The 57,671-nt window shown below is 55.2% G+C and carries 50 protein-coding genes and 3 pseudogenes (2 of these 53 cut by a window edge); 21 read left to right on the top strand and 32 right to left on the bottom strand.

Annotated features, from left to right (window positions below; translation table 11 throughout):
• Positions 1 to 846, top strand: the 3' end of a protein-coding gene (locus QEZ52_RS23085) for an FAD-binding and (Fe-S)-binding domain-containing protein (RefSeq protein ID WP_406651425.1). It extends 2,190 nt beyond the left edge of the window; 846 of the gene's 3,036 nt are visible here — the last part of the coding sequence; the start codon falls outside the window, past its left edge; its stop codon occupies positions 844 to 846.
• 54 nt (positions 847 to 900) lie between these two features.
• On the opposite strand, the gene QEZ52_RS23080 is transcribed toward QEZ52_RS23085, so the two are convergent.
• The 3 genes from QEZ52_RS23080 to QEZ52_RS23070 form a co-directional block, all read right to left on the bottom strand.
• Positions 901 to 1,614 carry a cytochrome b561 domain-containing protein gene (locus QEZ52_RS23080; protein ID WP_343211411.1) on the bottom strand — a complete coding sequence of 238 codons (714 nt, stop codon included), beginning with the start codon at positions 1,612 to 1,614 and terminating at the stop codon, positions 901 to 903.
• A gap of 21 nt (positions 1,615 to 1,635) precedes the next feature.
• Complete coding sequence (locus QEZ52_RS23075; protein WP_343211410.1) at positions 1,636 to 2,124, bottom strand: YbhB/YbcL family Raf kinase inhibitor-like protein; 489 nt, start codon at positions 2,122 to 2,124, stop codon at positions 1,636 to 1,638.
• Positions 2,125 to 2,373: 249 nt separating this feature from the next.
• Positions 2,374 to 3,183 carry a helix-turn-helix transcriptional regulator gene (locus QEZ52_RS23070; protein ID WP_343211409.1) on the bottom strand — a complete coding sequence of 270 codons (810 nt, stop codon included), beginning with the start codon at positions 3,181 to 3,183 and terminating at the stop codon, positions 2,374 to 2,376.
• Between the two features lie 172 nt (positions 3,184 to 3,355).
• Between QEZ52_RS23070 and QEZ52_RS23065 the strand changes: the two genes are divergently transcribed.
• The 5 genes from QEZ52_RS23065 (at position 3,356) to QEZ52_RS23045 (ending at position 8,159) form a co-directional block, all read left to right on the top strand.
• Positions 3,356 to 4,897, top strand: coding sequence for a sugar ABC transporter ATP-binding protein (locus tag QEZ52_RS23065; protein ID WP_343211408.1), 1,542 nt, complete (start codon positions 3,356 to 3,358; stop codon positions 4,895 to 4,897).
• A complete protein-coding gene (locus QEZ52_RS23060) occupies positions 4,884 to 5,957 on the top strand; it encodes an ABC transporter permease (RefSeq protein WP_343211407.1) in 1,074 nt (357 codons plus the stop codon). Before QEZ52_RS23065 ends, QEZ52_RS23060 begins: the two co-directional genes overlap by 14 nt.
• A gap of 29 nt (positions 5,958 to 5,986) precedes the next feature.
• Positions 5,987 to 7,096: a substrate-binding domain-containing protein gene (locus QEZ52_RS23055; RefSeq protein ID WP_343211406.1), complete on the top strand. Its 1,110-nt coding sequence runs from the start codon at positions 5,987 to 5,989 to the stop codon at positions 7,094 to 7,096.
• A gap of 176 nt (positions 7,097 to 7,272) precedes the next feature.
• Entirely contained in the window at positions 7,273 to 7,602 is a 330-nt protein-coding gene (locus QEZ52_RS23050) for an NIPSNAP family protein (RefSeq protein ID WP_343211405.1), read from the top strand.
• A complete protein-coding gene (locus QEZ52_RS23045; RefSeq protein WP_343211404.1) occupies positions 7,599 to 8,159 on the top strand; it encodes a thioredoxin domain-containing protein in 561 nt (186 codons plus the stop codon). The genes QEZ52_RS23050 and QEZ52_RS23045 overlap by 4 nt, the downstream gene beginning before the upstream one ends.
• Before the next feature lie 39 nt (positions 8,160 to 8,198).
• On the opposite strand, the gene QEZ52_RS23040 is transcribed toward QEZ52_RS23045, so the two are convergent.
• Positions 8,199 to 9,317, bottom strand: coding sequence for an alkene reductase (locus QEZ52_RS23040; protein WP_343211403.1), 1,119 nt, complete (start codon positions 9,315 to 9,317; stop codon positions 8,199 to 8,201).
• Between the two features lie 131 nt (positions 9,318 to 9,448).
• Between QEZ52_RS23040 and QEZ52_RS23035 the strand changes: the two genes are divergently transcribed.
• Positions 9,449 to 10,405, top strand: coding sequence for a LysR family transcriptional regulator (locus tag QEZ52_RS23035; RefSeq protein WP_343211402.1), 957 nt, complete (start codon positions 9,449 to 9,451; stop codon positions 10,403 to 10,405).
• A 136-nt stretch (positions 10,406 to 10,541) separates the two neighbouring features.
• Here QEZ52_RS23035 and QEZ52_RS23030 read toward each other — a convergent pair whose 3' ends face one another.
• From QEZ52_RS23030 to QEZ52_RS22955, 16 genes are all read right to left on the bottom strand, one after another.
• Complete coding sequence (locus QEZ52_RS23030; RefSeq protein ID WP_343211401.1) at positions 10,542 to 11,621, bottom strand: ABC transporter ATP-binding protein; 1,080 nt, start codon at positions 11,619 to 11,621, stop codon at positions 10,542 to 10,544.
• On the bottom strand, positions 11,618 to 12,730 hold the full coding sequence (locus tag QEZ52_RS23025; RefSeq protein WP_343211400.1) for an ABC transporter ATP-binding protein: 1,113 nt from the start codon (positions 12,728 to 12,730) through the stop codon (positions 11,618 to 11,620). The genes QEZ52_RS23030 and QEZ52_RS23025 overlap by 4 nt, the downstream gene beginning before the upstream one ends.
• Positions 12,731 to 12,734: 4 nt before the next feature.
• Positions 12,735 to 13,601 (bottom strand): carbohydrate ABC transporter permease, encoded by an 867-nt coding sequence (locus QEZ52_RS23020; protein WP_343211399.1) that lies wholly within the window; start codon positions 13,599 to 13,601, stop codon positions 12,735 to 12,737.
• Between the two features lie 2 nt (positions 13,602 to 13,603).
• Positions 13,604 to 14,566: a sugar ABC transporter permease gene (locus QEZ52_RS23015; RefSeq protein WP_343211398.1), complete on the bottom strand. Its 963-nt coding sequence runs from the start codon at positions 14,564 to 14,566 to the stop codon at positions 13,604 to 13,606.
• Positions 14,567 to 14,582: 16 nt separating this feature from the next.
• The gene (locus QEZ52_RS23010) at positions 14,583 to 16,118 is read right to left on the bottom strand and encodes a substrate-binding domain-containing protein (protein WP_343211397.1); all 1,536 of its coding nucleotides are present in this window, start codon (positions 16,116 to 16,118) and stop codon (positions 14,583 to 14,585) included.
• A gap of 105 nt (positions 16,119 to 16,223) precedes the next feature.
• The gene (locus tag QEZ52_RS23005; RefSeq protein WP_343211396.1) at positions 16,224 to 17,024 is read right to left on the bottom strand and encodes a glycine betaine ABC transporter substrate-binding protein; all 801 of its coding nucleotides are present in this window, start codon (positions 17,022 to 17,024) and stop codon (positions 16,224 to 16,226) included.
• A gap of 16 nt (positions 17,025 to 17,040) precedes the next feature.
• Entirely contained in the window at positions 17,041 to 17,538 is a 498-nt protein-coding gene (locus QEZ52_RS23000) for a RidA family protein (RefSeq protein WP_406651418.1), read from the bottom strand.
• Between the two features lie 128 nt (positions 17,539 to 17,666).
• Positions 17,667 to 18,674, bottom strand: a complete 1,008-nt coding sequence (locus tag QEZ52_RS22995; RefSeq protein WP_343211394.1) for a zinc-binding alcohol dehydrogenase family protein — start codon at positions 18,672 to 18,674, stop codon at positions 17,667 to 17,669.
• An 84-nt stretch (positions 18,675 to 18,758) separates the two neighbouring features.
• Positions 18,759 to 19,655 (bottom strand): LysR substrate-binding domain-containing protein, encoded by an 897-nt coding sequence (locus QEZ52_RS22990; RefSeq protein ID WP_406651416.1) that lies wholly within the window; start codon positions 19,653 to 19,655, stop codon positions 18,759 to 18,761.
• Positions 19,656 to 19,730: 75 nt separating this feature from the next.
• The gene (locus tag QEZ52_RS22985) at positions 19,731 to 20,726 is read right to left on the bottom strand and encodes an NADPH:quinone reductase (protein WP_343211392.1); all 996 of its coding nucleotides are present in this window, start codon (positions 20,724 to 20,726) and stop codon (positions 19,731 to 19,733) included.
• A gap of 66 nt (positions 20,727 to 20,792) precedes the next feature.
• Positions 20,793 to 21,911 carry an L-dopachrome tautomerase-related protein gene (locus QEZ52_RS22980; RefSeq protein ID WP_343211391.1) on the bottom strand — a complete coding sequence of 373 codons (1,119 nt, stop codon included), beginning with the start codon at positions 21,909 to 21,911 and terminating at the stop codon, positions 20,793 to 20,795.
• Between the two features lie 20 nt (positions 21,912 to 21,931).
• Positions 21,932 to 24,325, bottom strand: a complete 2,394-nt coding sequence (locus tag QEZ52_RS22975; protein WP_343211390.1) for a transketolase — start codon at positions 24,323 to 24,325, stop codon at positions 21,932 to 21,934.
• A gap of 142 nt (positions 24,326 to 24,467) precedes the next feature.
• The gene (locus tag QEZ52_RS22970) at positions 24,468 to 25,193 is read right to left on the bottom strand and encodes a YbhB/YbcL family Raf kinase inhibitor-like protein (RefSeq protein WP_343211389.1); all 726 of its coding nucleotides are present in this window, start codon (positions 25,191 to 25,193) and stop codon (positions 24,468 to 24,470) included.
• Positions 25,162 to 26,031 (bottom strand): polysaccharide deacetylase family protein, encoded by an 870-nt coding sequence (locus tag QEZ52_RS22965; RefSeq protein WP_343211388.1) that lies wholly within the window; start codon positions 26,029 to 26,031, stop codon positions 25,162 to 25,164. The genes QEZ52_RS22970 and QEZ52_RS22965 overlap by 32 nt, the downstream gene beginning before the upstream one ends.
• Positions 26,032 to 26,176: 145 nt before the next feature.
• Positions 26,177 to 26,503: an IS30 family transposase gene (locus QEZ52_RS22960; protein ID WP_343211475.1), complete on the bottom strand. Its 327-nt coding sequence runs from the start codon at positions 26,501 to 26,503 to the stop codon at positions 26,177 to 26,179.
• 166 nt (positions 26,504 to 26,669) lie between these two features.
• A protein-coding gene (locus QEZ52_RS22955) for an IS5 family transposase (protein ID WP_343211474.1) occupies positions 26,670 to 27,427 on the bottom strand; the annotation gives its coding sequence in 2 pieces (ribosomal slippage) (positions 26,670 to 27,106 and positions 27,106 to 27,427; 759 coding nt in all).
• 40 nt (positions 27,428 to 27,467) lie between these two features.
• Here QEZ52_RS22955 and QEZ52_RS22950 point away from each other — a divergent pair.
• The 3 genes and pseudogenes from QEZ52_RS22950 to QEZ52_RS22940 all read left to right on the top strand — a co-directional run.
• On the top strand, positions 27,468 to 27,887 hold the full coding sequence (locus QEZ52_RS22950; RefSeq protein WP_343211387.1) for a DUF2141 domain-containing protein: 420 nt from the start codon (positions 27,468 to 27,470) through the stop codon (positions 27,885 to 27,887).
• Entirely contained in the window at positions 27,884 to 29,398 is a 1,515-nt protein-coding gene (locus tag QEZ52_RS22945; RefSeq protein WP_343211386.1) for a carotenoid oxygenase family protein, read from the top strand. Before QEZ52_RS22950 ends, QEZ52_RS22945 begins: the two co-directional genes overlap by 4 nt.
• A gap of 405 nt (positions 29,399 to 29,803) precedes the next feature.
• Positions 29,804 to 30,020 (top strand): annotated as a pseudogene (locus QEZ52_RS22940) (IS481 family transposase); the annotation flags it as partial.
• Between the two features lie 9 nt (positions 30,021 to 30,029).
• Here QEZ52_RS22940 and QEZ52_RS22935 read toward each other — a convergent pair.
• Positions 30,030 to 30,788 (bottom strand): annotated as a pseudogene (locus tag QEZ52_RS22935) (IS5 family transposase).
• A gap of 246 nt (positions 30,789 to 31,034) precedes the next feature.
• On the opposite strand from QEZ52_RS22935, the gene QEZ52_RS22930 reads away from it, so the two are divergent.
• The 11 genes from QEZ52_RS22930 to QEZ52_RS22880 all read left to right on the top strand — a co-directional run bounded on the left by QEZ52_RS22930 (position 31,035) and on the right by QEZ52_RS22880 (position 44,577).
• Entirely contained in the window at positions 31,035 to 31,760 is a 726-nt protein-coding gene (locus QEZ52_RS22930) for a LytTR family DNA-binding domain-containing protein (protein WP_406651410.1), read from the top strand.
• Between the two features lie 320 nt (positions 31,761 to 32,080).
• Positions 32,081 to 32,809 carry a response regulator gene (locus tag QEZ52_RS22925; protein WP_343211384.1) on the top strand — a complete coding sequence of 243 codons (729 nt, stop codon included), beginning with the start codon at positions 32,081 to 32,083 and terminating at the stop codon, positions 32,807 to 32,809.
• Positions 32,810 to 32,919: 110 nt separating this feature from the next.
• Positions 32,920 to 34,185 (top strand): ATP-binding protein, encoded by a 1,266-nt coding sequence (locus QEZ52_RS22920; protein WP_406651408.1) that lies wholly within the window; start codon positions 32,920 to 32,922, stop codon positions 34,183 to 34,185.
• Positions 34,186 to 34,659: 474 nt separating this feature from the next.
• Positions 34,660 to 35,112 carry a cytochrome c gene (locus tag QEZ52_RS22915; protein ID WP_343211473.1) on the top strand — a complete coding sequence of 151 codons (453 nt, stop codon included), beginning with the start codon at positions 34,660 to 34,662 and terminating at the stop codon, positions 35,110 to 35,112.
• A gap of 46 nt (positions 35,113 to 35,158) precedes the next feature.
• Complete coding sequence (locus tag QEZ52_RS22910; RefSeq protein WP_406651406.1) at positions 35,159 to 36,553, top strand: multicopper oxidase family protein; 1,395 nt, start codon at positions 35,159 to 35,161, stop codon at positions 36,551 to 36,553.
• Positions 36,550 to 37,050, top strand: a complete 501-nt coding sequence (locus QEZ52_RS22905; protein WP_343211381.1) for a c-type cytochrome — start codon at positions 36,550 to 36,552, stop codon at positions 37,048 to 37,050. Before QEZ52_RS22910 ends, QEZ52_RS22905 begins: the two co-directional genes overlap by 4 nt.
• Positions 37,047 to 37,781: a DsbA family protein gene (locus QEZ52_RS22900; protein ID WP_343211380.1), complete on the top strand. Its 735-nt coding sequence runs from the start codon at positions 37,047 to 37,049 to the stop codon at positions 37,779 to 37,781. The genes QEZ52_RS22905 and QEZ52_RS22900 overlap by 4 nt, the downstream gene beginning before the upstream one ends.
• Before the next feature lie 287 nt (positions 37,782 to 38,068).
• Positions 38,069 to 38,752 (top strand): VTT domain-containing protein, encoded by a 684-nt coding sequence (locus QEZ52_RS22895; RefSeq protein WP_343211379.1) that lies wholly within the window; start codon positions 38,069 to 38,071, stop codon positions 38,750 to 38,752.
• Positions 38,753 to 38,866: 114 nt separating this feature from the next.
• A complete protein-coding gene (locus QEZ52_RS22890; RefSeq protein WP_343211378.1) occupies positions 38,867 to 39,928 on the top strand; it encodes a YncE family protein in 1,062 nt (353 codons plus the stop codon).
• Positions 39,929 to 40,036: 108 nt separating this feature from the next.
• Complete coding sequence (locus tag QEZ52_RS22885) at positions 40,037 to 42,322, top strand: copper-transporting P-type ATPase (RefSeq protein ID WP_406651461.1); 2,286 nt, start codon at positions 40,037 to 40,039, stop codon at positions 42,320 to 42,322.
• A 908-nt stretch (positions 42,323 to 43,230) separates the two neighbouring features.
• On the top strand, positions 43,231 to 44,577 hold the full coding sequence (locus QEZ52_RS22880) for an APC family permease (RefSeq protein WP_343211376.1): 1,347 nt from the start codon (positions 43,231 to 43,233) through the stop codon (positions 44,575 to 44,577).
• A gap of 11 nt (positions 44,578 to 44,588) precedes the next feature.
• Here the strand turns inward: QEZ52_RS22880 and QEZ52_RS22875 are convergent, their stop codons facing one another.
• The 11 genes and pseudogenes from QEZ52_RS22875 to QEZ52_RS22825 form a co-directional block, all read right to left on the bottom strand.
• A complete protein-coding gene (locus QEZ52_RS22875; protein WP_343211375.1) occupies positions 44,589 to 45,818 on the bottom strand; it encodes an ABC transporter transmembrane domain-containing protein in 1,230 nt (409 codons plus the stop codon).
• Between the two features lie 92 nt (positions 45,819 to 45,910).
• Positions 45,911 to 46,426: a cupredoxin family protein gene (locus QEZ52_RS22870; protein ID WP_343211374.1), complete on the bottom strand. Its 516-nt coding sequence runs from the start codon at positions 46,424 to 46,426 to the stop codon at positions 45,911 to 45,913.
• Positions 46,427 to 46,532: 106 nt separating this feature from the next.
• Positions 46,533 to 47,237 (bottom strand): copper resistance protein B, encoded by a 705-nt coding sequence (locus tag QEZ52_RS22865; protein ID WP_343211373.1) that lies wholly within the window; start codon positions 47,235 to 47,237, stop codon positions 46,533 to 46,535.
• 29 nt (positions 47,238 to 47,266) lie between these two features.
• On the bottom strand, positions 47,267 to 49,201 hold the full coding sequence (locus tag QEZ52_RS22860) for a copper resistance system multicopper oxidase (protein WP_343211372.1): 1,935 nt from the start codon (positions 49,199 to 49,201) through the stop codon (positions 47,267 to 47,269).
• Between the two features lie 171 nt (positions 49,202 to 49,372).
• A complete protein-coding gene (locus QEZ52_RS22855) occupies positions 49,373 to 49,696 on the bottom strand; it encodes a hypothetical protein (RefSeq protein ID WP_343211371.1) in 324 nt (107 codons plus the stop codon).
• 388 nt (positions 49,697 to 50,084) lie between these two features.
• Positions 50,085 to 51,094, bottom strand: a pseudogene (locus QEZ52_RS22850) (IS30 family transposase).
• A 218-nt stretch (positions 51,095 to 51,312) separates the two neighbouring features.
• Positions 51,313 to 54,171 carry an SUMF1/EgtB/PvdO family nonheme iron enzyme gene (locus tag QEZ52_RS22845; RefSeq protein WP_343211472.1) on the bottom strand — a complete coding sequence of 953 codons (2,859 nt, stop codon included), beginning with the start codon at positions 54,169 to 54,171 and terminating at the stop codon, positions 51,313 to 51,315.
• A complete protein-coding gene (locus QEZ52_RS22840; RefSeq protein WP_406651458.1) occupies positions 54,155 to 54,871 on the bottom strand; it encodes a hypothetical protein in 717 nt (238 codons plus the stop codon). Before QEZ52_RS22840 ends, QEZ52_RS22845 begins: the two co-directional genes overlap by 17 nt.
• Before the next feature lie 165 nt (positions 54,872 to 55,036).
• On the bottom strand, positions 55,037 to 55,489 hold the full coding sequence (locus QEZ52_RS22835; protein WP_343211470.1) for a RidA family protein: 453 nt from the start codon (positions 55,487 to 55,489) through the stop codon (positions 55,037 to 55,039).
• Positions 55,490 to 55,515: 26 nt separating this feature from the next.
• Positions 55,516 to 56,649 carry an FAD-dependent oxidoreductase gene (locus QEZ52_RS22830; RefSeq protein WP_343211469.1) on the bottom strand — a complete coding sequence of 378 codons (1,134 nt, stop codon included), beginning with the start codon at positions 56,647 to 56,649 and terminating at the stop codon, positions 55,516 to 55,518.
• Positions 56,650 to 56,655: 6 nt separating this feature from the next.
• Positions 56,656 to 57,671, bottom strand: partial view of an aminotransferase class I/II-fold pyridoxal phosphate-dependent enzyme gene (locus QEZ52_RS22825; protein ID WP_343211468.1) — the 3' portion only. Its footprint extends 163 nt past the window's final position; only the last 1,016 of its 1,179 coding nucleotides appear in the window; its start codon lies beyond the right edge, outside the window — the gene reads right to left on this strand; it ends in the stop codon at positions 56,656 to 56,658.

Below are 57,671 nucleotides of genomic sequence, written 5' to 3'. Positions count from 1 at the left end.
GCGCTTGTCAGGTGGAGCATGGTGCGTGGATTTGGGTTGGTCGACTTGCCAAAGCTTCGCCATCGCCGCAGTTTTCTTAATCAGTTGCAAAAGCTGAATGTTCAGACCATGTCTGCGGCCACCCTGCTCGAGATGCGAGACGCGGAGCGGGCAGGGACTGTTGTAATTGTTCAGGACTGTTTCACAAGTTTCTATGACGCCGACGTTGTGCTGGCCCAGGTTGAACTGGTCAAAAGGCTTGGCTTCACCCCGGTCCTGCTGAACTATCGGGCAGGGGGCAAACCCTTGCATGTAAGAGGGATGTTGGGCCGTTTCAGGCAGATGGCGCAGCAGAACGCACATGATCTCGCAGAACTATCCAAAGCTGGATTTTCTCTTATTGGTGTCGATGCGGCAACCACGTTGATGTATCGACACGAATACCTAGAAACGCTGCCTGACTGCCCAGATCTGGGCGTGCAACTGCTCAGCGAATGGCTGGGTGCGCAAGACTTGCCTCTGCTTGACGGAGATATCTCCTACACGATGATCCAGCATTGCACCGAGCGTTCGCTGGAACCGCAAACGTCTTCGCAGTGGCAGAGTGTTTTTGAACGCTCTGGTCTGTCGGTCAATCTTGTCAAAGCCGGATGCTGTGGGATGTCAGGCTTGTTTGGTCATGAGGTCCGCCATCAGAAGATGTCGCGTGCACTTTATGACGAGAACTGGCGGGCGGTGGTCGAAGCCGAAGCGGAAGGGGGCTTGGTTGCAACCGGGTATTCCTGCCGCTCGCAGGTGAAACGTTTGTCAGGCGTACAGGCGCTCCACCCAGCCCAGATCTTGTTAAGCCACCTAAGAAATCGTTGATGTTCATCTAATGAAAACATCGGGTGCATATCTAGTGCACCCGATACCATACATTCAAAGCTCTTCGCGTTCCTTGTTGTAAGGATGTGTCAGGTCGTTCCCAAAAACCGAGCGATAGGTGTCGTATCGTTTCCCCAAATGCTCCCGCCAAACGGAAAGCCCAAGCAATAAGATGCTGACCACCACAAGAACTGCGGTCAGGATGGGCATCGGGTATTGCATCAGGCCGGAACCGACCGCGGCGGCAGCACAAAGCATGGTAAAGAACCCGGCGGTTTTATGGTAAGATTCCATGCGGCGGCGGCGTGGAGTCATGCTGAAATGGTCCCCTTCCCAGGTTTTGGGATCTTCGGGGTCAGCGATCTCGTAGTACCGTCCCCCGTGGGAACCGCGAAAGAATGCCGAAATACCTTGCAGAACCCCAAGTCCAATTGTTGCAAGGCCTAAGATGGAATGCAGTGATCCGGAGACGCCTTGGCTGACCACCAGTGCAATCAACATGCCCGCCAGAGACAGAAGAATTGCCAGGTTCAGCCCCCACTGATGAATGTGAAACCAAACCCACTCCGGACGCCATATAGTTCGGTAAGCGGTGATCCCGGTTTTGGTGGGTTTCGGTTTGAAATAGCGCAAAGAGATAATGCCAATGGGGACCAGCACGAACCACACCGTAACCATCAGGATGGCGTGATAATTCCAGTGGATTTCAACCGTGCGGCCAAGGAATTCGAGATAGACCTCTTCGGGGATGTTGTGTTGAGTTTTCATGGTTCCTCCCTCAAATGCGGCTTATTCTTCGCGTGGTCCCGCAATGACCGTAAAGCTGGCTTTGGCCAGTGTGTGCTGGTGAATAAAAAAACCGGCAAGAGCTCCGGTGGCGTTGTCCGGAATGTCCAATGTCTCGGCATCCAGTGCATGCAGGTAGAACGTGTATCTGTGCTTGCGACCCACTGGGGGACATGGTCCAAAATAGCCTGGCTCACCAAAATCAGTATTCGCTTCTTTGATACCCTCCGGCAGCGGCCCACTGTTTAATCGGGTAATATGCCTTGGAATGTCATAGGCGACCCAATGCCAAAATCCACTGCCTGTTGGGGCGTCCTGATCATAGAAGGTGAGGGCAAAACTCTTGGTCCCAGCCGGTACGTTCTGCCATTCAAGTCTTGGGCGTTCGTTCTCACCGCTGCACCCAAAACAGTTCAGGTATTGTGCGGACGAGATGTTGGCGTTTTCTTTAAGTGTGGTGCTGTTGAGTTGCAGTGTCTGCTGATCCGTCATGTTTCACTCCTGGTTCGGAAGACCGGACGATATCGGACCACTCGTGCATATTAGCTGCTGACACGGTGAGGGTGCTCTCGGATCTCATCTGTCCCAATATCGCCTATTTCTATCATTTTTGCCAAAAACGGCCAGTCAGGGCATGCGGGATTCGGACAAACTCCTTGGAAATTCGGTCAAAGGCTGCGCGCCGGATGTGCTGGAGATCTCTTGCTTTGTTGACAGTGCTTTGATCCATTTGTCAGCCCGTTAGAGGCTAGATATTCTTTCCGCACCTGGGCGCACCGATCTGGCGAACGCGGAAGGTGTCTTTCCAACATAGTCCAGGAAGGCGTTTGAAAAGGCGGAGCTGCTGGAAAATCCCACCTCAAAGGCTGTCTCGGTCACAGATTTCTTTTCTTTGCGCAGCAGTTCCATGGCCTTGTTCATGCGGAGTTCCCTAATGAACTCCCGCCAGCTTTGCCCTAGTTCGGTTTGCATATGGCGCCGCAGAGTACGTTCGGACATTCCAACATGTTCGGCGACTTCGGGCAAAGAGGTGGCTGGCCCGTGCGACCGCGCAAAATCTATGACCCTCTGGATGGCTGAGTTTTCTGCATAAGGCGTCCACATGATCCTCTCATGCTGGAACCAGCCCGGAACCATATCCCCCAATGTCAGAAAAAAGGCCTTGCTTTTGCGTCGGCATCGCTCTTCCTCAGGGCTCCATTTCAGCGAATACTGCGCCATATGCGCCGCGATATCGGGGATTTGGCCAACCCAACACCCGTCGTGGTTCCAAGTTACCTCGTTTTTGCAGAACTTCATCACCAAACCAGAAGAGGGCATTCGAATTCGAATTCGAAACATGCGGCCCGCTGGTATGAAAACCATATAGTCGGCCGGGATCGCCCACTCGCCATTATGACCGTAAAGCTCGAGCTCTCCGGATTGACACATCACCAGCTGCCCGGCGGCTTCTTGCTCCGACTGAAACGAGCTGCGGTCGGCCTTGAATGCTATGGAATGGCTATGGTCCGGGTCGGTGATGCTAAACGGTTTATCAATCTGAATTTCCATAAAATAAACCTCCCAGCAATGCGATCGAGTGGGTTCTTCGCGCCAATGCCAACGTGGCCGATTCAAGAATAATATTGACCGATTATCGAATGCGGGACAAGGCCGAAATAGTGGATAACTGCTAAATCGTTTAATTTGGGACACCTGAGTTGGCGATGATGGGAGGAAAAACATGGACAAAGAGCGCACTAAAAGTGCGGGCGTCCCAGTCTTGTCAATCGAAGGGTTGAACAAGCGGTTTGGCGGAACGAAAGCCGTTACAGACGTCAGCTTTACTGTTTCAAAAGGGGAGATTGTCGCACTTCTCGGTGAAAATGGCGCGGGCAAGTCGACGCTCATAAAGATGCTGGCCGGGGTCTATTCGGCCGATAGTGGACGCTTCTTGTTTGAGGGCGACAAATTTGACCCGAGAGGGTCAAATCCGGGCGTGGCTTTCATTCACCAGGATCTGGGACTGATTGAATGGATGACCGTCGCCGAGAATATCGGCTTGATGCAAGGGTCGTTTGAACGTCGGTTTGGTCTGATCAATTGGCGACTGACCCGCAAACGCGCCAGCGAAGCCCTTGCACTGGTTTCCGATACAATCGACCCGGATATGCGGGTGCAAGAGTTGACGCGAACCGAGAAGTCCCTGGTCGCGATTGCGCGGGCACTTGCGCGAAACGCCAAACTGCTTGTGTTGGATGAACCCACCGCAAGTCTTCCGCAATCAGATGTCGAGATGTTGCACGAAGTATTGTGCCGCCTTCGGGAAACCGGTGTGGCGATGATCTATGTGTCACATCGTTTGGATGAAGTATTTGCGATCGGTGATCGCGCCGTGGTGTTGCGTGATGGGTTTCTGGTCGGGGATGAGCCAATTGGAAAGTTGGATGGCGATAGCTTGATCCAGTTGATCATTGGGCGCGCACTGGAAGAGGTGTTTGTGCACCCCCCCGCGATGGAAAACAGCCCCGTTGCGCTTCGACTGCAAGAGTTGTGCACCGATGATGTCGGGCCAGTGACTTTTGATCTGCGCCGTGGAGAAGTCCTGGGGTTGGTTGGGCTTCGCGGTGCGGGGCAGGACGCTGTGGGCCACGCTTTGTTTGGACGCAGTCCAATTGCAAAAGGCAGGGTGGAGCTTGAAAACGGCGCACCTCTCAAAACCTCGCATCCACAACAATCCATAGAGCAAGGGATCTGCATGGTGGCCGGTGATCGGAACGCTGAATCCATCGCCCAAGGGCTGACCATTCAGGAGAACCTGTTCATCAACCCGGCGCTGACTGGGCGCAGTAACCTATCGTTTCGCACGCCTGCCGATGAGGCTCGCGAAGCACGTAGCATTGGTGACGCGTTCGATATCCGTCCCAACGACCCGTCGGCACCCATTGAAACCTTGTCAGGTGGCAACCAGCAGAAGGTTGTGATGGCCAGATGGATGAGCGTTGGAGGCTCGGTTCTGATCTTGGAAGATCCAACCGCGGGCGTGGATGTTGGCTCAAAAGCCGACATCTATGCGCTACTGGCCAAAGCGCTGGAAGACGGGCTTGCGGTGTTGCTTATCTCGACCGACTTCGAAGAAGTGGCCGCATTGAGCCACCGCGCTTGCGTCTTTCATGACGGCCAAATCGTTGCGGAGATCCCGCAAGAAGACCTCTCAATCACATCCCTACTGAATGCCGCGTCTTTGGATCCGGCGAGCAAGGAGCCCAGCCATGCAATCGCTTGAATCCAACGCACTCGAACCCACACAGGCACAGTTGAAAGGCCTTTCGACCCCCGCAAAGATCATACGTTTCCTGCCAGTCTATGGTCTGCCGATCCTGACGCTCGGGTTAATCCTGCTGTTTTCCATTTTGCTACCGCAGACCTTCCCAACTTATCTGAACCTGCGGGCAATTCTCGGGGAAAAGTCCGTGATCGCGTTGCTGTCGCTGGCTGCAATGATCCCGATGATGACGGGCCGGATCGACCTGACAGTAGGATATGGGATCGTCATTTGGCACGTGCTCGCGATCAGTTTGCAAACGGTCTATGGATTTGACTGGACCATTGCCGTCGTCATCGTGTTGCTTGGGGGCTGCGCCTTGGGCCTGCTGAATGGCCTGTTGGTCGAGGTGGCCCGGATTGACAGCTTTATCGCCACGCTAGGAACGGGCACGGTCATTTACGCATTGGCGCTTTGGCATACCGGTGGTCGGCAAGTGATTGGCGCGTTGCCCGAGGCCTTTACTGGCATCTATGCACACACAGTTTTCGGCCTGCCAGTTGCAGCGTTTTATGTTTTGGCCATCGCAATCGTGCTGTGGGTGGTGTCCGAATACCTGCCAATTGGCCGTAATCTTTATGCCATTGGCGCAAACTCGCGGGCCGCTGAACTGAACGGTATCCGTACCCGCCGTTATGTGATCGGAGCATTTATCGCTTCTGGCCTGATCGGTGCGATTGCCGGGATTGTTCTGGCTGCGAAACTGCGCATTGGCCAGGCCAGTGTTGGGCTCGAATTCCTTCTGCCCGCCTTGGTCGGTGCATTTCTGGGATCCACGACCATTAAACCGGGACGCGTGAATGTCTGGGGCACGATGGTTGGCGTGATCATCCTGGCTGTCGGCATCTCGGGGATCCAGCAACTTGGCGGTGCGTTCTTTGTAGAGCCACTGTTCAACGGGGCCACCCTTTTGATTGCGATTGGTATTGCTGGCTACGCGCAGCGTAAGCGGAGCTCCGTGCGCCATGCCCGTGTTCCCGACGTGAAAGCGGAATCCAACAGCCAACAAAAAGAAGCCTGAGACATAGACGTTCAACGAGGAGGAAAACCATGAACACGACACTTCAAAAAGCGGTCTTTGCCGCAATGCTGGCCGGATCGGCGCTTGGCGGACAAATGGCGCTGGCAGATGCGGTGAGCGATGCCAAAGCCTACGTTGCGGCAGCCTCGGCTCCTAACGCTCCTTGGACTGGGCCGACGGCCGGCCCGGAAGCCCAGCAAGGCAAAACCGTGGTCTATGTCTCTGCGGATCAGCGGAACGGCGGCGCACTTGGTGTGAGCGAGGGCGTCAAGGAAGCGGTTGCAGCCATTGGTTGGGATCTTCGCATCATTGATGGACAGGGATCGGTTTCCGGTCGCTCATCCGCAATGCAACAGGCGATTGCGTTGCAACCCGACGGTATTATTCTGGGCACGATCGATGCCAATGAACAGGCCGAGGCGATCCGTCAGGCGGATGAGGCGGGTATTGTGGTTGTAGGGTGGCATTCGACCGCCTCCACCGGCCCGTCGGACAAACATCCAATTTTCACAAACATCACGACCGACCCCCTTGAGATTTCGCGAGCTGCGGCTTCACTTGCGGTCGCCGATAGTGATGGTACGGCAAATGTGGTGATCTTCACGGACAGCGTGTACGAGATTGCGATCGCGAAATCCGATGCGATTGCCGAGGTGATCAGTGCGTGTGAAGGGTGCAAGATTCTCTCCGTCGAAGATACGCCCCTGGCCGAAGCCAGCACGCGAATGCCGCCCCTGACAAACGCGCTGCTGCAGCGTTTCGGGGATGACTGGACCTATTCTCTGACCATCAACGATCTGCCGTTTGATTTCATGGCTCCGGCTCTGATTTCGGCGGGCAAGGAGCAAGGTGGGTTCCCAAGGAATATTTCGGCGGGAGACGGGTCCGAGGCAGCATTCCAGCGCATCCAGCAGAACTTCTATCAATACGCCACGGTTGCGGAACCGCTTAATCTGCATGGCTGGCAGGCCGTTGATGAAATGAACCGTGCGCTGGCGGGAGAAGAGCACTCTGGATTTGTGGTGCCGGTTCATCTCTTCACTCCTGATAACGTGATGGAAGATGGTGGCGCCGACCTCTCTTATGATCCCGGCAATGGTTATCGCGATGTCTATCGCAGCATCTGGGGTGTGAACTAAGCCTTACAGGTCCAGGACAATGGCAGGCCCGTCTAGTGGGGCCTGCAACTGGATCGGCTGCTTATGCATGATCCAGCCCCTGCCGGAAGTGACCTCTCCCCACGCTTCCGGCAGAATTCCGTTCAAATCGAACCGGGTTCAGACGCACCAAATACATCTCACCGGAAGGACACAGCATGTTATTTGACCTCAGAACATACCGCACCCGCCCTGGAACATTGTCAAAGCAATTGGCGCTATACGAAGAGCTTGGGTTCGAAGCGCAAAAGCGGCATTTGGGAAACCCTGCCTTTTATGGTGTTGTCGAAAGTGGCGATGTAAATGCCTATGTACATCTTTGGCAGTATGAGAATGCAGCAGATCGCGAGACGCGCCGCAAGGCCCTTTATGACGACGCCGATTGGTTGGCCTATCGTCAAGCCGGCGCGGAGCAGGGTTATCAAACCGAACAACACAACACGTTGCTGAAGCCTGCCAAGTTCTGGCTGCCCGGAACACGCAAATGAACCAGGTTACAACAATACCCGATCCGTTGGTTTGGGGGCAGGGAGGCCCTGTTTTCGAAGTGTTTCTTGAGCCAACTTGCCCGTTTTCAGCAATTGCTTTTGGAAAGCTCCCTTCTTTGCAAAAGGAGTTCGGAGAGAAAGGGCTTGTCCTGAAGGTCTGGTTGCAGTCGCAGCCCTGGCACATGTTCTCAGGAATAATCTGTCGCGCGATCCTGGCCGCGTCCTGCCGTGCTGATGGAAAGGCGTCTGCTTGGGCTGTGATGGAAGCCATTTACGCGCAACGTGAGAGTTTCGAGTTTGAGCACCACTGCTCAGGTCCAAATATGGACGTGACGCCAAATGCTCTTATCGAGCGGATTGAATCTGTTGGCAGTGTACCGTTGAAAGTGCAGTTTGCGCGACATGATCTGGATCGGGAAATCAAAAGGCACGTCAAATATGCCCGGCAAAACGGCATTCAGGCTTCGCCAACATTTATGATCAACGGCATCGTAGATCCCGGTTTGGGAAGCCGCGATCCTATTGGAAACTGGGTGGATGCCCTGCGAAAAGTGTGATGCGTTGGCGGCCCAATCAGGCCGCCAACCGGAGCGGGTTTATTCACCTGCGATTTCGAGCGCCTCGTTGTGGGCAGGATAGTCGGAATACCCTACCGCAGTTCCGCCAAACAGGGTTGCCGGGTCGAAATCGGCCAAAGGCAGGTTTTCAGCAAACCGGCGAGGTAAGTCTGGATTGGCGATGAAAGGCCGACCATAGGCCACGATGTCGGCCAACCCATCGGTGATGATTTTCTCGCCACGTTCGTGAGTGTATTTTCCAGCAACGATAATAGCTCCCGAATACACCTTGCGCAGATCGCGGCGGAATTGTTCGGGTACGATAGGGGCATCATCCCAGTCGGCTTCGGACAGATGAACATACGCAATCCCGATGTTGTTCAGAGCCTCTGCGGCTTTCAGGATAACCTCGATGATCTCGTCATCTGCCATGTTGCGTTGAGTGATGTAAGGTGACAGCCGAATGCCGGTTTTGTCGGCGCCAATCTCATCGGCGACGGCTTCGGTGACTTCGCGCAGAAATCGGATACGGTTTTCCTGCGATCCGCCGTAGTCATCGGTTCGTTGGTTGGAAGACCGCCGCAGGAACTCGTCGATCAGATACCCATTTGCCCCATGAATTTCGACCCCGTCAAAGCCGGCGGCGATGGCATTGGCCGCACCTTGGCGGAAATCCTGAATGACGTCCGTGATCTCAGCTTTAGACAGCGCCCGTGGAACTGGGCAATCTACCATGCCACCTTCGCCAGTTTCTGGATCAACAATCCAAACCTGAGCGTCGGGCGATAGGGCAGAAGGAGCAACGGGTTTGCCATCACCGTGAAAGCTCTCGTGGCTCATCCGTCCCACATGCCAAAGCTGCAAAAAGATGTGCCCTCCAGCTTCGTGTACGGCGTGTGTAATGAGCTTCCAGCCCTCGATCTGTTCTTCTGTAAAGATGCCTGGCGTGAAGGAGTAGCCTTGCCCTTGATTTGAAATCTGTGTGGCTTCGGAAATGATCAGCCCGGCGCTGGCGCGTTGCGCGTAGTATTTCGCCATCATCCCGTTGGGAATATCGCCAGGCTGAGTCGTGCGCGCACGCGTCATTGGGGCCACCGCAATGCGATTGGGAATGCTGATTTTTCCGAGCGTCAATGGTTTAAAAAGGTCGTCGCTCATGTTTGGGTCCTTTCGGTGTTTGTGGGTTGAGGGCGACAGTTGTTCACCCGTCTCCGATTGGACCTTCGCTCTTTTAAAAAAATTTGTTAATGAGCCTATAAATACAAAACCTTTTAGGATTTCCAAACAATATGATCGAGAAGATTTCCGACCTAAAACTGTTCAAACGGATCGTTGAGCTTGGATCGCTGAGTGCGGCCGCAGGTGACATGGGAATTTCGCCTGGTTCAGTTTCATTGCGTTTGGGCGCGATGGAGCGTTCGGTTGGCGCAACTTTATTTCGCCGGACGACACGGCAGCTGCACCTGACCCCTGCCGGTGAAGAGTTCCTTGAGGTTTCGTTGAATGTTCTCAACGACCTGGCTGCTTTTGATGAACAGATCTCGCGCGAGAAACGAGAGCTTTCAGGAGTGATCAAAGTCACGGCGCCTGTCGACCTTGGGCGCAACTATATTGCCCCATCCTTGGATCGGTTTGTTGAGGCAAACCCAAGTATCTCGGTTGACTTGGTGTGCACTGATCGGGTGACAGACCTAACCGAGCGTGGGATCGACATTGCAATACGGTATGGGGCGTTGATGGATAGCAGCCTGCGCATTCGCAGGATATCATCGAACAAACGCATTCCTGTGGCTTCTCCTGATTATGTCGAGAAACATGGGGTGCCGGAACATCCGAAAAATCTTACTGAACATGACTGCATGTTGTTGTCCTCTCTTGGGGACAAAAACGATACATGGACATTCGTTGAGAATACCAAAGCGCTGGCCGTAAGAGTATCTGGTTCACGGGCAACCAATGATGGCGAAGTGCTTCGTCGGTGGGCATTGGAAGGCAAGGGGATCGCGTTGAAATCGGCCTGGGATGTGGCGGAAGACGTCAATTATGGTCGCCTTGTTCCTTTACTTATCAACTACTGCCCACCCAATGTAGATTTGCAACTGGTGTTCCCCCCTTTAGCGCGCCAGCCAACAAAGGTGCGCCGTTTATCGGACCACATCGTCCGGGAACTGAAAATCCTCGACAAGTGCCTTGAAACTATCAGTCTGACGCCACACTACCTTGAAAAAGATCAAAATCCTGATTGAAGGGTAAATCCCAGCGTTTGACCAATTTTCTAGAAAGCAAAATACGCCATTAGCGATTTGCAGAAATGAGATTGCGAAGAATAGCGCCTGTTTTCACAGGCAATGCGACGTGCCCCATTTAGGTGCACGTCGTTCTTTAGTGGAGGCGTTTTCCCTCGGTCGAAAAAAGGTGAAAGCGGTTTGGATCCAAGTCAACGGTGACACTTGATACCGCCTCAAGATCATCCTCGGTTTCAACTGAAGCAGAGAATGAGATTCCGCCCAATTCCAACATGAGCGTCGTTCTGTTGCCGAGTGGCTCCATATCAACGACGTGCGCATTTTTTTCCGAGTTTTGGGTGTTGCCGACAACAGAAACGCCAATATCTTCTGGACGAATACCCAAGAGAACGTCACCTGTAAAAGCGTCATCTCCAACGCCTGGCAGGCCAAATCTGAGGTTAGAAACTTGCACCTCTGTCTTGCCGGAAGTGCATTGAATCTGGGCAGGCAAAAGGTTGATCGGAGGGTTGCCGACAAACTGAGCGATTTCCGTAGTGCTTGGTGCAGAATAGAGTTCATTCGCAGTTCCAGATTGGACGATTTGACCTCCCATCATGACATTCACATTGTCCCCTAATGCCAGCGCTTCAGTAAAATCTGGAGTCGCGAAAATTATGCTGTGTCCGCTGGCTGAAAGCAATCGCTTCAACTCAGCTCTCAATTGACTGCGCAGCACGGCGTCAAGGCTGGAAAGTGGTTCGTCCAAAAGATAGATTCCAGCAGGTTTCGCCAAGGCGCGTCCAATTGCGATGCGCTGTTTCTCTCCACCACTGAAAGAAGCGGGTTTGCGATCAAGTATGTGGCTGACATGGAGAATTTCGGACAGCTCCTTCACTTTTGCCTCGATCTCCCGCGCTTCCATACCCTGAGTACGCAAAGGATGTGCAATGTTTTCATAGGCGGTGAGGTTTGGGTAAAGTGCGAGACTCTCAAACACCATAGAAACTGCCCTTTGGTTGGGCTGCAACCCTGTTACGTCCTCGCCATTGATCATGATCTGACCTTGGTCTGGCGTCTCCAAACCTGCGACAAGCCGCTGCAATGTTGTTTTGCCAGCGCCGGTTGGTCCAAGAAGCACCACCAGATCCCCCTTCGGGACCACCAAGGATACGTCATTCAGCGCCGTGGTCTTTCCATACCGTTTGGTAAGATTTCGGATTTCAAGAGCATTCATGCTGCATTCTCCTTGTTGGCAGTCGGCGTGATCACCTGAACGCCGGTTTCCGCGTCAAACAGGCTGATCATACCGGTGTGGAAGCGCAGGCTGCACGTCTCACCGATTTGATGGCTGACATCGCGGGTCGAGCGAAGCTTGATTTCGTGGGCACCTAGCAGCAACGTGACAATCGTATCCGCGCCGAGTTGCTCGATCAGCAGGATTTCTGCACGCACATCAGAAGCACCAGGAGCAAGAAGATCAATCGATTCCGGGCGCACGCCCAGCGTGACCTTGCGACCGTTTTGCAGTGAAAGCTCTGGCGATACCTTGTTGACCTGAATGGAAGCACAACCGATATCAACAAAAGTGCCAGCTGCGCTGGACTGAATGGAGCCAGATAAGAAATTCATCGGCGGATCACCAAGGAAACCGCCAACAAAGGTTTCCTTCGGAAAGTGATAAACTTCGTGAGTGTCGCCATAGTGCACAAGCCTTCCCTGTTCCATGACCGCAATCCGGTGTGCAAGAGAAAGGGCCTCAATCTGATCGTGAGTCACATAGATCACGGTCTGTCCGGTCTGTTTCTGAATGCGTCGGAGTTCCTGACGCATTTCATTGCGCATCGCGGCTTCGAGGTTAGACAAGGGTTCGTCCAACAATAAAATCGAAGGGTTGGTGACCAGCGTTCGGCCCAAGGCAACGCGCTGCAACTGCGAGCCGCCCATGCCAGTCGTCGGGTTGTCCAGGCTGTCAGTCAATCCCATCAGGTCGGCCGTTTTTTCTACCTCTTCTGCAATATCCCGTTTCGCCATGCGCCGAACCTTCAGGCCGAAAGCCAGGTTTTCGCGGACTGTCATGTTCCCGAACACAGCGTAGTCCTGAAAGACAAGCCCAATCCCGCGTTTTCCTGGCGGAACCCCAAGCATCGAGCGCCCATCAATACGGATGTCGCCAGCACTTGGTTCCGTGAGCCCAACGATCATATTGAGCGTAGTGGATTTACCGCAGCCGGAAGGGCCAAGCAGCGCGACGGTCTCGCCCTGTTCGATTGCCAGGTCCAAACCCTCAACCGCCGTGAAGGCGCCATAGGTTTTACGCAGGTTTTTGATTTGCAATTTTGTCATGTGTTCACCTCTTCACCGCACCAAATGTCAGACCACGAACAAGATGGGTCTGAATGAAGTAACCAATCACCACCAGTGGCAGCACGGCGACAACGGCCAGGGCTGCCTGTACGCCGTAAAGCTGACCAGCCGTGGCTGCGAAGTACTTGGAAAGCTGGACCGGGATTGTCACCACATCTTTGGCGGTGAGCACGAGACCAAACAAGAACTCGCTCCAGTTCAGGATGAAAATGAACAGTGAGGTTGAGATCAGTCCGCCGCGAATTAGGGGAATGGTAAACCGGATATGCGCCTGAATGCGGCTCAGCCCATCCAGCATGGCAGCCTCTTCGATCTCTTTCGGCAGATCGTCGATGAAGCTTTTGATCATCCAGACGGAAAATGGCAACGTGAACGCTGCATAGCACAAGATCAAGCCAATGTAGGTGTCGATTAACCCGATTGAGTTGAACATCACAAGAAATGGGATCGCAATCGCGATTGGGGGAAACATCCGCCCGCTCAGAATCATCAGAGGCGTTGAATTCCCACCAAAACGATAGCGCGAAATCGCCAAGGATGCGGCAAGCCCAACCGAAATCGACATGACGGTTGCGCAGGTGCTGATAATGATCGAACCGATGATGGCCCGCCACCCGGTTTCGCTGACTGAAGTCGCCGCACTCTCTGCGGCTCCGGCTTGCGAAACGAACACAGCGTTGAAATTATCAAGCGTCGGCTGCTCGGAAATCCAGACCGGAGGAATTGCAACCCATTCAGTTGAGGGTTTGAAAGCGGTCGAGACGATCCAAAAAATCGGGAAGACCGCAAAGAACAGGGCCAGCGCCAGAGCAATCCAGGCCCACCATGTCATTTTCTTGCTGACAAACATTGTTACTTCTCCCTCAGAATTTGACGGGTGACTGGGCGCAGCATCAGGTTGACGCCGATGACTGTGAGCAGCAGCACGATAAAGGCGGCGGCGGCGGCATAGGCGAGCCGGAAATCCTGAAACGCGAGTTTGTAAAGATACTGGCTGACCATCTCGGTGGCGGTTCCGGGTCCGCCCCGCGTCATCAAGAAAATCTCGTCAAAGATCTTGAGGATCTCCATTGTCCGAATGACAAAAGCGATAATGATGACTGGCAACAGGTTCGGTAAAACCACCGACCAGAAAACGCGCAACGGGCTTGCTCCAAGCATTACTGCGGCTCGGATTGGATTCTGCGGAACAGCATTCAATCCAGACAACAGCACAAGGAAAAACAAAGGCGTCCAATGCCAGACTTCCGCCATCACGATAGAAGCAAATGCCGTAGCATCGTGCCGGAACCATTCGATCTGCGGCAGTCCACCTTGAAGTGTGATCCAGCCGATGATTTGATTGATTGGCCCGTTGGTCTGGAACAGCATGAACCATGTGTACCCAACCACAACCGGCATAATCATCATAGGGCTGAGCAGCAGGGAAAACAGGAGTTTCCGCGCTGGGATTGCCTTGAGGAACAGGATTGCCAATCCCAGTCCCAGCATGAACTCCAGCGACAGGCAGATCACCGCAAAAAGCAATGTGCGCCCCAGTGCCTGCAGGAAACGTGGTTCATAAACGATCAACTCTTCGTAGTTGAAGTAGCCGATGAACTCGGCCTCCCAAAGCGATCCGAAAGTTGGTTGCCAGTTGGTCAGGCTAATCCAAAGCTCCAGAAAAAAGGGAAACACCATCATACCCATCAGCAGAAGTTGCGACGGTATGATCAGCAGAAGCGGCAGGGTTTTGGGGTCATTTGGATTTCGTTTGAACAGACCCGGAGGTCGAGGTGCCATTTCTGGCACCTCCTGTGTTGTTGTGTCGGTCATGTGATTTACCTTCTTTTCAGGTCCAAGAGCTTACGCCGTGGCGTGCTTTGATTTTCTCTGGGAAGGTTCTGGCAAGAGAGTGCCAGGATTGAATTTGGCGGTCCTTGCCCATACGTCTTGTTATGCGTGCCATTTCTTTGGCCGCATCATTCATGGCCTCCTCGGCCGTTTTCTTGCCCAGTACCGCTTCGACGCAATTTCTATCCAGGGCTTCTGAATACTCAAAGGTTCCGCGGATCACGAAATCCGGGATCACATCCCCGATCTGATCCCAAGCGGCGTCCAGCCAGGCCTGAGTGTACTTTTCTTTCATCGCAGCGCCGGGCGATTTGAAGTGGTTGGTCCGCGTAGGATCGAAATAACCGCCATTCATTGGAATGGCCCGATCAGACACATCCGGGGCCGTATGCCACTGCGCAAACAGATAAGCCAGCTCCGGGATTTCTGAGTGTTCGTTCACAACATAAAGCCACCCAAACGCATTGACCGACGCACGGATCAGCTCTCCGTCAACAATCGTGCCCGGCACAGGAGCAGAAAGAAGGTTGCCGGCAACGGCCTCGGAAATGGCGGGATCGTTGTTATAGCGGAAGAACGAGGGCCAGCTGAACGTGCTGAAGACATTGCCTATGCCGTATTGATTGTAATTTTCAGACCAGCCATTGGTGAACGCTTCTTTTGGCAAATTTGGTTCGCCAGCGATTAGTTCTTCAAGTGCGGCGATCCCTTCCGGGGTGTTGCAAAGCGGCTCCATGTCTTTGTCGAAATAAAGCATACCCTTTGAACAGAAGCGCTGCATCCACTGCCATTTTGTGTAGAATGGGGCGCGATATTCCAATGATCCATAACGGCCTTCTTCTGGGCGTGTGAAGAATTCGACAAGTTGATCATATTCACCCCAAGTGTCAGGTGCCGCAAGGTCGCGACCATATTTTGCCTTGAAAGCGGCCTGTTCCGCCGGGTCTTCCATCCAGTCCTTGCGCATATAAAGCGCCCAGTTGTCGGCATCCGCATAAAGCGCGCGATAACTGCCACCATATTTGCAGCCGAATTCAGAGAATGGGTATGGGATACGGTAGGCCCCATGATCCAACTCGGGCTGGTATTTTTCAACATAGTCGCCAAGTTCTTTTGCCAGGCCAGCTTCTGTGAAGTCCGGCAAAGCGAAAACAGGCCCGATGATCAGGTCATACTGCCCGGTTTTTGCCACTGCTTCCTGCATGGCTTTGGAATAAAGCTCGGTATTGGGAACCTCGATCAGTTCGACGGACAATCCGGTCAAAGATTTCCATTCATCCAGAAAAGGCGTCAAATTCCCACCAGATCCGCCCGGAATGAGGATGGAGATGGTTTTCTTGGCCGCTTTTCCGGCCAAATTGGTTGCTCCCTCTACCGCACGATTGGCGATGTCGTGGATCGTCTCAGAATCCGCAAAAGCAGCGCTGACATGCAGGATACCTGGCATCGCTGCCCCTGTCAGTGCTGCAGCCGAGCCTTTCAAGAAGCTGCGGCGTTTTAACTGTTGGCCGGGCTTATCGGTGATTTTGTGCATGTGACTTTCCTCCCTATTGATGGAAGGAACGCTACGATTTTAGATTTTTAGATTAATCACTGAGTTTCGTAAAAGATTATTGAGAAATCTTAAACTCTGAACATGTTAACTCGCGGCGAGCCATGTGCTCCATTGCTCAGGATTGGCTCCTAGCCACGAGACAGCGGCCTGGCGTGGTGTTTTTCCAACACAGCAGATTTCGCTATCAAGTTGGGATACTGTTTCATTCCCGAGGTGCATCCGGTCAAGAAGTGCGCGGCCTTTGGCATTCAGCTTGTGGGCTGCATCTTTTCGTAGCACCAAGGTTGCGTCGTCTCGCCCTCCAAGCAAACTCAATGGGTCTTCTAATTCACGTAGCTTGGACTGCCCGTGCAGCCACTGAGGATGCCAGAGCGGTACGATCGCCAGTTCGCCCTTGGCTTCTGCATCCAAGTAAGCAGAAGTACACTCATCAAGAGTTCCATTTTCGAAGTGGAACCCTTGTCTATCAAGTTGATAATCTCGAACCATTTGCCGCGAAAATCTGCTGATGCCAGCTCCGGGACCAATGCCCTGAATGCGTTTGCGGAAAAGTGCGGCAACCTGTGGGTTGGCCAGATCAGCAACCGAGCGAATGTGCTGAGGGGCCCGGTTTGAAATGCCCCAGATACAATAGGGGTTATAGATGACAGAGAGTTTCAGCAGTTCGTCAGCGTATGGCTCGATGTAAGTTCCATGACTGGCAGGAAGCCAGGCGGACACGACAAGATCCACGTCACCTGCTTTTTGCATGGCGTACATGTCTTCATGGGGGGCTTCTTTCACGTCCACTTCCTGGCCGGTTTTTGTTAGCATCTCACAAAGAACTGCCGCCGCTGCCTTGTGAAAGCTAAGCGCGATTTGTCCTACAACCAAAGGTGTGCTCATCCGTAACTCCCTCCGCTCAATCCGCAACTTCAGCCCAGAGCACAACAAGCGTCGCGCAGTTCAGGCACATTGCGGGGTCGGAATAAATCATGCGCGTGTGGCGACCGTTTGCACCAAAGACGTCGTTGATCAGATCAGAGGCCCCATTCAAGGCTGCGGGTTGTTCGGTGAAGTCAGCTGTGGTGTGGGCTGTGCCTTCTACGCGGACAATTCGTTTAATTCGGCTCAGCTCCCCGACCGCAGATTTCAGTTGTGCGATCCCGTTGAGCGCAGACAGGCGAAAGGCCTCATACCCATCCTGAAGACTCAACTCTGCCCCCATTTTTCCGGTGTATTTCAGATCACCATCAATCCACGGCAGTTGTCCCGACGTGTAGATGATATTGCCAACACGCACCCAAGGTTCATACGCACCAACCGCGCTCGGAACTGGTGGTAGCGTCAAACCCATTTTTGCGAGGCGTTGTTCGGGCGATTTGTTCCCGGCGGGTTGGGTATCCTGATCAAAAGACATAGTTTCCTCCCTATAGTCATTGATCTGAATGCCCATAGGGCAACGCCAAAACAATAAGCCAGTTCGGAAATCAGAATTTGTCAGGTTTGAAGAATGGAGGAGGCTGGGGCCTCCTCCACTGCGTGACTTTAGTATGTTACAGAGATCTTACCGATTGTAGCGCCCGTTTCGATGGATTGGTGAGCCGCCTTGAAAGATTCAACGCTCAACCCTGATAACTCCTGTGTAACGGTCGGACGCAGCCTGCCTGTATCAGCGAGGTCCGCAATTTGAGAAAGTATCTCTCCTTGGCTCGACAAATCGGACGTGCTGAACAAGGATCTCGTGAACATGAGTTCCCATACGAAGGTCACGGACTTGCCCTGAAGTTTTGACAGATCAACGCCTCCATCGAACTCAACAATGGCACCGATTGTACCCTGCGGCACAATAAGATCTGCCATTGCATCCCAATGTCCTTTGGTGTCTGCCGCGTTGAAAATATAATCGACATTCTCAAACCCAAGGTCGCGCACGGATGACACCAGATTGTGGTGATCAGCCACATGATCCGCGCCCATACGCTGAACCCAGTCGCGGGTTTCCGGGCGTGAAGCCGTTGCGATGACCGTCATATCAGTCAGAGTTTTTGCAAGCTGGATCATGGTTGAACCAACACCACCTGCTCCGCCGATGATCAGCAGGGTGCTGTTCTGATCTTTAGACAGTTTCATGCGATCAAACAGCGCCTCATAGGCCGTCAGAGACACCAGAGGCAGGGCTGCTGTTTCTGCATTTGTCAGGGTTTGCGGAGCTTTTGCGGCAATCCTGGCATCCACTGCCTGATACTCTGCATATGAGCCATCACGGGTGACATCGCCTGCGTAAAACACGCGATCTCCAATCGCAAAGCCTGTTACCGCCGAGCCCATTGCTTCAATGGTTCCTACTGCGTCATATCCGAGGATCCGCGGAGTTTCCCTGTCTTGGTCCTGCGCCGACCGAATGCGGATTTTTGCATCTGCAGGGTTCACGGAAACTGCATCAATCCGCACAATCAAATCGTGTTCAAGTGGTTTGGGCTTGGGTACTTGGTACTCTTTGAGTGAAGCAGGGTGATCGATGGGGTGAGAGCGGGTAAATCCAACGGCTTTCATTTGGTGTCCTTTTCGTTGCTGTTTTGGATGTAGGGAACGTTCAACGAAGGATAATCTCGTAGGAGCCCAAGTCAGATTTTGGGTTTATGAAACAATCGTTCCAAGGCCGGTTTTGCGAAACCGTTCCTCAAGAAAGCTGGTAAATGCCTGTACTCTTGGTGGAGTGGTCCGGCTGGCGGGGCGGACTGCCCATACCTGCCATTCTGGTGAAACGGTATGGCTGGGCAAGACACGTATCAGTCGCCGGGTCTTTAAGTGGCTTGATATGTCCCAGACGGATTTAAGCCCGATGCCCATCCCCTGAAGCGCAGTATCGGTCACCGCCTCGCCAAAGTTTGTGGTGAAGTTTCCGCCGACACGTACTTCTGTAATGTTCCCTGCCTCATTTTTAAGAGCCCAGTTTCGCGTTTCGCCAAGCACGATGCAGCGGTGTGACTTCAGGTCCGAGGGTTGCTGCGGAACGCCGTACTTCTCCAGATAGTCCGGCGAGGCGACAAGCAGCCGTGGATTGGGCGCAAGCTTGCGGGCCAACAGCGTTGATGAGTTCAGCATCCCAACCCGGATTGCCAGATCATACCCCTGCTCCACGATGTCGATGATAGAATCATTAAGGTCTAGCTTCAGAGTGACATCTGGATATTGCTTAAGGAATTCGCCGATATGTGGGACAATCTGTGAGCGCCCAAAAGAGGCCGAAGTGGTCACGCGAAGTTCACCGGCAACCTGTCCTTTGACAGTGGAAACCGCTGCTCTTGCCTCTTCGACGCTGTCGAGAACCCTTTGCGCATGCTCCAGGAATAGCTCCCCGTCCGGCGTAAGAGACACTGCTCGGGTTGTCCGGTTGAGAAGCTTGGTTCCCAGATCCGCTTCGAGCATCTGGATGCGCTGGGTCGTCGCCGTTGGCGATAGCCGGAACTCTTCGCCCGCCCGCCCGAGGGCTCCAAGAGCGGCCACTCGGACGAACAGTTCCAGAGATTTCAAGTCAAAGGTCATTATTTGAATGAGCCAAACAAAGGAGGCAAATTCAACCGCTTTATTTGCGAAAGCGGCATGGTCTCAAACGATCAAAACGACTTTTCCGGAAAAGCCGCCCTGTTCGGCGAACTCATGCGCGGCCACAATCTGGTCCAAAGGGAATGACCGCTCGACCTTGAGTTTCAATGTTCCGGTCTGAAGACATGCGTTTATGTCCTCAATCGCATTCTGTTGCGCTTGGGCGGAGATTGCGTAGACGAACACGAACCTGACGACCGCATTTGTTATCAGAAGGGAGCGATAGGGTAGTGGAGCGGCAGGGTCACTGGTAGCATAGTGCGCAATGACGCCGCCCTGCTTGAGGTAGAGATGCGCCTCCTCCATCGTATCGGACAGGGCCACATCAACAATCCGGTCAATTCTTTCTCCGCCGGTGATGGCCAGGATTGCATCGGGCAGGTTTTCTTCCCGGTAATTGATGATGTGGTCTGCCCCGGCCTGGCGAGCGATCTCAGCTTTTTCGGGTCCGCTTACCGTGGCGATCACCCGCGCGCCGGCCCATTTTGCAAGGGCAATGGCGCATTGGCCAACGGCGCCGGCCCCTCCGGTAACCAGAACCCACTGGCCTTTGACCGGCCCGTCCGCCATCAGAGCGCGATGAGCGGTCATCGCGGGCACACCTAGACAAGCACCCTGTTCGAAGGAGATGCCATCGGGGAGCAGAGCCGCAAGTTCGGCCTTGACCACGATCTGCTCCGCGGCGGTGCCCCGGTTGCCTTGGGCTAGGCCGTCTTCAGTACGATTCACATTGAACAGCCAGACACGCTGGCCGATCTGATCGGAGGAAACCCCCTTGCCTACAGCCTCAACAATGCCGGCACCATCTGAATGAGGGGTTACATCGCCATCAGGCAACGGGCCCTGAGCGCCCGAGCGGACCTTATAGTCTGACGGGTTAATTCCACTGGTGTAAATGCGCACACGCACCTCGCCCGCCCCAGGTTCTGGCACGGTACCGTTTGTAATGCGGAAACTTTCTTTCGCGGCGCCCTGGCCAATTGCGATCACGGTTTTCATGTATGTGTCTACTTCCAAAAAAAGGGTCCGCACGGTTATCCGCGCGGACAAGTTTGGGGAAAAGTGTCAGTGTCCGATACGCCCGGGCGCCGCAGGGCGGAAGCGGTATATCAGATAAGGCGCTTCGTTCTTTGCCTCACCATTATTGAACAGAGCGGCCTTAGATATCTGGGCTGCGGAAACATACATGTAGCCGTCCAACGCATAGCTTACGCCATCAGGCCAGGACAGATCCTCTGCCACGGTGTAGCGGCGGTATTCACGGCTGTCTGCCGGGATGATCCCGACAGCGTTGGTTTCCACCTCGGTCAGATAAAGGTTTCCGGCCTGGTCGATTGACAGGCCTCCGTTGTTGGGCTTGTCGGCATAGCGTTCGACCCGCGCGCCCAACTCAGTCTCGGACAAAGTTTCATTCAGAAGATCGACAAAACGAACGCGATAGAGGGCAGAGCCGTTCAGCGGACCGTAATACAACCATTCGAAATCCGTATCCGCAGCGATACCGTCCGCACCCACCTTGATCACGGCCCTCCCGCCATTGCCATCCGGAACGGTCAGCGGCTTGCCGTCCACTACGATCGCTACATCCTCGGGCAAGGTCGACACGTGACCTTGCAAAACGCGCCGCGTGGCGCCAGTCTTCATGTCGACGATGACCAATGCCGCGGTCGTTCCGTCGCCACCTGGCCCGATGCCTTCGTCGGCGATGACAAACACTCCATCTTTGTGATTGACGACAAAATCGTTGTGCTGGCTTTCGGGGCGCGAGGCCGGGGCAGGAATATAATAGATCTTTTCCAGCCGATCCTCCCAGGTGTTCCAGCCCACCAGCTTGGGTGTCAGCCCGGTGCGCTGACCCATGTCGAGGATCCAGACGATCCCGTCTTCATCGCCGCGAAGACCCAGCACGCTGTCGAAATAGCGGTCGGTTCCATCCCGTGGTGTGTTCCATTCGGTATTGGGAAACGGGGCAAAGGATTTGCCGTCTTCGCCCAGCTCGGCCACCCGGATTTCAGGTGCAAAGAACGGGTGGTGGCTATAGATGATCCGATTATCCGGCGTGAATGTGATATTACCGACAGATTGCGGGAGTTCGGCAACGATTTCAGCAGTTTGCGGGGTTTCGCTCCAGGCTGGAAAGGCGATGGCTGCACTCACACAGAGCGAGGTGACAAGGTGTTTCATGGAATCTTCCCTTCTTGGTTTCAGCTAATTCGGGCCAGGCGGAGCGGGCGTCCGTTGAGCGATAGTTCCGCCGCTCGCATGATCGCATCGGCGTCGATGCGGTGCGCGCGGTACAGATCCGCAATTGATCCGGTCTGCCCAAAATGCTCGACGCCAAGAGGGCGAACTCGCTGACCCAAGACCGACCCAAGCCAGGACAAGGCGAGGGGATGCCCATCCGTGACCGTGACAATGGCGGCATCCCTGCTGACCTCGGACAACAGCGTTTCGACATGGGATTGCGCATTGGGATGCCCCAGGGCGCGAGCTCGGTCTGCGGCGTGCCACCCCGCGTTAAGCCGGTCCGCTGATGTGATAGCTAGGACCCCGATGTCGCGCTGATCCTGTCCAATTCGCCCGGCAGCGGCTATCGCTTCGGCTGCTACCACACCGGTATAGGCGATCACGAGGGTGCAACCCGGACCCGGCTTGCGCAGCCAGTAACCACCATTGACGATGTCGCGCCTAAGCCCGTCACCCAATGTGCGTGTCGGCTGTTCCAGTTTGTGGGTGGATAAGCGCAGATAGACCGATCCGCCGGTTTCATCGCGGAGCCAGTCGCCGGGTTCGGGGGCCTCTTCTCCGTCACGCTGCAAATAGTCGAATGACCATTCCAGGATGCAGCTAAGCTCGTCCACGAAGGCAGGTTCGAAACTGGCCAGGCCATCTTGTGATATGCCGATCAGCGGGGTTCCGATGGATTGATGCGCGCCGCCTTCGGGTGCCAGGGTGATGCCGGATGGCGTCGCGGCCACGATGAATCGGGCATCCTGGTAACAGGCATAGTTCAGCGCATCCTTGCCGCGTTCGATGAAGGGGTCATAAAGCGTTCCTATAGGAATAAGCCGCTCGCCGAACAGAGCGTGCGACAGTCCTGCTGCACCGAGCAGGGTAAAGAGATTCATCTCGGCAATGCCCAGCTCGATATGCGCGCCTTCCGGCGATGCAGCCCATTTCTGCATCGATGCAATGCCCCGATCCCGAAACTCGTCCGCAATCGGAGTCTTGGCAAAAACCCCTTTGCGGTTCACCCATCCAGCCAGCCCGGTCGAGGTTGCCACATCCGGTGCCATTGTCAGGATGCGATCCGACAAAGGGGAGGAGCCGCGCGCAAGATCATCCAGCAGCTTGCCGAATCCTTCCTGTGTCGACAGAGCGGCTTTTGCCGATACAGGCGTCAGCTCCGGCACATTGATACGCGCGGCGGTGTAACGCCGACAACCTTGCGCGATGAAGGGCACCTGATTCAGGAATGCGTCGTATTCGGAGGCGGGGCGGGGTAGGCCCTCGAAAAGGTCCCATTCATGGCCGGTGCGAATTTGGTGCGCATCACGCAAGATTCCCAACTGGGCGCTGTTGATTTGGCCCGAGTGGTTATCCTTGTGACCCGCAAAAGGCAGGCCATAGCCCTTGACTGTATAAAGGATGAAGCAAACGGGGCGATCATGGTCGATTGAAGCAATAGTCTGCATCAAGCTGCGCTGGTCGTGACCACCCAGGTTGGTCATGAGCCTAGCCAGTTCGTCATCCGTGCGGCTCTCGATCAGGTGGCTGACATCGCCTTGATCGCCAAGATCGTTCAGCAGTTGTTCGCGCCAGGCGGCCCCTCCGGAAAAGGTCAGCGCCGCATAGATCTGATTGGAACAGCCATCTATCCAGTCGCGCAACTGTTTACCCCCAGGTTCGGCGAACGCTGCCTCTAGAAGCGATCCATACTTGAGCTCGACCACCTCCCAGCCCATCGAAGAAAAAACATCGCGAAAGAACGCGTTCTGCGCATCTTTCGTGACTGCATCAAGGCTTTGCCGATTGTAGTCGATGAACCACCAGCAATTGCGAAGATCGTGTTTCTTGCCTTCAAGTAGCGCCTCGTAGAGGTTGCCTTCGTCCAATTCGGCATCGCCGAGTATGGAGATCATGCGCCCGGAAGCCCGCTTGCCCCAACCCTTGGCCGCGACATAGTCCTGCACCATCGCGGAAAACACCGCCATCGCCCCTCCCAGGCCGACCGAACCGGTCGAAAAATCCACGTCATCGGCATCCTTCGTGCGGGATGGATAAGACTGGGCACCACCAAAACCTCGGAAATTTTCAAGGTTCTCGCGGGTCTGTCGGCCAAGCAGGTACTGCCAAGCATGAAAGATGGGGGAAGCGTGCGGTTTGACGGCGACCCGATCCTCGGGCTGCAGCACCGCGCCATAGAGTACGGCCATAAGGGTCGAGAGCGAAGCCGACGACGCCTGATGACCACCAACCTTGAGAGAATCCGATTTCGGGCGGATAGAGTTGGCGTGGTGTATCGTCCATGTCGATAGCCAGAGTGCCTTCTTCTCAAGGTTTTCAAGAATAGTGGATTGTGCGTGATGGTCCGACATCAGGTTTTCCTTATTTGTCGGGTCAGCCTATGCGCGCGTTTCGGCCAGATAATCAGGTCAGTTGCGAAATCTATTTTTGCGAATGGCAAACAAAGGTCGACCGAGGAGTCTCGGTCGACCCTGACCCGATCCAGTGTTATTGCTATTCCTCGCGTGGCCCTGCAATCACCTCAAGCGTCGCGGTTGCAAGGGTGTTGCTGTTGTAGAAGAAGCCCGCGAGTGCGGCCGAGGCGTTTTCTGGAAGATCCAGACTGGGAGCGGACAGAGCGTATACCGTATAAACATATGAATGCGTCCGTCCGACTGGTGGACAGGGCCCGAAGAATCCAGGTTGGTTCAGGTCAGTGTTGTTTTCGATCGCACCTTTGGGAATGTCAGTTCCTATACCAGTTGCGTCGAGGGGGATGTTGTAGACGCTCCAATGCCAAAATCCGCTGCCGGTCGGCGCGTCTTTGTCATAGAAGGTGACAGCAAAACTCTTTGTCCCCTCGGGTGCTCCTGACCAGATCAACTCTGGGCGGGTATTTTCACCAGAGCAACCGAAGTTATTCCAATAGTACTTGGCCGGGATCGACTGACCTGATGTGAGTTCGGGGCTCGACAAGATAAAGGGTTCGTCCGCATGCGCGGTGCCAAGAGCCAGAGTGGTCAAGATTGCGGCAGTTACGGTTTTTAGGTGCATGATGGGCCTTTCTTTCATTTTGGTGCCTGATGCGAAGTTAAGATCTGAGGGGCGAAAGCAAATCTTCTTCTTAGCAAAATCAGCATGTGGCGTTGGCAAACAAAAAAGGGCGCAAGCACGCCCTTTTGATTTCCTGTAGAGAACTAAAAATTGATCAATATTTGCGTGGAGGATTGATTGGTACATCGTCCTGTTGGAGTGTGTACTGCGCGATTTCATCCTTTCGCATGAAGATGACACCTTCATGTTGTTTTGCGTAGGTGAGGAACCGATCCAGCGCACCAACAATTCCGGGAGCGCCCCCAATGCGATCATGGGTGCTTATGGACATCATGCGCCGACGCTGGGCACCCTCAGCATAGAGAACATCGAACTCATCTTTCAGTTCTTGCTCAAATGCCGCTGATGTCATGCCCTGTGAGGAAAAACGCCCGATATCGTTGCAACGCAAAGTATAGGGTACCACAACGAAGGGCTTGTCGTGAACCAAAGTCAGGGCTGGCTCGTCACGAGAAAGATCGTCGGTGTGATAGAGAAACCCCAGTTCTTGGAGAATGTCGAATGTTGCACGTGTCTGACGCATCCAAAACGCGTTGAACCCCACTGGCCGTTGACCGGTCACACGCTCCACCACTTCTATGTTTTTCTCGTATGAAAGGCGTTCTTCCTCAGGATTCATGCCAAATTGAGGAGTCCAGTTGTAGCCATGTGCTGCCGCTTCATGTCCCCGAGATACCAGTTCCTTGGCCAGATCCGGACGGCGTTCGACTGCTTGGCCAACCATATGAGAAGTGACCTTAACATCGTGCCGGTCCCAAAGGTCAAGCAATCTGGGAATGCCCTCGTTCATCCCGTACTCGTACCACGTCGGTGTGATTGTATCGACTAGCCCGGCCTCCATAGGGGGGAAGGGCCCTTCAGCGTCCTTTCCTTGCGCACCAGCCTCAAACTGCATCGAAATCGAGATAGCAAGTCGCGCGCCACCCGGCCAGAAGCCGGTTTCTTCTTGATGTTCTTCCGTCATAACCCTTGTCCCGTGTTTGGATGGATTTGAGCTTTCAGACAGAGACTATAGGCCAAGCACAGACGAACAATTTCAAACACCTGAATTCATTGTTTGGCTATGTTAACGAAACCCGGGCGGTTCTAAGGGCATCTACAACTGCAAATCAGGGGTAGATTCCGATTGCGGGCTGGCTGGGCAGGGGTTCCATCACGTCCATCAGCCGGTTCATCAGATGCGTTGTGCTGCGGTCGTTATTGCGAAAAAGCACGGCGAAACGGGTCTTGCGTTCGACCAGGGAAGCCACGTTCGTTTTGCTTTGCGCACGTTCAAAGATCATCAGATCACCTTCCCATTCGCCGAATGTCTCACGTGTTTTGACGTAGTCGGGCCGTTCGTGGATTGACCGACCGGGTGGAAAAACAAGCCCTCGCGGTGTACTTCTGCGTCGTGGCTGCCGTTTCTTGCGTCGGTGAGGCAAGTGGCGGGCCAGTTCCTCGGATTAGCCTTCTGGGCCGTAAACATAAGCATAAATGGTTTAGTGACTGACACGCAGAGATTGACCATCAAGTTGCAATCGACCTGCGATCTGTTCAGGTGACCAGCCGATCTTCAACTGCTTGATCTCGTGCTGCCTTAGGGTCTGGACTCATTGAATTTCATAGCCAGTAGATGACGATGGCAGCTAGTGCGATGGCTGACAGGAAGACTTTGGGACAGCGGTCGTATCGCGTCGCCACACGCCGCCAGTCCTTGAGCCTGCCGAACATGATCTCGATCCGGTTGCGCCGTTTGTAGCGACGCTTGTCGTACTTGATCGGCTTCTTCCGTTGTTTTCGACCCGGGATGCAGGCACGTATCCCTTTGTCTTTCAACGCTTCTCTGAACCAATCGGCGTCATATCCACGGTCGCCGAGCAGCCAGTCGACATCTGGTAAGCTGCTCAGTAACGCGCGTGCCCCGATGTAATCGCTGATCTGACCGGCAGTGACGAACAGGTTGAGCGGTCGGCCTTGGCTGTCGCAGATGGCGTGCAGCTTGGTGTTCATGCCGCCCTTGGTTCGTCCGATCAGACGCCCACGCCCCCCTTTTTGCCGCCCAGACTGGTCGCCGTTCGATGTGCCTTCAAATAGGTCGCGTCGATCATGATCGTCTTCTGCTCACCGTGCTCGGCGGCCAAACCGGCCATCATCCGGGCGAAGATGCCCTTATCGCTCCATCGCTTCCAACGGTTGTACAGCGTCTTGTGAGGGCCATAGGCGGCAGGTGCGTCACGCCATCGTAAGCCATTGCGATTGATAAAAATAATTCCACTTAATACACGACGGTCATCAACGCGTGGCTTGCCGTGGGACTTTGGGAAAAAGGGTTCAAGACGCGCCATCTGGGCGTCGCTCAACCAGAAAAGATCATACAGCCCGGTGGAAATCAATGGGTCCTGACCCCAAGGTAAATCCATGAAATATATTGTCACTGCAACCTTGTTTTCAGCGATGTTCGGATCCGCAGCATACGCAGAATCTATAAACGTCACTATTCAAAACACCACAAATTTCGGCACTGTGCGCGCGGCTGTCTTTACCAATCAGGCTGCGTTTGATGGGAGTCAAGCCGTGGCAAAATCGATGATCAAGGCGAGCGACGGGCACACTGTTGTGACTTTCAAGGACCTTAAACCAGGACGCAATGGCATTGCCGTATTTCACGATCTGAATGGCAACGAGACATTGGACCGCAACTTGTTTGGTGCGCCGAAAGAACCTTTCGGCTTTTCCAATGACCCGAAAATCGGTTTTTCTGCTCCGCGCTTCGACAAGTTTGATTTCAAATTCGATGGCGAACCGATAAACATAATCATTAATTTGAACGGGGCATGATAATGGATCGTCGTACATTTATTTCGGCGGCCGCAAGTCTAATTACAACGACTGGTCTGCCGGGTCGGCTTGCCGCTCAGACCCCAATTGGTAAACAGGCTGAGTTTCTGAACGCACTGCAAGAAAAACCTTGGTTACTGGGCTACCTTGGCACGCGGGAAGAAGAGTTGCATGCAAGTGTGAGCGTGACCTCAGGGCGCATGCCTCCGAATCTGGAAGGTCATCTGTTTCGCAACGGTCCAGCATGGCACAACGTTGGGCCTGATAGATTTTCGCACTGGTTTGATGCGCCAGACATGGTTCAGCGGTTTTCCTTTGAAAACGGGCGTCTCGCGCATTTTGGAAAACTGGTAAAGACATCGCGCAATGCTGCTGAAGCGCAGGCCGGACACATTCAGTTTGCTGGGTTCGGAACATCCGGCCCACATCTTGGAACAGGCGGCTCGGCGGATGGGCAAAACACTGCTAACATCAGTTTGCTGAACCACGCCGGTGAATTGCTGGCGCTTTGGGAAGGTGGTTCACCCCATATCATCAACCGCGAAACACTGGACACCGAAGGCCGTAAAAGCTGGTCAGATGAAAGTGGCGGCCTGCCTTTCGGAGCGCACCCGCGCGAGGATGAAGACGGATCGATCTGGAACATCGGCTACTCCGCGAACCCAGCAGCCTTGATCATCTATCACATCTCGTCAGAAGGAGCGCTTTACAATACCCACGTCATCCCCCAATCCGCCACTCCGATGGTACATGACTTCATGATCACACGTTCAAAGATCGTGATCGTCATGCCGCCATATGTCGCGTCTTCAGGTGACGGGGACAGTATTGTCGAATTGTTTGAGTGGAAGGGGCAAAACCCCACGCAGCTTCTTGTCATTGACAAGAACGATCTGAGCCAAGTGACCACGCTCGAAATGGATCCCTTCTGGGTTTTTCATTTTGGCAATGCCTATGACATCAGTCCGACCGAGATCGGGTTTGATTTTGCTTTGCATGACGATCCGGGGTTCATGACCAAAGACGCCTTTGCTGTAATGGACGGAAGCTGGGATGGGGCGGCGTCTGTCAAATCTCGTTATGTCGAAGCTCGGATTGACCTGATCCGCAAGACCACATGCCTGCAGGAATCGCCTGAATTTGGGCAGGTCGAATTCATTCAGACGGATGCGCGGGAAAATCTGTCGGCGCACCGATATGCTTTGATGCTGGCTCAGCCTGGCGGTGCATCTGAATTTGGCTTCAATCGGCGGGTTCTGGTTGATCGCACTACTGGTAACGCATCATCATTTGATGCCGATGAGGCAGAAATTCTTGAGGAACATCTGATAGTTCCAAAACCCGGACATTTGGATGGTTTCTGGATCATCGGAACCTCGCTTGATTGGCGACAAGGGATTACAAATCTGTCGGTCTATGAAGGTCTTCATTTGAACGATGGGCCGGTTTTCAAGGCCGCATTGGACCTTGCCTTGCCACTTGGGTTGCATGGAACATTCGTTCGTGCCTGACTTGGAAAAATGATTGTCATACCTGGTAAGTTTTCTTATCTAGCTGACAGGTAATCACCATGGTAACTATGTCAGTCTTGGACCGCCCAAACCCGAATGGCCAAGTCGGGCTTTCGCCAGGTGCGCTCAAACAGGGCTTTGACGCCTCCGCCCTAAACAGCTGATTTATAGCGATTGAACGTGTAACGGCTGTAGCTCATCAACTGGCAGGCTTTGCTGCCATTGCCCAATTTCTCGGCTTGCTTCAGCAGGCCGGTTTTTGTTTGATGATCTTATCGGTAGAATTCAGCATTGTGGTTGCCCCGTTTTACGGTTTGGGATCCGCTGTCGAAAACGGCGACCCATCATCTGCTTCAGGAGATGATGGGTCGCCCCAGATCAGCGTGCTGAGAAGGGGGGGCGTCAGATCACATCGAGACTAATTCAGTTAATTCGCCGTACACCAACGGAAACTGTAAGCGCTTTTACAAGACGATCCTACGGGCAAAATATCAGATCACCTTCCGTATGAAGATCCACCGGTCCATTGAAAAGTTGCGTGGTGATCTGGATGAATGGCTCGATGCTCAAAAACCACCGACGCACGCATCAAGGCAAAATGTGTTGCGATAGAACTGACTAGTGTCAGGATTCATAACCAGTAGATTACGGTTGCTGCGAGGGCGATTGCTGAGAGGAAGACCTTCGGACACCTGTCATATCGTGTCGCAACGGGTCTCCAGTCCTCTAGCCTGCCGAACATGATTTCGATCCGATCGCGCCGTTTGTAGCGGCGCTTATCGTATTTCACGGGCTTTTTGCGCTGTTTTCGCCCCGGGAAACATGGGCGTATCCCTTTGTCTTTCAAAGCTTATCTGAGCCAATCGGCATCGTAGCCACGGTCTCCGAGTAGCCAATCGACATTCGGAAGACTGCTCAAGAGTAGCCCGTGCGCCGATGTAATCGCTGACTTGTCCGGCCGTCATGAAGAGGTTGAGTGGCCGGCCTTGGCTATCGCAGATGGTATGTAGTTTCGTGTTCATGTCACCCTTGGTTCGCCCGATCAGACGTCCACGCCCCCCTTTTTCACGCCCACACCGGTCGCTGTTCGGTGGGCCTTGAGGTACGTGGCGTCGATCATCACGGTCTACTTTTCGCCGTGCTCGGCAGCCAGTCTCGCCATCATTCGGGCGAACACGCCTTTGTCGCTCCATTGCTTCCAGCGATTGTAGAGCGTCTTGTGCGGGCCATAGGCCGCAGGCGCATCACGCCACCGTAAGCCGTTGCGATTGATGAAGATAATCCCGATAAACACACGCCGGTCATCGACGCGTGGCTTGCCGTGAGACTTTGGGAAGGATTGCTCCAGACGTGCCAGCTGCGCGGCGCTCAGCCAGAAAAGGTCAGACATGTTCACCGATCCTTGTTGAACCATGAATCACGCTGGCAGACGGAAATCAATGGGTCCTGAGCCTAGGTTGGTTTCTGTTGCAGCATAACTGCCATCACCTTTCCGCGGTGCCCATTCAAAATGCGCCAAGGGATGCTAAACACTCGTGAAACAGCGGGTGTGCCAACTCGCGAAGCGTGAAATTTGAGATCTAAGGAGGCACTTTTGAATTCGGGAATACGCCAGGCTACGAATTGGACGACTGCAGTGCTTTCCACGGCGCGCTTCTGGCTGTCGAATACGGGTTTGATCTTGCTGTGTTACTGGAGCGGCCCATTCGGCACCATCCATACGCTCCCTGCTGGGCTGAGGATGGTGTATTGGGCGTTGAGTGTCCTTTGTACCAGTTGCATGGGAGTATGGGCGCACGGATTTCTCCGGGTTCAAGAAGGGCTCGACTTTGGCAAGAACCTTGCTGTGGCTATCGTCTTCGGCCTTATGGCCAGTGGCGTGGTTGCCTTGCTTAGCATTGCGCTGCTTGACCCGATCCAGAGCAACCCGGGACCGTTGGAACTCTTCCTCTACAGCTTCCCCAGCGCTACTGCGATTTTCCTGACCTTGGTTCTCTTTGATAGAAAAAACCCCGAAGGCGGGACACAGCAACAACTGGAGCGGCCCGCCCTTTTCAAACGGTTGAAAACATATCAGGCAGCGCATTCCGTCTTGGCCCTGCGCGCCCAGGATCACTATGTCGAGGTCATTACCGAACTGGGTTCGGAGCTTTGCCTACTACGCTTATCCGATGCCATTTCCGAAGCCGCACCGATCAATGGCCTGCGAATCCATCGGTCCCACTGGGTCGCTGTTGCAGCGATCAAGAAATTGGAAATGCAAGGGTCTGAGCAGACCGTCCTTCTGACAGATGGCACGCACCTAAAAATAAGCAAGTCGCGGGTAAAGGAACTTCGCGAGGTTTTGGGGGGAGCGTCTTAATCCATCAAACATTTCATTGGCTATTCAGGGATGTCTTCCCAACTGAAAAATAGTATCACGCTAAACGAGGGAATTCCTGGCCAGAACAGTCATCAAATGCCGACGCGGACGAAAGCCCTGCCGCATTCGAGCCGAAGGGGGGTAAACGAGGACTTGGGGCGGCGCTAAAGCGCTACAGGTCCAAATTTTGGGTCCAGAAGAAGTCGATCCGGGAACTTCGGACCCCTGGGAGCCGCGTAACGAACGTCTGCTACCTAATTTTGATACAAAAGAATACAATCAGGCCGAGTTTGTCGAGGTAGGATGCGTTAACTAGCATTATGCAAAACACCACGCCACATATCTTGGTCGTTGACGACCATAGCGAGATTCGGAATGCAGTTACCCGATTTCTTGAAAAAAATGGTCTTCGAACTTCGATGGCAAAGGATGCAAGAGAAATGGATACCATGTTGGTATCCAACAACATTGATCTTGTCGTATTGGATGTGATGATGCCTGGCGAGGACGGTCTTTCCGCGTGTAAACGGCTGTCTCAGGTTGGCGATGTCCCGGTTCTGTTGCTGACGGCTCTCGGCGAGGACATTGACCGGATTGTTGGCCTAGAAACTGGCGCGGATGACTATCTAGCCAAACCGTTCAATCCCCGCGAGTTGTTGGCACGGATTAGAGCTATTCTGCGACGAACTTCCGGTACCACGTCCCCGGCGGGCAAGCTTGTCGGGAAACGCATCCGGTTTGCGCAATGGATTCTGGACACTGACCGGCGTGTTATCGTGGATAGCGATGGTCGAGAAACCAGTCTGACCAGTGCTGATTTCAAGCTTCTTATCGTTATGCTCGAGCGGGCTAGGATGGTGTTGAGCCGCGAGCAACTTATGGAATTGACTTCTGGCCGGGTAGGGGCACCACTAGACCGGACAATCGACAACCAGATCAGCCGCCTAAGGCGCAAGATCGAGCAAGACCTGCTACGCCCGCGCCTCATCACGACATTTCGAAATGGAGGTTATTGCCTCTCAGCAGATATAGAGGTTTTGGACAAGTGAGGTTCGCACCGCAAAGGCTTCGGACGCAGATTGTTAGTTTGGTCCTAGTGTCACTTGTGATTGCACAAGTCGTTACACTTGTCTTGTTGGAGGATCAGAGAGATCTTGCTGTGCGGGCTGCAATTGGCGACGAGGCAACGGGCAGGGCCGTGAATGTTGTACGACTGATTGAAAAAGCACCTGAAAGCCTACGTGGACAGATTGTGAGCGCTGCCAATTCACCCTTAGTGCAATTCGAGATTGGCACCGTTCCAGTAGTCGACCATGCTTCGCATGATGCGAAGGGGGCCACCGAAGCAAGGGTACGTGCCCTGCTCGACGAGGATTTCAGTCGTGAAGTCCGGGCTGAATTACACGAGATAGACAGTTCAGCGCTGCCGTTCACCTATCTTGAGCCACAGATGGCGGAACAGCATAGAGAGATGATGCGTGGTCAATTGCTTGCGGTCGAGATGCAGCTTTCGATTGCTCTTACAGGCGGTGATTGGCTTAACGTTTCGACACGGTTTGAACGCCCCCCTTTTCAATGGCCGCAATTTGCTACGCTATCTTTCGGGTTAAGCGCGGGCTTCATACTGCTAGCTTTGTTTTGGTACCTCCTTGCGCGGGTCACCGGACCCTTGCGTCTGTTGGCGGATGCTGCCGAAAAGCTTGGACCGGAACAATGCGGACCAGTGCTTCCAACAGCAGGACCGCGCGAGGTAAAGGAGCTGATCCAAACCTTTAATCGAATGCAAGACCGGATAGTCAGGCTCGTGGCAGAACGTACGCGTATGCTTGCAGCAATGGGCCATGATCTGCGTTCACCGCTGACAGCAATGCGTGTTCGTAGTGAGATGGTCGAAGATGATGAAACTCGCGATAGCCTCATAGCTTCAATTGTGGAAATGCAGCATATGGTCGAGGAGACTTTGTCCTTTGCTCGAGGTTTGGCGGACGCCGAACCGCGGCAAAGCGTTGATATGGAAACATTTCTCGAATCTCTACGTGAGAGTATGCTGGAAGGTTTCGCGCTGACCCAAGGAGGCCGCGCCGAGGTTCAACTGCGCCCGAACGCGATGCGGCGGGCCCTGCGCAATGTGATCGAAAACGCACAGCGTTATGGCAACGAAGCCGAGGTCAGCTTCGCGGTAGAGGCCGACACTGCCATCATCCAGGTCCGCGACCGAGGCCCGGGCATTCCCGAAGCCGAGTTGGAGCGCGTTTTCGATCCGTTCATGCGTCTGGAAGCTTCGCGCTCGCGCGATACTGGCGGGCATGGGCTGGGCCTGTCGATCACACGCAGCATTCTGCGTGGGCATGGCGGTGACATTGTCCTGAGTAATCGGGCGAGTGGGGGTCTTTGCGCTAACTTGACCCTGCCGCTGGAAGCCTGAACTCGAGGTTCAGACTTTTGGTGTTTCGGTGGTGTTTTCCTGGCAGTCAGGATCCGACGTGTGACAAGATCTTCCTGTTATCCGATGCATCACGAAGTGTATGCTTAGGCAAGCCACAAGCGGCAACGCGATCCACAGATTGCCCGAAAGTGCTGTCAGGCCGGTTCCAAAGATCATTACAATGGCAACTGGGACGACAATAGCTAGACAACACAATAGCATCCCCCATCTGACCAGCCACAGTTTTTTATCCTCTTGGGGTGCATGTTGCCGTCCCATGAGATCATCCTTTCGTTTTGTCTCTGTTGAGTTCAGTTGGTTGGTTCCTGAGATGGAAGGTCAAGGATACATTTCGATACAAATCGGTACCCACTGCGGCATTGCTTTTCAGCGCGGGAAGGAGGCAATTCAGCATTGAGCCGGATTTCGGCGCAGCGGAATATTCACGGCTACAGACAAGGCAGCGAAAATGACATGAAAAAGTTTAGCCTGGCAATTATGGCCATTCCCTTAGCGGGGCTTGGCTTTCTGGTCTGGAACGCGCTGGTGCCTGGGCAGCAAACCCATTCAATGACATCGCCCGACACCAGCGCATTGCAGGAGGGTGCACCAATCGCGGAGGTCACCTTGCCTGCGGCTTTATCCGAGAACGCCCGTATCGGTGAGCGGGCCTTTGATGCAAAGTGCGCTGTCTGTCACGGTCAGAACGCAGCCGGGCAAAACGGTGTGGCACCGCCATTGGTGCACCCGACCTATCGGCCCGGCCACCACGCCGATGCAGCCTTCCTGATCGCTGCTAGAAACGGCGTGCGTGCGCATCACTGGAAATTCGGAAATATGCCGCCGGTTGAGGGCATCACCGAGGGAGAGGTGCGTTTGGTCACCCAGTATATCCGCGAACTACAACGGGCGAATGGGATCGAATGATGCCGACCTCAGCGGGTCGAACATCGCAAGACAGTAAGGCAAGACCATGTTGAGCAGGCGTTCCTTTCTATGGGCATCGGGTGGGGTGACCGCATTGGCTGCCCTTCCCACAGCGGCGAAACGCGCCGTGGCCGCTGCGCCCGAGCTGGTGGCGCGCGCGAATCCGGTACAGCTGCTGCCGCCGGGCTATCAGGAAACCTCGATCTGGGGGTATAGCGGCCAGGCACCGGGCCCGGAGGTCCGGGTGATGCAGGGTGCGCGGATCTTGCGCCGTTTCGTCAACCAGCTGCCGCAGGCCAGCTCGGTCCACTGGCACGGGCTGCGCGCGGAAAACGCGATGGACGGGGTTTCGGGCCTGACGCAGGACGCGGTGCCGCCGGGCGAGAGCTTTGACTATGATCTGGCAGCCGAGGATGCGGGCACTTTCTGGTATCACTCGCACAACCGCTCGGCCGAGCAGGTGGCGCGGGGGCTTTACGGGCCGCTGATCGTCGACGAGCCGACGCCGCCGGACGTGGATCGCGATGTGACGCTGATGCTGGACGACTGGCGGGTCGACCCCAAGACCGGCCAGGTCGAGGAAGATTTCGGGGCCACCCATGATCTGTCGCATGGCGGGCGCCTGGGCAATTTCATCTCGACCAATGGCGAGGCCGCATATCAGCTGCCGGTCAGACAGAACGAGCGGCTGCGGCTGCGCATCGTGAATGCGGCCAATGCCCGGCTGTTCACGCTTGGCCTTCAGGGGCTTGACGGTTGGTTGATGGCCTATGACGGGATGCCGGTAATAAGCCCCGAGCCGGTGCCAGAGGCGCTCACCCTGGGTCCCGGTCAGCGGGTGGACCTGTTCGTGGATGTCATCGCCAAAGAGGGCGAGGAGGCACTGCTGGGGCGCATTGACCAGAGCAAAGGTTATGTTCAGGCGGCGTTCCCGGTGTCGGGCAGCAGCAGCGCCAATCGCCGCCCCGCGCCTGCGCTGTTGCCGCCCAACCGGACACCGGACATGACCGATCTCGCCGAGGCCGCAACCCTGCGGCTGGAGATGAGCGGCGGTGCCATGGGCAGCATGCGCGAGGCCATCTGGAACGGTTACAGCCGCAAAGCGGGCGAGCTAATGGAGAACGGGCAGTTCTGGGCCTTTAACGGGCTTGTCGGAATGACCGAGACTCCGCTGGCCCGCCTGTCGCTTGGCCAGGTCGCACGCATGACCGTGGTTAACGACACTGTCTTTCCACATGCGATGCACCTGCACGGGATGCACTTCCGGGTGCTCGCCCAGGACGGCACCCCTGGACCGCTGCGGGACACTCTGCTGACCCTGCGTGGGGAAAGCCACGAGATCGTCTTTGCCGCCGACAACCCAGGCCGCTGGGCCTTTCATTGCCATATGCTCAGCCACGCGGCTTCGGGCATGATGACCTGGATTGAGGTGACGACTTGAAACCCATCGATCTTGCCAGCTTTGCCGTTGCGATCATTGCTCTGGCCGCTGTGGTATATGTTGTACGGACGCCATCGGGGTCCGTATCCGAAGGCGCGTCTATATTTGCAAGCGACGTGAGCGAAGCCACGATTGCACAGGGGCAGGCCCTTTATCAAGAAAACTGCGCCTCCTGCCACGGCAAATCGTTGGAGGGGCAGCCAAACTGGCGCGAACCGGATGCGGATGGCCGCCTGCCAGCGCCCCCGCATGACGAGAGCGGGCATACCTGGCACCACCCCGACAGCATGCTGTTCGATTACACCAAGTTTGGCGGTCAGGCGACGCTGGCCGCGCTGGGGGTAGAGCTGGAAAGCGGCATGCCCGCCTTTGGCGAGAAACTGAGTGACGATCAGATCCGGTCGATCCTGGACTACATCAAATCGGCCTGGCCCGCGCGCGTACGCGCTGCCCAGGCCGAGCAGACCCGCGCCGACGAGGAGGCACGAAACCAATGACCCGAGCCAAGCATATCATCCTTTGGGCCAGCCTCTCGGCGATGCCTCTGATCGCCCAGGCCAGCGAACGCAGCGACGACGAGATCAAGGCGCTGGTCTATCAGGCGATCCTGGAGCGCCCCGAGATTATCCTGCAAGCGGTCGAACAACTGCAACAGACCGAAGAGGCGGCACAGGCGGCCTCGGCCCATGCAGCGCTGACCGAAAACCGCGACAGCTTGTTCAACGATCCCAACGCGCCGGTTCTGGGCAACCCCAAGGGCGATGTGACGGTGGTCGAATTCTTTGACTACAATTGCCCCTATTGCCGCCGCGCTATGGCCGAGGTTCAGGGTCTGGTCGACGCAGATCCGAATGTGCGGCTGGTCTATCGCGAATGGCCGATCCTGGGCGAAGGGTCCGATTTTACCGCCCGCGCGGCGCTTGCTGCTCGTCAGCAAGGCAAATACGAGGCGTTCCACTGGGCGCTGATGGGAATGTCGGGCAAGGCGAATGAGACCAGCGTGCTCCGGGTTGCCCGCGAGGTCGGGCTGGATACCGAGCAATTGCAGCGCGACATGGAGGCTCCCGAGGTCGCCGCGCATATTGCGCAATCCATGGTGCTTGCGCAGAAGCTCGGGTTCAACGGCACCCCCTCTTTTGTGGTCGAGGACCGTCTCGTGCCCGGTTTCGTCGAACAATCGCAGTTGCAGGAAGCGGTCGATCGCGCGCGCGACGCTTCGCCTGACTAACTCGACTCCGAGATAGCGCGGTATCTTTCGATCAAAACGTCTTCTAGCCGCGCCCTCGCGCGAGGCCTCCTTTCGGGTCGGGATATCTGAAAATTGTAACTGCCTGTCGCAGCATTTAGGCCTGGTTACATTCCGATACAAATATCCCTCGGGTTGTGCTGCCACTGCCCGAGGCCACTGCCTATATCTGACGAAGCAGCACTCCGCTGCCGTCCGTTCAACCTTCAATCACAGGTGCAAAGTTGCTGAGCAGACAAGTGCAGAGGTCGTTATCCAAGCGTCGGATAATGGTCGCGCTGCTCGCCGTTCTGGCGGGGGCACTGATGGTGGGATTGATCGTCAGATGGGCTGGGCTGGATCAGCAGAATATTGCGACCTTACTAGAGCGGGCGGGTCCCTTGGGACCCATCGCCATTGTCGGGCTGATGACGCTGGCCGTGGTGATCAGCCCTTTGCCTTCGGCCCCAATCGCGGTCGCCGCTGGTGCTGCTTTCGGCCATGTGCTGGGCACCGGGCTGGTGCTGGCCGGGGCGTTGGCAGGTGCCATGATCGCCTTCGCTCTAGCGCGGTCGTTGGGGCGCGTATTCGTGGCTCGTTGGGTCGGGTCGACGCCTGATGCGGGCCTGCTCGGGTCGCAGAATTTCTTGACCTGGACCGTCTTCGTCAGCCGCCTGGTGCCCTTCGTGTCGTTCGACCTTGTTAGCTACGCTGCGGGGATGTCGGCGCTGCGCCCCTGGCGGTTCGTGCTGGCAACCTTAGCCGGGACCGGGCCTGCCAGTTTCGGGCTGGCCCATCTGGGTAGCGCGTTGAGCCAACCCGCTTCGGGCGGCGTGTTCTGGCCTGTTCTGGCGCTCGGCCTTCTGACCGGCGTGCCTGTGATCTGGGCCGCGTGGCGGTCCCGGCGCGTGCCCGGGTTAGCGGATGCGGATGGCTCGCCCACTCAATCAACCAAAGTGCCAAGGAGGCTCTGATATGCTCATTCTCTATACCCTGCAGCTGTTCCCGCTCGTCGGGCTGGCCCTGCGCCGCGTGGTGCGACGTCAGTTGGTCCGCAGTGAAAATCCGACCTGGAAAGGAGCTCCGTCATGAACCGTTCCCTCACACTACCGGTGTTTGGTTTGACTGGCGTTTTGATGACAGCATGGACCGCGCAGGCTGGCATAGTCTATATTCCCGAAGGAAGCGCCGATTCTGTTCTAATGGTCGAGAGTGAGACCGGTCAGCCGATCGGGAGAATCTCGAGTGTCGAGGCGGTGCACGGACTGGCGGGCGCGCCGGGTACCCCGTATCTGGTGGCGGGCAGCTATAGCGAGATCGATCAGGAAAGCGCAGCCCAGACAGCCAAGCCCGAGGGTGTCAGCCAGGCCGATCACAACGCCCATCACGCCAAACCCGCCAATGCCGCGATGCCGACCGACAAAGGGCTGAGCCTCTTGTCGGTGATCGACACCAAGACGGGCGAGGTCGTGCGGCGGATCGAGGTGCCGGGCGCGGTGCACCACACCGCCGTTTCGCCTGATGGTCGCTGGGCCATGGCAACCCATCCAAGCGGCGATGGCGTGTCGCTGATCGACTTGTCCACACTGGAATATGCCGGTTTCATCGCGACCGGCCCAATGCCCAATTATGTGTCGTTCAGCCCCGACAGCAGCCTCGCCTATGTCAGCAATACCGGGAACGGCACACTCAGCGAACTGGACCTCGACCGGCGCATCCTGTCGCGCAACCTGCTGGCGGGTGAAGGACCCGAACATTTCGCCCTGTCCCGCGACGGCACCAGCGCCTTTGTCGCCGATGCCGAGGCGGGCACAGTACTGCGGCTGGACATTGCCTCGGGCACTGAAACCGCGACCTATGAGTTCGGGGCCGAATTGCACGGGCTTGACCTGTCCGATGGTGAGGAGACTCTTTTCGTCGCGGTCAAGGGCGCCGACCTGGTGGCGGCCGTCGACCTGACCTCGGGTGCTGTCCGTCTGCAAGAGCTTGCTCCAGCGCCCTACCACCTGACCGCGGCCGATGGCAGTGAAACATTGTTTGTCAGCAGCCGCGAGGAAGCCAAGGTCTGGGCGGTCGATCAAGCCTCGCTTCAGGTGACATCTGAGATCGCGGTCGATGGTGAAGGTCACCAGATGGTGATCCTGCCCTAGTACCGGCAACCCGCTCTGCCATTCACACAGTCAACAAACGGACACAGTATGGAACATTCCACCCACATCCATCAGACACCTGAAGGGACAGAGATTTTTGCGTGCCCGATGCATCCCGAGGTGCGGCAATCCGCGCCGGGCAACTGCCCGAAATGTGGCATGACCCTCGTTTCGGAACGCGAGGCGGAAACCGCTTCGCATGCCCATTGCCACGGGAACGGCGGCACGGTCGAACCAGGGGGCAACTATGACAGCGTACCCGCTGGCTGGACGGGCAGTGTCTATATCTGTCCGATGCACCCGCAGGTGCGTCAGATCGACCCTGGCTCGTGCCCGCTCTGCGGCATGGGGCTGGAACTGGACAGCGCGGCATCGGCCGATGACGGCCCGAATCCGGAACTGGTGGATTTCACCCGCCGCTTCTGGGTGGGTGCCGGGCTTACGCTGCCATTGCTGGTGTTGACGATGGCACCCTATTTGGGGTTTCCCGGCGTGCGTGGTCTGTTCGGCGAACGTATGACACTTTGGATTGAGCTGGCGTTGGGAACTCCGGTCGTCTGGTGGTGCGGCTGGCCGTTCATGGTGCGGGGATGGACCTCATTCCGAACTCGGCACCTGAACATGTTTTCGCTGATCTCGATGGGAGTCCTGGCGGCGTGGTTGTTCAGCATCGTCGCAGTGCTGCGGCCGCAGGTTTTTCCCGACGGGTTCCGCGATTCCGAGGGCAATGTGGGTGTCTATTTCGAGGCGGCGGCAGTGATTGTTACTCTTGTATTGTTGGGGCAGATGATGGAGTTGCGCGCCCGTGAAGGTACGGGCAAGGCGATCCGGGCGCTTTTGGACATGGCCGCCAAGACCGCGCGGGTGATCCGTGACGACGGCAACGAAGAGGAAATTCCGCTTGAGGCGGTCCAGGTCGGTGACCGCCTGCGCGTGCGCCCCGGTGACAAGGTGCCGGTCGATGGTACCGTCATCGACGGGCGGTCGTCGGTGGATGAAAGCATGATTTCGGGTGAGCCGGTTCCAGTCGAGAAGACCGAAGGCGATACGCTGACAGGGGCAACGATCAACGGCACCGGCAGCCTGGTGATGGAGGCGACGCGGGTTGGTGCCGACACCATGCTCGCGCAGATTGTCGAAATGGTGGCGAATGCCCAGCGGTCGCGCGCGCCGATCCAGAAATACGCTGACAAGGTTGCGGGGTTCTTCGTGCCTGTGGTGATCGTGATTGCCATCTTGTCGTTCATCGCCTGGGCGATCTGGGGACCAGCGCCTGCCCTTTCTTATGCTCTCATCTCTGCTGTGGCAGTCCTCATCATCGCCTGTCCTTGCGCACTGGGTCTGGCGACCCCAATGTCGATCATGACGGCGACGGGGCGCGGCGCCCAGGCGGGCGTCCTGATCAAAAACGCGGAGGCGCTGGAGCGCTTCGAGAAAGTAGACACTCTGATCGTGGACAAGACTGGGACGCTGACCGAAGGCAAACCCCGGCTGGTCGCGGTCCTGCCCGAACCGGGGTATGAGGAGGCCGAAGTTCTGCGACTGGCCGCCTCGCTGGAGCGCGGGTCGGAACACCCGCTGGCCGAAGCTATCGTACGTGGGGCTGAGGAGCGCGGCGTGGACATGGCCAATGCCAGCGATTTCGAAGCCGTGACCGGCAAGGGTGTGATGGGTGTGGTCGATGGCCGAACCGTGGCGTTGGGAAATATCGCGTTGATCACAGATATGGGGCTTGAGGGCGGAGTGCTGACCGACAAGGCCAATGCGAGGCGTGACGAAGGCGAAACGGTCATGTTCGTCGTTCTGGAAGGCGAGATTGCGGGACTGGTCAGCGTGGCCGACCCTGTGAAGGAAACGACGCCCGTCGCGCTCAAGGCACTGCACGATCTGGGCTTTCGGATAATCATGGCTACTGGCGACAACGAGCGTACCGCCAAAGCCATTGGCGTACGGCTGGGGATTGACGAGATCCGCGCCGACGTGCTGCCCGAGGACAAGGCGCGCATCGTGCGCGAGCTTCAGACCGAGGGACGCAAGGTGGCCATGGCGGGCGACGGCGTCAACGATGCGCCCGCGCTGGCACAGGCCGATGTCGGCATCGCCATGGGCACCGGCGCGGATGTCGCCATAGAAAGCGCGGGCTTCACGTTGATCAAGGGCAACCTTGACGGGATCGTGCGTGCCCGGCGTCTATCGCGCGCTACGATGCGCAACATCCGCCAGAATCTGTTCTTCGCACTGATCTACAATGCTTCGGGTGTGCCGGTTGCCGCGGGTGTGCTATTTCCCTTCCTCGGCATCTTGATCAGCCCAATGTTGGCCGCCTTCGCGATGAGCGCATCGTCTATCTCGGTGGTTTTGAACGCGTTGCGCCTGCGGGGTACGAGAATCTGATGCAAGGTACACAGATAGATACGGTTTGGGATTTGGGCGGCACGGGTGTTGTCGGCCAGAATCCAGTCCGCTTATTGCGCGGGCAGGAACTTGACCGGGTTGTGACGGTGTCGCGACGTCCCCTTCTGGACGGTACAGCGCATTTGGTGCGTAACCTTGCAGACCCGCGGTCAGACTTTCCCTGCGCACGCGGTGATATAGTGGTCAACCTGACCGAGCAAACCTCGGCCACAGTTGTCGGCACTGTGATACGGCGGGGCGCCTGCTTATTGAAACCTCTGCCAGCCCCGATTACATGGTTCATGCGAAGCCTGGCGCAGCCCTATAAAGCGAAAGTGGATGGAGGCTGGCAGCCTCTATCCCCGGCCGATACCCTAATCCGGGTTCTATGGCGGCAGGGAGATCAACCGGATTTAGCCCTTGGTTCTCCTTTTACCGAACAGCAGATTCTGGCCGAAGAGTTAGGACCTGCATGTGACACAGTTCAGTGCTTCCTATCGCTAAGACCTGGGTGGGTAACTCAACTGTTCATGAAACTTCTTGGTATGGGAGGGGGGAAGTTCTTGGCAAATCGAGCCGACCTTTCGGCACGTCTTTTGCTGAGGTTGCCGTCCTCTGGGCGGATATCAACCCGTTTGCAAGTTCGTGGCAGAAATCGTGATGGGAGTGAAACGGGTAGCCTGACCCTAACATGGGAGGACCAGTCCGAAGCGACTGCCACAGTACTGGCGCGGTCCGCCCTTGCCGCAGGTCAGCTCAACTCTGGCGGGCCCTTCCGACCTTTGCTCGATGCGTTGACTCTCGAACAGCCATTTGAAGCGGTTTGTAAGATCTACCGCGATGCCTTGATCCGCCATTCGTCGCCGGTATTGGCGGCTTGAAATTGCTTTGGAAGCAGGACTAACCAAATGATTAAGACCACACAAAACCATGCTGTCGCGCCCGAAGAGACTGGCAGCATCAGTTTGACCAACGCGGTCGCCATGGGGACCGGGGTGATGATCGGGGCGGGGATATTTGCTTTGACCGGGCAGATCGCCGGCCTGGCAGGGCCGTTGTTTCCGCTTTCTTTCGTACTGGGCGCGGTAGTGACGATGTTCAGCGCCTATAGCTATATTGTGATGTCGAACGCTTGGCCCTCGTCTGGCGGTATCGCGATGATCCTGATTAAAGCCTATGGCCCCGGTGCCGTGGCAGCGGCGGCTTCAGTGCTGATGGCGTTGTCGATGGTCATCAACGAAAGCCTGGTGGCTCGCACCTTTGCCACCTATGCGTTGCGCCCCTTTGGCATTCAGGACGGGCCGTTGGTGCCAGCGATCGCGGTGGCCCTGATTGTGATGGCTTATTTGGTCAACGTTTCTGGAAACCGGTCGGTGGGCCTTTGGTCGGTAGTGATGTCAGCGGTCAAGATCGGCGGTATAGCGCTGTTTGGCATCGCCGCCCTCTGGGCCAGCGGCCTAGAAAACTGGTTGGTCGAGGCTCGCTTTTCGGAAGACGGGATCACAGGATTTGCCGCATCGGTGGCTCTGTCGATCCTGGCGTTCAAGGGATTTACGACGATCACCAACAGCGGTGGCGAAATTACAAACCCTCGGCGCAATGTCGGCCGGACCATCCTGATCTCGATCTCGGTCTGTGTCGTCGTCTATCTGTTGGTGGCGCTGGCTGTCGGGTCGGCGCTGACGCCGGGGCAAATTCAGGAGGCCCGCGACTATGCTCTGGCCGAGGCAGCGCAGCCGGTTCTGGGCCAGATCGGGTTCTATTTAACCGTTGCGCTTGCCATGGTCGCTACCGCATCGGGCCTGATCGCCAGCGTCTTTGCGGTGTCGCGCATGCTGACCATGCTGACCGAGATGAAGATGATCCCGCACAGTCATTTTGGCATGTCCGGCGGCATCCGCTCCCATATGCTGATCTATACGGTTGTGATCGCCGGTGCCCTGACCGTGTTGTTCGATCTGGGCCGGATCGCCTCGCTGGGCGCTTTCTTCTATCTGGTGATGGACATGGTGGTGCACTGGGGTGTGTGGAAGAACCTGCGGCACCGGATCGCGGCGAGGGGCTGGGTCATCCTAACGGCGCTGGCGCTGGACGCCGTCATTCTGGTCGCTTTCATGCTGTTTAAGTGGCGTTCTGATTCCACCATCGTTATCGTTGCTTTTGCCACCATGCTGGTCGCTTTGCTGGTCGAGCGGCTGTATCTTGGGCGGTTTGTATCCCGTGATGAGGCCATAGACCATAGTAGGCATCAATAGGATTGGTCGGGTCATGCCGTGCCGTCCTTTGGGCGCTGCGGGCCCGGTCTCTCGATCAGAAACCCCAGAACCGCACGATAGCGGATGCGGGAATCTTCGAGCTGTTGATAATAGCGGAACAACTCTTTCAGCGGTGCCGAAAAGTCTTTGTGCGCGGCCAGCACCGCGATCAGGGCACCTAGGGTGATCCGCTCTTCGATCACGAAATAGCCGCCAAGAGAATAGAATAGGAAAGGGGTCAGCGCGGTCAGAAAATTGTTGAGCGCCTTGGCCAGAAACTTGACCCGGTGAATGCGATAGCGAATTTGCTCCAGCTCTCGCAGCGAGGCCGCCGTTTTTCGGATTCCATCGAGACCATTTTGCTCTGGCGACAATTGCCCGGTTAGGCCGCGAGTCAGTACCCGCATGGCCCGGATGCGTTCGCGGCTCAGCCGATTCACGATCCGTTGCAGATAGGGTAGCAGGACCAGTTGCAGAGGTAAAACCGTAAGTGCCGCAGCCCCTAGGATCGGGTCCTGAAGGAACATGAACAAGAGGATGGTAAGCAGGGTCCCGCCCTGTGTCACCGGTAGTGCAATCAGATCGGCGGCGAAGCCGCCGATGGGCTCTACTTCAGCACTCAGGACTTGCACGATTTCGCTTTGGCGATGGTGCGGCAGCCGATGCCGCCAATGCCGGTAGATCAGCAGCCGCAACCGTCTGAGCAGATGTTCTGCGACCTGGCTCTTGCACCTGTTCAGCGTGTATTTACCCAGGCCGTTCAGCGAGATGGCGGCAAGATAGATGGCGCTGAACAGGCCCAGCATTTGCGTCTGACTGAGAGTGAAGCCGTAAATCTCGCCCGGTCCCGCCGAGGGTTCCAGCACATTGTTGACGATCTGTTTGGGCATTTCCAGCGAGAGATAAAGTGGCGGCATCAGCGACAGGCTGAGCAGCAAAAGACCGACCTGGCGGCGGCGGGTTCCGCGCAGGATCTGAGTCAGCAGGTTCCGATCCAGCCCGCCGATGCGCGGCCGCCTCCGGTGCCTTGGGTCGCGTTTCTCATGGTGCTGGTGCAGCCGCCGCAATCCGCGGATCACCAGCGCAAGCAACGACATCATGAGAAGCGAGGGGGCAAGCACCAGGATCAGGTGCATCAGCGGATGTACCCAATCCGGGGCCCCGCTGTCGTAATCCGTCCCCAACCACCCAGCGACTGAATGCGCCAGCGTGTGAAACTCCGGGAACCAAGAACCAGTCATCGTTGGGGAATATCCAGAAAAAGCGCGGCAACCCCATTGAATTGCCGCGCAGGTGGGCACCTTGTTCCGTCGAGTGGTGAGGTGCCGGGAGGTTAGTTTACAGCGACCTTGCCGAACATGCCGGATTCGTAATGTCCGGGGATCAGGCAGGCGACCTCGAAGGTGCCGGGATTGCCGAAGGTCCAGATGATCTCGCCCTTTTCACCTGGCTCCAGCGTAATTGCGTTTGGACTCTGGTGGGATTCCATCTGTTGCGCCATCGCTTCCTTGTGCATTGCATTGCGCTCGACGGTATCTAGGATGAACTCATGTTCCAGTTCACCTTTGTTGGTCACCATAAAGCGGATTGTTTCGCCCTTTTTGATATCGAAATCTTTCGGGGTATAGATCATCTCGCCGTCGTCAGTTTCGCTCATCGTCACCATGATCATGCGGTTTACCTGGCTGGCCCGTCCGGGCATGCCCGTTTCCATCATGCTAGCGTGACCGCTGCTGCCATGGCCCTGTGCGCTGTTGTCCTTGCTTTCTTCACCGTGACCCGAGGGTCCGGCGATGGCGACACTGGCACCGATAGCGGCTACGAGCGAAACGATAAGAAGGTTTTTCATAGTTAACTCCTGTTAGGTTTGAGGATAGGTGATACCAGCGGCGCAGCGATTTTGGGCTTGCCACGCCGCTGGTGACCGGGCTGGCCGCGGCCCGCCCGATGTCCGGTCAGAACATCAGTTTTGTTCCGAACACGACCGAGAACGTGCCGTTCTCGTCGCCCGCGGCACGGATTAGATCCGCAGTGCCGCCATAGGACCGTTCGTAGTTCACCCCGATATAAGGCGAAACGGCCCGGTCGATCAGGTCGTAGCTGAGCCGCAAACCTGCTTCGATCGTGGCACCGCCAGCGGCCTGATCATAGGCCAGGTCATCCTGCAGGGGCACTGTCAGCTCTAGGTTCGGAGTCAGGATCAGCCGATTGGTCAGCATCGCCTCGTATTCGCCCTCGAAGCGAAAGAAGGAATTGTCCGACAGATAAAGGTCGGCGTCGATCTCGAACCATTGCGGTGCCAGTCCCTTGAGGCCCAGAACCGCGTTATAGCGATCCGGCAGGCCGTCGGGCGTGCTTGCCTGAATGCCGACCACCGCATCGAAGAAGGTCGATACCGGGAATTGCAGGCGCAGCTGGTTTTCGAGCGTCTCGAACCCGCCCGCCCCCTGTACCCGCTCGCCTTCGCTGCGCCAGACGAGTTTCTGCTCGTCGGTGCCGATCAGGGCGTCGAAATCCCAGACGAAGCTGTCTTCGCCATCACCCTGCCTGTATTCCAGCTGTTCGGCCTGGAACCCGTAGATCAGCTGTTCCGCCTGCGTGGGAAGCGCCCAGGCCATCGCCATCGCCCCGGCAAGGGCGGCATTGCGCATTCTGTTCATCTCTGTGTCTCTTTCCTTGTGGGAGCGCATCAGGCGGGGCCGCCTTGGATCACGACCTTGCGGAACATGCCCGCGTCGGCGTGGTAAGACAGGTGGCAGTGAAAGGCCCACTGGCCGGTCACATCAACCTCGGTCTCGGTATAGACGGTGGTGCCTGGCGCGACGCTGACCGTGTGTTTGATCGGGTCGTACTTGCCCTTGCCTGTATCCAGGATCGACCACATACCGTGCAAGTGCATCGGGTGGGACATCATGGTTTCGTTGACGAATTTGAACCGCACCCGTTCACCGTACTTCAGCACGATCGGCTCTGCCTCGGACAGTTTCTTGCCGTTGATCGACCAGATGTAGCGTTCCATGTTGCCGGTCAGGCGCAACTCGATCTCGCGGGTTGCGGGCCGGTCCTTGTAGAGCGGTTTACGCGCCGTCAGGTCGTCATAGCTGAGAAACTTGCCGCCATTGGCCGCCTTCGGGGTCAGCCCGCTGCCGGGAGCATAGAACGGGTCGCCCTGTCCCTTGGCATTGGCCATTGCAGAATGATTCATACCCGCCATCGAGTTACCGGACCCGGTCATCTTGGAGTGATCCATGCCTTTCATAGGCTTGTCCGCACCGGTCATGGTGGAGTGGTCCATCGGTGCGGCCTTGGCCTGAGCCGCCGGCGCGGCATGACCCATCTGGCTGTGATCCATCGGTTGGTCGGTGCCGGTCATGGCAGAGTGATCCATCGGCGCGGCCTCGGCCTTGGGGGCCGGTGCGGCGTGGCCCATCTGGCTGTGGTCCATGCCCTCCATCGGTTGCGGTTTGGGCTGCATGTTCATCTGGCTGTGATCCATGCCGCTCATGTCGTCGAGCGGTTTGGCGGCGCTTTGCATGACATGGCCTTCCATGCCCATGCCGCCCATCATGCCGCTCATGTCGGCCATGGTCAGGCGCGGTTTTTCCCGCAGCGGCGGCACCGGTCCGGCCATGCCTTCGCGCGGGGCCAGGGTGCCGCGCACCAGGGCCGTGCGGCCCATCGATTCAGCCAAGATGCTGTAAACGCGGTTTTCCTTGGGCTGCACGATCACGTCATAGGTTTCGGCCACCGAGATCCGCAGTTCGTCTACCGTGACCGGCTTGACATCATTGCCGTCGGCTTGAACCACGGTCATTTTGAGGCCCGGGATCCGCACGTCGAAATAGGCCATGGCCGAGGAGTTGATCAGCCGCAGCCGCACCTTTTCGCCCGGCTTGAACAGGCCGGTCCAGTTCTGCTCGGTGCTTTCGCCGTTGATCATGGGGGTGAACCCCTGGACGTCCTCGACATCGGTGGGCATCATCCGCATCCGGCCCCACATCTTGCGGTCTTCCAGAGCCGCCTTGAGGCCGATATCGCCCGAATCCTTGATCAGATCCTGCAATGTGCGCTGCGAGCGGTTGTAGTAATCCGCCGACATTTTCAGGTTGCGCATGATCCGCTTGCCGCGCTGCGGGTGGGTGTCGGTCAGTTGCACCACGTAATCGCGGTTCGCGCGGATGCGCTCTCCGCCCTTGGGCTCGATCACGATGGCACCATAGGCTCCATCCGGCTCCTGGAACCCCGAATGGCTGTGAAACCAGTAGGTTCCGGCCTGCTTGATCGGAAAGTTGTAAGTGAAGGTTTCGCCCGGCTTGATGCCGTCAAAGCTGATCTTTGGCACCCCATCCTGATCGAAGGGCAGGATCAATCCGTGCCAGTGGATCGATGTATCCTCGCGCAGGTTGTTTGTCACGTTTAGCGTAACATCCTCACCCTCTTTGAATCGCAAGACTGTAGGGGTCTGGCTTTTGTTGTAACCGATCCCGGATTTTCGAAAATCGCCAGCGTCGATGCGGATTTTGTCCACTGAGATGTCGTAGGTTCCTGAGTGTGCCGCGGTAGTCGCGGACAAGATAAGGGCAACGCTGGCTATGGCCGCGCGCCAAGGTTCGATGGTTGGCATCGTCAGTCCTTTGATCTGTTGAAATACTGGTCCGCTGGCCCCGAAGGTATCCCCAAGCGCAGCGTTTTAATTGTTGGTATCAACCGGAGCAGCGTTCATTTGCAAAACGGGGCAATTACACGCTGCATCCCTCAAACGGAGGGGATGTCATCGGTTGGTCAAGCTTTGGGGCTACACTTTGGGAGGTGGAAGGTGCGCTTCAGGCGCCAAGGAAGCCAGGCTGAGACTAACCGGGACGACCGCGAGTTCTCCAGCTTCAATGATGATGGAAGACTGCTGCCAAACCTGCAATGCAGCCGAGCCTTCGCAGGCCGAAGCCTGGTGGCACTGGCCGAGGGCGGAATGGTTGTGGCCTTCCTCTGTTCCATGCTGATATACAGCAGCGTTCTCAACTGGCCCTTCTGCTTCAGCAGTCAAATGCGCGGAAATCGCTGACATTGCCAGCAACAGCGCTAGCAGAAACGCCGTCCACTGTTTTCCCGCTTTTGAGCGCATTGACACAACTCCGCTTTCTTTTGCCTTATCTAGCTAGCCAGCGAAGTACTGCAACTCAAGGATACGTTTTGATACATTTGATCTGGATGCGCTCGCGTGAATGATCGGCTTTCTGATGTACTGCCGAGCTTCCAAGACTTCAGATCAGTAGCAGCTTGAAAAGCCCCTGGTTTCCCAGACGCCTGCCTTGCTAGTTTTCTTCCTCTCTATTTCATGGTCAACTGGCGACTTGATCAGCCCCACCTGATTGGTTCGGCTTGATTTCTAGTGCATGACCGGCCTCGAGCCGATCAGGTTGAGTGTTTCCGGAGGCGGAGGGCGATAGCGCAGGAGGGTAGAATGTGCCCGGTGTGAACTCACGCTGAAGTGCAGTTCCTGATATGTCGTTTTATCCCAGTCGGTTCTGGATTTCCATCAGCTTGGTCTCGAAGACCTCTGCGGGCGTTCTGTAGCCAAGGCATTTGCGCGGCGTTGAATTGAGGCGGTGGCAAATCGACCTCAAATATCGATTTGTCAGCGCCGTCGGTTCGGTCGAGCGGGGAAGGTACTTTCGCAATCTGTTGTTCGTGTTTTCCACGGTGCCTTTCTGATACGGCGCTTGCGGATCGCAGAACCATGCGTCCGCGCCGATCCCGGCTTGAGGTGCTTCCAGGCCGAGAACTCCGTGCCACGGTCGAAGGTGATCGACTGACGTGCATCTGCGGGCAGGGGAGCTAGGCCCTGGATCAGCGCTTCCATGATTGGTTTGGACTGGCGATCCTCGTTTCGCATCACCACAGCATAGCGGCTGACGCGTTCGACCAAGGACGTCACGTTGACCTTTCCATGCTCTTTGCGGAACATCATCAGATCGCACTCCCAGTGGCCGAACTGCTTGCGATCCGCGACGCGCTCGGGCCTGTGGGACAGGCTTTGAACGTCGAAGATGTGCGTTCGGTTGTGCCTGCGGTAGCCACGCGGCCTGCGGCGACGGCGATGTTCGGGAAGGTGACGATAGAATTGCTCATCGCGGCCATCTTTGGAATAAGCGAACCGATAGATCGTCTCGTGGCTCACACGGATCGGATGGTGCTCCAGCCGCATGCGTCCTGCGATCTGTTCGGGGGACCAGCCAGCCTTCAACCGATCTTCGATGGCTTCCTTCAGCTCAGGGTGAACGATCATCTTGCGATGGATCGCGCGGCGCTTCTCGTACATGTCCTGGGCATTCAAAGCGTAGTAGCCGTTCAACTCGGGCAGTTCGGTGTCCGTGTACCGGTTGCGCTTGATGTCTCGGTAGATCGTGGAGGGGTCGCGACCTAATCGATCCGCGATCTCTGAAATCGGCATTTTGGCTTCAAGCCACTTTGCGAGCTTGCGGCGTTCATCCAGATTCAGGTGACAGTAATGGCTTCCCATTCTTCATACTCCATGCAACTCTCTGTATTTGTACAGAATTTGCACTTCGTTTGTGAATCCACCCCGGCTACATACAAAGGACGCGTAAGGTTTATTATGTTAAGTAAAGCGGTTGCAAGTAATTAACGTTATGTGAATTTTTTGTCGAAATTCCGGTGAATCCAGATTTCCGTTCGAGCAACGCTGATACGGAGCAACTTCAGGTGCGACGATTATGGTTAAACTCTGATTATCACCCGGAAGCCGACATCGTAAAATAGGTTGTAGGACCTATCAACTGCTCTAGCTCCGCATGCCGCAACGATTGGGTTATTTTGCCAAGAGCTGCCCCTCACGACCCTTTGTTCGAGACTGTCGTCGTTTTGGCGCTCCGCGTCGAGGGTCTCGTCGAAGTCGACAAACAGGCTATCGGTCCATTCCCACACATTCCCCGCCATTTCGCATGGACCGCCGTCCCAGTTTTCAAGATAGACACCCACAGGTGTCGGCTGCCTCAAGTTAAGTAAATTGGTTCGAACGTGAGCCTTGCTTTCGTCCCAATTATCTCCCCAAGGGAAGATCCGATCATCATCAATCGGTCGCGATGCAGCTTCCCATTCAAATTCCGTTGGTAGGGCAACACATTCGTATTCGTTAATCCAGCCACGCGTTCTGGCATTTTCGGTTGCCCAAGCACAATACGCTTTAGCTTCCCAAAAATTTATCCCAACGACGGGTTGATTTGCTGCACTAAATCGGCGGTCATTCCAGTAGTAAGGCAGGTTTCTAGGCGCGATTCTTTGCGAAGCTTCCCTTTCGGTGTCTTCCAAAGATATTTCTCCTGCGTTGATCTCTTTTTCATGGTGAAGATGGAGCGTTTCAATCCAGTGTGACCTTAACTCGTCCAATACGGAGTCTGTTCCCTGCATCCAACCTTTCGCTAACCGACCATTCCAAAATTCAGGATTTTGGTAACCACCATCTTCTATAAAGGTCCCAAATTCGTGGTTGGTGATTGGGTATCTGGATATCTTGAAGTCAGGTAGCTGCACCATGCGAATGCCGCCCAAAAAACCACCCGTTTTTCTAAGGTCAGCTGGATCCAATCTATCCGTTCCAATTTTTCTTAGACCCCCCTGAATTGGAACTGCATTCTCGAAAATGCTCTCACCATTTGGAGAAATGATACGCGGATCACCTAACTGACCAAGAATGACACCGGCGCGATCTCGCTCCGCGAGACTCATTTTCTCGTCTTCGACCTGATCATGCAAAATTTCCGCGGCTATCCCCCATAGGCCCGTTTCCCCAACGTTTCCCGAAATCGGCTCTCCGTAGACACGTTCGTACTTGTGAAGAGCGAGCCTCCTCTTTCCAATCTCCGCTAGCATTTCGGCGCCGAGCAACGTCCGGAGGATAAAGTCGTGAGATACGTTTTCTGTGCGGACTAGACGGGTTATGAGCGAGACCACGTAGTATAGGTTGTTACCTTCGTGACCAGCAAAGCTGGCAAGAAGTCTGAATGGCTCGCGCCAGTGAAGCTTGGCGGCATAGTTAAGCGCTTCTTCATCGTGGGCACCTGCGGCGTAGTATTGTCCAGCCAAGAATTCCTGAAAGGAACGATGAGAAAACTCGTACGTGTCTTCTGAGGTCTCGACGAGCAAGCCGTGACTATTTAGTAGCCTCTTTGCCAAGTTCTCTGCTGACGGGATGTTTCTTGTCGGTTCTGCATCTTTCATTTGCTCACAGATTTTCCGCGCAAAATTTAACACTTCCCGAGACGAAATGCCGGAAGGACTCGCGCCATCCAAGTCTTCCTCGCTAACGTGGATAGCGTGGGCAACATCGATGGCTAGAGAGATTACCGGTGGTGTGGCGGTCGTCTGTTGCCCTGCTTCTCGAAACCGCCATTTTGCTGCGTCAGCCAACATGTACTCGACGGCTTTGTCGCAAAGGACGGCGCGCGAATCTGGTAGTTTAGCCTCTTCTGAGTGAATCATTGTTAGCAGTGCCAGCAAAAGAGGAGATGCGCCAAGCTCTCCGACGTCAGGGGTTTTCAACTCAACGATCAAAGCAGCGCAAAGTGGCGAGGCTTCATCGACCGTGAGGCGCCCAGACGACACCGCTGCCGAATACCAGCTTTCGACATAGGACTGTTGTTGCTCGCTATCATAAGGGAGTAACTCCAACTCATGTTCAAACGGCAGTTTTCTGTTCGGGATTTGCTGTCGATAGTCGAACGCGCGACAAGTTACGATTACTTTGGACGTTCTATGTTTTCTCTTAATAAAAGTTATCGCCTTTTTAACCGCATCCAACCGGAACTCTTTGACTTCGTCCAAGCCATCAAGAAGCAAGATAGCTGATCCTGACGAAATAGCTTTTCGCAGTTCCGACTTAAGGCTAAGAGATGACTCAGTCCCAAACTTTTTGGCTAGGAATCCGATTTCTGGAACACCCGAAAGCAACAACCCAACTTCGTCTAGATCGTCGCTTTCTCGCACAGAAGCCAGGGTAACCCAGATCGCAATTTTATCTCCGATCGAAGACCAATCGCTAGAGAAATGGTAGGCGGTAGCTGCTAGTGAAGTTGATTTACCGCTTCCAGGTTCGCCCAGCACGATCAAATCGTCTTCACTTTCATATAGAAATGGCTCGAGCGGGATACCTTGGTCACCTTCGGCCATGTTCTCGTGAGTACCGGTCTTCTCTGCCCGGACTTGAGAATCCGCGACTCGAAGTGGTGTCCATATCTGATCAAGGGTTATTTCAGGAGCACCCTCGTTGTGGCTGCCTTCTGGTGGTGTGAGTGCCAGTCCGAATGACAATTGAACAGACCGGTTCATAGTTTCCGAAACGAATTGGTCCATCAGTTCTTCGTCGTCGACCACGGGAGGCAATTGCTCCCTTGGTGCCGGATTTTGAGCAAGGCGCTTCTTATGCACCCACCTCAGTGCAAGAAAGAAGAGGCCAACAACGACCAGTATCAACTCTGTGGTGAGATCGGTGAGAATTGTCTCACCGTTTTCCACAATAAAGGACCAGACTTTATCTAGCGTGCTCTTGAGGGGTGCGTTGGTATCAACTTCCGTAGACATCGTTAACCATCTCCTCAGCAAAAATCCTCAGTGTGTTTTCGCCGAGGCCAAAACTAAAATCAGTACATGCTTCCAAAACCGGACCAAGAGGGTGTGTAGCCCGAAACCGCGAAACTATTCTCTCCATCAAGTCGGATTTAATAGAGTTGAGGTGGTCGGCGCTCTTACCGATTGAAGCCACAATTGCGTCATCGATAAGTTTGAAGTCGTTTTTGTTCAGTGGGAACACAGAAAGCCCGGTTCCATTGACCTGTTTTCTGTAAATGTCATTCACTCCTTTAGTGCCCAATACAAGAACGGTCTGGGAAGGGCTTTTCCTACTAATTCGTCGCACAACTTTTTGGGCTACGTTAGAGAATTCAACCAATATTCCATTGGGCAAGGAGCACTCGCCTTCTGATCGTAGCTGGTCACCATAACTCTCACCTGCTAAACTGGCGACACCTCGAGCTACAATTTCCCTAGTCAGGTCAGAAAGTCCGTTGCAGGGTGTATATACTCTTATTCTCCGGTAGTTCTTTCCGATTGCGCATTTGATATTTTCTGTAACAGTTTCAGACCCCTTATTAAGGAATTCGTCCGCAACATTGTCGGGGCCAATACCGACTAAGATATCTCGATCGATGTGACCCTGACGTTTCAACTGGTTGGCGATAGAGTCTCTCTTGTACCACTCAATCTGGCAGCAGAGATTGAACATGATACGCCGCTCCTCGTCGAAGAAGTCCAGGTTTCCCTGAGCGGTAAGGCGGGACTGCTCCTCTTCCGACAAATATCTCGCGTAGTCCACCGATGCCAGTCGACCAAAATCACCTAGAACGATGTCAAAAGTAAGTTCGGCGCCTTGTTGAGCCGACCTCACGCCTCAGCTCGCTTTGACTTCGAAAACCGTCTCGACTTCAACAGCCCAATCGGATGGCAGCGACATGCCTACAGCTGACCGAGCATGGAAACCTGCGTCTCCAAATACATTTGAGTAGAAGTCGCTCGCACCATTGATCACTTCGGACATTTGATCAAACCCTGGTGCGGCATTGACCATGCCAAGCACTTTTACTACGCGAGTGATCTCGTTTGGAGATACCACGGCACCGGCGGCTTTGATGCAGTTAAACGCGCAAATCTCTGCAGCCTTTTGTGCCAACTCGAGGTCAACATCAGCCCCAACACGCCCTTGAATTTTTGTGTCACCAAGCCAAGGAATCTGCCCCGACGTAAATACCAGGTTCCCCGTGCGCACCGCGGCGTGAAATGTGAGAATTTGCAGGGGCGCCGCCTCAAATTCGTAGCCCAGTTCCTTCAGGCGATCTTCAATCATTCTGTTTCCTTTCTCTGGAAGTTTGCTTAGATGTTGAACCGCTTTGGGAGGAAAGCGGACGTCTTGAACGGGTAGTTGCGTGTGCCGTCAATAATATCAGACACAATTGCGCCTCCCCCAGGTGAGTGCATTATGCCCTCACCCCCCCAACCGGTGTTCAAAATGAAATTTGCGTAGCTTTGGGATGGGCCAATCAAAGGAATGATGTCAGGCGACAATGGTCGAATTCCACTGTGCCCATCGATTACTTCGAAGTTTTCGAGCTGCGGTGCTCTTCGCTTGGTTGCCAAACGAACGCTTGGCAGAAAGCCTAGATTTGGGCCAACGGTCACGGTGTTTTCTGGCTCCAATCCCATGCCAATCAGTACTCTTCCGTCAACAAGTCCACGGTAATACCACTCAAGCTCGGCATCCTCGACCATTGGCCCTGTATAAAGCTTAGGATTATCAGCCCGACAGAAGAAGATGGACCGCCTCAAGTTACTCTGGGGTAATTCAAACCCGAGCTTTGCAGAAATATCTGGAGCTCCTGCACCAGCAGCATTGACAATGTAATCGCAACGAAAATTGTCTCGCGTTGTTCGGAGCCCCAGTAACTGTCCTCCGGCAGTTTCGAATGAAGCAATCTCACTGTCAAAGTAGACATCGACACCCATTTCAGCGGCAGCATTGTAGTAATTGTCTAGGATTTGCTGGGCACTTACTTCCCCATCGTCTTCGCAGTAAACGCCGAACTCTAAACCTTCAGTCGAAACTGCCGGACACATCGTACGAATTTTCGAGTTTGATATCATTCGAGAAGGCACGCCCAGTTCTCGGCGCAATTCATGCTCTGCTTCGTAGCGAGCAGCATGTTGTTCGCCAATTAAGCTCAGAAAGCCAGTTCTACGAAACTCGAGTTCTTGGTTGAAGAGTTTCCCAAAGTTTTCGAAAAAAGAAAATGAAAATAGTGAGAGTTCGATTTTTGGTCGGTTTTCTCGGGACTTCATAATCATTGAACCTGATCGTGATGACGACCCTAAACCGTAAGACTTCTCTTGTTCGACAATCGCAACTTTCTTTTTGCCATTTCTTGCCAAAAAAAATGCACTACTCAGGCCCTGTACTCCAGCGCCAATTACAACGACATCGTAATTTTTAGTTGTGTTGTCTGGTTTCATTGTAGTTTAACGCAAGTTGCTTGACCGGCTAATAAATGATTTGATTTCTTCTTCATCAAGGCTTGCTACTCCCACTCTGACATATGCTTCCTGACCCTTTCCAAAGAGGCAACCTGGCAACGTGAGAAGCCCGGCTTCAAAAAGAAGTTTCCGTGTGACTTCCCAGCTCGACATATCCCGGAACGGATGTTTCAGCCAGGCAAAGAAACCACCGCATTGGATGATCTCGAAACCTCGATCTTGATCACTAATAAGCTCTGAAAACCGATTTCGTTTTTTCGCGATGCAGCTAGTTCGCTGAAGCTTCCAATTATTCCCATGCTTTAGCCCAGCTTCTGCGGCTAGTTGGCCAATCAGGGGGGTACATATTGAGAAGCAGTCGTGAACCTTTAGCATCTCGTGAGTTAGTGTTCGATTGGCGCAAGCTGCGCCAACTCGCAAGCCAGGTATTGCAAGCTCCTTGGAAAAGCTCAGCAACCGGATCAAGTTTGGATTCTGATCGAATTGAGATCCCGAAAACGCAAGTTGGGCTTGCTCCGAAAATGCCCTATAGGTCTCGTCGAGTATCACATAGATTCCCCGTTGAGCCAAAAGAAGCGTAACCTCCTCGAGTGTTTGTGCCGAAATTGTCGCTCCGGTTGGGTTTCCGGGGCTTACTAGAACAACAGCCCGAGTGTTCGGAGAAATCAAATTGATAATTTCGTCGAAGTCCGGTTCTCCGTTCGCTTTGGACTGCGAATCGACAACTTTAGCACCAATCATCTCTAGCCACATTGGGTGGTTAAAGTAGTGGGGGCTTGGAACGATGACTTCGTCTCCTTGGTCCAAAATTGTACTGGCAGCAACGCAAAATGCCGCATTGCAGCCCGAAGTGATAAGAACTTCGTCAGTATTGACTTGAAATCCATAGTTGCTGCCAAAGTCATCGCAAATAGCATCGCGTAGCGTTAAAATCCCTCGTCGATCAGTATAAGAATAGCTTTCTCTTTCCTGCGAAGCGTTTCGAATCTCATTCATAACCT

The organism is Aliisedimentitalea scapharcae, assembly GCF_045277565.1.
Classification (GTDB): domain Bacteria; phylum Pseudomonadota; class Alphaproteobacteria; order Rhodobacterales; family Rhodobacteraceae; genus Aliisedimentitalea; species Aliisedimentitalea scapharcae.
Note: the sequence above shows the minus strand (reverse complement) of the source record. Positions and strands in the feature narration are given on the sequence as shown.

Bases quoted from the DNA above. Each gene is read 5' to 3' on its own strand.
- QEZ52_RS23080 (WP_343211411.1), bottom strand. From the start codon at position 1,614: ATGAAAACTCAACACAACATCCCCGAAGAGGTCTATCTCGAATTCCTT.
- QEZ52_RS23075 (WP_343211410.1), bottom strand. From the start codon at position 2,124: ATGACGGATCAGCAGACACTGCAACTCAACAGCACCACACTTAAAGAA.
- QEZ52_RS23070 (WP_343211409.1), bottom strand. From the start codon at position 3,183: ATGGAAATTCAGATTGATAAACCGTTTAGCATCACCGACCCGGACCAT.
- QEZ52_RS23065 (WP_343211408.1), top strand. From the start codon at position 3,356: ATGGACAAAGAGCGCACTAAAAGTGCGGGCGTCCCAGTCTTGTCAATC.
- QEZ52_RS23060 (WP_343211407.1), top strand. From the start codon at position 4,884: ATGCAATCGCTTGAATCCAACGCACTCGAACCCACACAGGCACAGTTG.
- QEZ52_RS23055 (WP_343211406.1), top strand. From the start codon at position 5,987: ATGAACACGACACTTCAAAAAGCGGTCTTTGCCGCAATGCTGGCCGGA.
- QEZ52_RS23050 (WP_343211405.1), top strand. From the start codon at position 7,273: ATGTTATTTGACCTCAGAACATACCGCACCCGCCCTGGAACATTGTCA.
- QEZ52_RS23045 (WP_343211404.1), top strand. From the start codon at position 7,599: ATGAACCAGGTTACAACAATACCCGATCCGTTGGTTTGGGGGCAGGGA.
- QEZ52_RS23040 (WP_343211403.1), bottom strand. From the start codon at position 9,317: ATGAGCGACGACCTTTTTAAACCATTGACGCTCGGAAAAATCAGCATT.
- QEZ52_RS23035 (WP_343211402.1), top strand. From the start codon at position 9,449: ATGATCGAGAAGATTTCCGACCTAAAACTGTTCAAACGGATCGTTGAG.
- QEZ52_RS23030 (WP_343211401.1), bottom strand. From the start codon at position 11,621: ATGAATGCTCTTGAAATCCGAAATCTTACCAAACGGTATGGAAAGACC.
- QEZ52_RS23025 (WP_343211400.1), bottom strand. From the start codon at position 12,730: ATGACAAAATTGCAAATCAAAAACCTGCGTAAAACCTATGGCGCCTTC.
- QEZ52_RS23020 (WP_343211399.1), bottom strand. From the start codon at position 13,601: ATGTTTGTCAGCAAGAAAATGACATGGTGGGCCTGGATTGCTCTGGCG.
- QEZ52_RS23015 (WP_343211398.1), bottom strand. From the start codon at position 14,566: ATGACCGACACAACAACACAGGAGGTGCCAGAAATGGCACCTCGACCT.
- QEZ52_RS23010 (WP_343211397.1), bottom strand. From the start codon at position 16,118: ATGCACAAAATCACCGATAAGCCCGGCCAACAGTTAAAACGCCGCAGC.
- QEZ52_RS23005 (WP_343211396.1), bottom strand. From the start codon at position 17,024: ATGAGCACACCTTTGGTTGTAGGACAAATCGCGCTTAGCTTTCACAAG.
- QEZ52_RS23000 (WP_406651418.1), bottom strand. From the start codon at position 17,538: ATGTCTTTTGATCAGGATACCCAACCCGCCGGGAACAAATCGCCCGAA.
- QEZ52_RS22995 (WP_343211394.1), bottom strand. From the start codon at position 18,674: ATGAAAGCCGTTGGATTTACCCGCTCTCACCCCATCGATCACCCTGCT.
- QEZ52_RS22985 (WP_343211392.1), bottom strand. From the start codon at position 20,726: ATGAAAACCGTGATCGCAATTGGCCAGGGCGCCGCGAAAGAAAGTTTC.
- QEZ52_RS22980 (WP_343211391.1), bottom strand. From the start codon at position 21,911: ATGAAACACCTTGTCACCTCGCTCTGTGTGAGTGCAGCCATCGCCTTT.
- QEZ52_RS22975 (WP_343211390.1), bottom strand. From the start codon at position 24,325: ATGTCGGACCATCACGCACAATCCACTATTCTTGAAAACCTTGAGAAG.
- QEZ52_RS22970 (WP_343211389.1), bottom strand. From the start codon at position 25,193: ATGTACCAATCAATCCTCCACGCAAATATTGATCAATTTTTAGTTCTC.
- QEZ52_RS22965 (WP_343211388.1), bottom strand. From the start codon at position 26,031: ATGACGGAAGAACATCAAGAAGAAACCGGCTTCTGGCCGGGTGGCGCG.
- QEZ52_RS22950 (WP_343211387.1), top strand. From the start codon at position 27,468: ATGAAATATATTGTCACTGCAACCTTGTTTTCAGCGATGTTCGGATCC.
- QEZ52_RS22945 (WP_343211386.1), top strand. From the start codon at position 27,884: ATGATAATGGATCGTCGTACATTTATTTCGGCGGCCGCAAGTCTAATT.
- QEZ52_RS22925 (WP_343211384.1), top strand. From the start codon at position 32,081: ATGCAAAACACCACGCCACATATCTTGGTCGTTGACGACCATAGCGAG.
- QEZ52_RS22915 (WP_343211473.1), top strand. From the start codon at position 34,660: ATGAAAAAGTTTAGCCTGGCAATTATGGCCATTCCCTTAGCGGGGCTT.
- QEZ52_RS22910 (WP_406651406.1), top strand. From the start codon at position 35,159: ATGTTGAGCAGGCGTTCCTTTCTATGGGCATCGGGTGGGGTGACCGCA.
- QEZ52_RS22900 (WP_343211380.1), top strand. From the start codon at position 37,047: ATGACCCGAGCCAAGCATATCATCCTTTGGGCCAGCCTCTCGGCGATG.
- QEZ52_RS22895 (WP_343211379.1), top strand. From the start codon at position 38,069: ATGGTCGCGCTGCTCGCCGTTCTGGCGGGGGCACTGATGGTGGGATTG.
- QEZ52_RS22890 (WP_343211378.1), top strand. From the start codon at position 38,867: ATGAACCGTTCCCTCACACTACCGGTGTTTGGTTTGACTGGCGTTTTG.
- QEZ52_RS22885 (WP_406651461.1), top strand. From the start codon at position 40,037: ATGCATCCCGAGGTGCGGCAATCCGCGCCGGGCAACTGCCCGAAATGT.
- QEZ52_RS22880 (WP_343211376.1), top strand. From the start codon at position 43,231: ATGATTAAGACCACACAAAACCATGCTGTCGCGCCCGAAGAGACTGGC.
- QEZ52_RS22875 (WP_343211375.1), bottom strand. From the start codon at position 45,818: ATGACTGGTTCTTGGTTCCCGGAGTTTCACACGCTGGCGCATTCAGTC.
- QEZ52_RS22870 (WP_343211374.1), bottom strand. From the start codon at position 46,426: ATGAAAAACCTTCTTATCGTTTCGCTCGTAGCCGCTATCGGTGCCAGT.
- QEZ52_RS22865 (WP_343211373.1), bottom strand. From the start codon at position 47,237: ATGAACAGAATGCGCAATGCCGCCCTTGCCGGGGCGATGGCGATGGCC.
- QEZ52_RS22860 (WP_343211372.1), bottom strand. From the start codon at position 49,201: ATGCCAACCATCGAACCTTGGCGCGCGGCCATAGCCAGCGTTGCCCTT.
- QEZ52_RS22855 (WP_343211371.1), bottom strand. From the start codon at position 49,696: ATGCGCTCAAAAGCGGGAAAACAGTGGACGGCGTTTCTGCTAGCGCTG.
- QEZ52_RS22845 (WP_343211472.1), bottom strand. From the start codon at position 54,171: ATGTCTACGGAAGTTGATACCAACGCACCCCTCAAGAGCACGCTAGAT.
- QEZ52_RS22840 (WP_406651458.1), bottom strand. From the start codon at position 54,871: ATGTTCAATCTCTGCTGCCAGATTGAGTGGTACAAGAGAGACTCTATC.
- QEZ52_RS22835 (WP_343211470.1), bottom strand. From the start codon at position 55,489: ATGATTGAAGATCGCCTGAAGGAACTGGGCTACGAATTTGAGGCGGCG.
- QEZ52_RS22830 (WP_343211469.1), bottom strand. From the start codon at position 56,649: ATGAAACCAGACAACACAACTAAAAATTACGATGTCGTTGTAATTGGC.